Annotated in this window: 28 protein-coding genes (2 of these 28 running past the window's edge); 19 read left to right on the top strand and 9 right to left on the bottom strand. The window is 48.4% G+C overall.

The window, feature by feature from the left end; genetic code table 11:
- The 3 genes from AC3CKG_RS08775 to rsmF all read left to right on the top strand — a co-directional run.
- Window positions 1-1,168 carry the 3' portion of a PqiA/YebS family transporter subunit gene (locus AC3CKG_RS08775; protein ID WP_488528177.1) on the top strand. It extends 155 nt beyond the left edge of the window, so 1,168 of the gene's 1,323 nt are visible here — the last part of the coding sequence; its start codon lies off the left edge, out of view; it ends in the stop codon at window positions 1,166-1,168.
- Window positions 1,155-3,812 carry an MlaD family protein gene (locus AC3CKG_RS08780; RefSeq protein ID WP_488528178.1) on the top strand — a complete coding sequence of 886 codons (2,658 nt, stop codon included), beginning with the start codon at window positions 1,155-1,157 and terminating at the stop codon, window positions 3,810-3,812. The genes AC3CKG_RS08775 and AC3CKG_RS08780 overlap by 14 nt, the downstream gene beginning before the upstream one ends.
- 149 nt (window positions 3,813-3,961) lie before the next feature.
- The gene (gene rsmF, locus AC3CKG_RS08785; RefSeq protein WP_102485982.1) at window positions 3,962-5,383 is read left to right on the top strand and encodes a 16S rRNA (cytosine(1407)-C(5))-methyltransferase RsmF; all 1,422 of its coding nucleotides are present in this window, start codon (window positions 3,962-3,964) and stop codon (window positions 5,381-5,383) included.
- Between the two features lie 294 nt (window positions 5,384-5,677).
- Here rsmF and AC3CKG_RS08790 read toward each other — a convergent pair whose 3' ends face one another.
- Window positions 5,678-6,586: a CvfB family protein gene (locus AC3CKG_RS08790; RefSeq protein WP_102485983.1), complete on the bottom strand. Its 909-nt coding sequence runs from the start codon at window positions 6,584-6,586 to the stop codon at window positions 5,678-5,680.
- Window positions 6,587-6,614: 28 nt separating this feature from the next.
- On the opposite strand from AC3CKG_RS08790, the gene AC3CKG_RS08795 reads away from it, so the two are divergent.
- Window positions 6,615-7,970 carry a hypothetical protein gene (locus tag AC3CKG_RS08795; protein WP_017106997.1) on the top strand — a complete coding sequence of 452 codons (1,356 nt, stop codon included), beginning with the start codon at window positions 6,615-6,617 and terminating at the stop codon, window positions 7,968-7,970.
- 101 nt (window positions 7,971-8,071) lie between these two features.
- On the opposite strand, the gene AC3CKG_RS08800 is transcribed toward AC3CKG_RS08795, so the two are convergent.
- A complete protein-coding gene (locus tag AC3CKG_RS08800) occupies window positions 8,072-8,557 on the bottom strand; it encodes a PaaI family thioesterase (protein WP_017082222.1) in 486 nt (161 codons plus the stop codon).
- Window positions 8,558-8,692: 135 nt separating this feature from the next.
- Window positions 8,693-9,580 (bottom strand): putative PEP-binding protein, encoded by an 888-nt coding sequence (locus tag AC3CKG_RS08805; protein ID WP_280618327.1) that lies wholly within the window; start codon window positions 9,578-9,580, stop codon window positions 8,693-8,695.
- 207 nt (window positions 9,581-9,787) lie between these two features.
- Between AC3CKG_RS08805 and AC3CKG_RS08810 the strand changes: the two genes are divergently transcribed.
- Together AC3CKG_RS08810 and AC3CKG_RS08815 are read left to right on the top strand one after the other, a co-directional pair.
- Window positions 9,788-10,846, top strand: coding sequence for a 3-deoxy-7-phosphoheptulonate synthase (locus AC3CKG_RS08810; protein WP_488528179.1), 1,059 nt, complete (start codon window positions 9,788-9,790; stop codon window positions 10,844-10,846).
- Window positions 10,847-10,858: 12 nt separating this feature from the next.
- On the top strand, window positions 10,859-11,341 hold the full coding sequence (locus AC3CKG_RS08815; protein WP_004733632.1) for a YajQ family cyclic di-GMP-binding protein: 483 nt from the start codon (window positions 10,859-10,861) through the stop codon (window positions 11,339-11,341).
- A gap of 163 nt (window positions 11,342-11,504) precedes the next feature.
- Here AC3CKG_RS08815 and AC3CKG_RS08820 read toward each other — a convergent pair whose 3' ends face one another.
- Entirely contained in the window at window positions 11,505-12,446 is a 942-nt protein-coding gene (locus tag AC3CKG_RS08820) for a precorrin-2 dehydrogenase/sirohydrochlorin ferrochelatase family protein (RefSeq protein WP_488528180.1), read from the bottom strand.
- A 481-nt stretch (window positions 12,447-12,927) separates the two neighbouring features.
- On the opposite strand from AC3CKG_RS08820, the gene AC3CKG_RS08825 reads away from it, so the two are divergent.
- From AC3CKG_RS08825 to AC3CKG_RS08850, 6 genes are all read left to right on the top strand, one after another.
- On the top strand, window positions 12,928-13,956 hold the full coding sequence (locus AC3CKG_RS08825) for an amino acid ABC transporter substrate-binding protein (protein WP_004733634.1): 1,029 nt from the start codon (window positions 12,928-12,930) through the stop codon (window positions 13,954-13,956).
- A 71-nt stretch (window positions 13,957-14,027) separates the two neighbouring features.
- The gene (locus tag AC3CKG_RS08830) at window positions 14,028-15,233 is read left to right on the top strand and encodes an amino acid ABC transporter permease (RefSeq protein ID WP_102312764.1); all 1,206 of its coding nucleotides are present in this window, start codon (window positions 14,028-14,030) and stop codon (window positions 15,231-15,233) included.
- A 1-nt stretch (window position 15,234) separates the two neighbouring features.
- Window positions 15,235-16,332, top strand: a complete 1,098-nt coding sequence (locus AC3CKG_RS08835; RefSeq protein ID WP_488528181.1) for an amino acid ABC transporter permease — start codon at window positions 15,235-15,237, stop codon at window positions 16,330-16,332.
- Window positions 16,333-16,354: 22 nt separating this feature from the next.
- Entirely contained in the window at window positions 16,355-17,119 is a 765-nt protein-coding gene (locus tag AC3CKG_RS08840) for an amino acid ABC transporter ATP-binding protein (RefSeq protein ID WP_009846639.1), read from the top strand.
- 234 nt (window positions 17,120-17,353) lie between these two features.
- Window positions 17,354-18,019, top strand: coding sequence for a Bax inhibitor-1/YccA family protein (locus AC3CKG_RS08845; RefSeq protein ID WP_017110713.1), 666 nt, complete (start codon window positions 17,354-17,356; stop codon window positions 18,017-18,019).
- Between the two features lie 155 nt (window positions 18,020-18,174).
- The gene (locus AC3CKG_RS08850) at window positions 18,175-18,504 is read left to right on the top strand and encodes a TusE/DsrC/DsvC family sulfur relay protein (RefSeq protein WP_102281823.1); all 330 of its coding nucleotides are present in this window, start codon (window positions 18,175-18,177) and stop codon (window positions 18,502-18,504) included.
- A 47-nt stretch (window positions 18,505-18,551) separates the two neighbouring features.
- Here AC3CKG_RS08850 and yccX read toward each other — a convergent pair whose 3' ends face one another.
- Entirely contained in the window at window positions 18,552-18,839 is a 288-nt protein-coding gene (yccX, locus tag AC3CKG_RS08855; protein WP_488528182.1) for an acylphosphatase, read from the bottom strand.
- An 88-nt stretch (window positions 18,840-18,927) separates the two neighbouring features.
- On the opposite strand from yccX, the gene AC3CKG_RS08860 reads away from it, so the two are divergent.
- On the top strand, window positions 18,928-20,331 hold the full coding sequence (locus tag AC3CKG_RS08860) for a methyl-accepting chemotaxis protein (protein WP_017110715.1): 1,404 nt from the start codon (window positions 18,928-18,930) through the stop codon (window positions 20,329-20,331).
- Window positions 20,332-20,454: 123 nt separating this feature from the next.
- A complete protein-coding gene (locus AC3CKG_RS08865) occupies window positions 20,455-21,648 on the top strand; it encodes a class I SAM-dependent methyltransferase (RefSeq protein ID WP_065104239.1) in 1,194 nt (397 codons plus the stop codon).
- A gap of 71 nt (window positions 21,649-21,719) precedes the next feature.
- Here AC3CKG_RS08865 and AC3CKG_RS08870 read toward each other — a convergent pair whose 3' ends face one another.
- The gene (locus AC3CKG_RS08870; RefSeq protein ID WP_488528183.1) at window positions 21,720-49,106 is read right to left on the bottom strand and encodes a VCBS domain-containing protein; all 27,387 of its coding nucleotides are present in this window, start codon (window positions 49,104-49,106) and stop codon (window positions 21,720-21,722) included.
- A 404-nt stretch (window positions 49,107-49,510) separates the two neighbouring features.
- Between AC3CKG_RS08870 and AC3CKG_RS08875 the strand changes: the two genes are divergently transcribed.
- From AC3CKG_RS08875 to AC3CKG_RS08890, 4 genes are all read left to right on the top strand, one after another.
- Window positions 49,511-50,818, top strand: coding sequence for a TolC family outer membrane protein (locus AC3CKG_RS08875; RefSeq protein ID WP_488528184.1), 1,308 nt, complete (start codon window positions 49,511-49,513; stop codon window positions 50,816-50,818).
- Window positions 50,818-51,435, top strand: coding sequence for an OmpA family protein (locus AC3CKG_RS08880; RefSeq protein WP_488528185.1), 618 nt, complete (start codon window positions 50,818-50,820; stop codon window positions 51,433-51,435). Before AC3CKG_RS08875 ends, AC3CKG_RS08880 begins: the two co-directional genes overlap by 1 nt.
- Before the next feature lie 136 nt (window positions 51,436-51,571).
- Complete coding sequence (locus tag AC3CKG_RS08885; protein WP_102517804.1) at window positions 51,572-51,922, top strand: DUF2750 domain-containing protein; 351 nt, start codon at window positions 51,572-51,574, stop codon at window positions 51,920-51,922.
- Between the two features lie 366 nt (window positions 51,923-52,288).
- Window positions 52,289-54,130, top strand: a complete 1,842-nt coding sequence (locus tag AC3CKG_RS08890) for a GGDEF domain-containing protein (protein WP_488528186.1) — start codon at window positions 52,289-52,291, stop codon at window positions 54,128-54,130.
- Here the strand turns inward: AC3CKG_RS08890 and queC are convergent.
- Complete coding sequence (gene queC, locus AC3CKG_RS08895; RefSeq protein ID WP_488528187.1) at window positions 54,090-54,785, bottom strand: 7-cyano-7-deazaguanine synthase QueC; 696 nt, start codon at window positions 54,783-54,785, stop codon at window positions 54,090-54,092. The genes AC3CKG_RS08890 and queC overlap by 41 nt on opposite strands.
- 60 nt (window positions 54,786-54,845) lie before the next feature.
- Window positions 54,846-55,514 (bottom strand): 7-carboxy-7-deazaguanine synthase QueE, encoded by a 669-nt coding sequence (queE, locus tag AC3CKG_RS08900; RefSeq protein WP_488528188.1) that lies wholly within the window; start codon window positions 55,512-55,514, stop codon window positions 54,846-54,848.
- A 184-nt stretch (window positions 55,515-55,698) separates the two neighbouring features.
- On the opposite strand from queE, the gene AC3CKG_RS08905 reads away from it, so the two are divergent.
- On the top strand, window positions 55,699-56,508 hold the full coding sequence (locus tag AC3CKG_RS08905; protein WP_488528189.1) for a Cof-type HAD-IIB family hydrolase: 810 nt from the start codon (window positions 55,699-55,701) through the stop codon (window positions 56,506-56,508).
- An 88-nt stretch (window positions 56,509-56,596) separates the two neighbouring features.
- On the opposite strand, the gene AC3CKG_RS08910 is transcribed toward AC3CKG_RS08905, so the two are convergent.
- Window positions 56,597-57,671 carry the 3' portion of a bifunctional NUDIX hydrolase/phosphatase PAP2 family protein gene (locus AC3CKG_RS08910; protein WP_488528190.1) on the bottom strand. The gene runs 338 nt beyond the window's last position, so the window shows 1,075 of its 1,413 coding nt (coding positions 339-1,413); its start codon lies beyond the right edge, outside the window — the gene reads right to left on this strand; it ends in the stop codon at window positions 56,597-56,599.

Raw genomic sequence — 57,671 nt, forward strand, 5'->3', positions numbered from 1 at the left:
CATCCCACATGGGAAGTCAGCTTACTGCCCTAGGTGCGGAACTCAATTATACCGCGGAGGCACGCCTAGCCTCTCTGGAAACCTAGCCATCGCAGTCACCTGTTTATTGCTATTTATCCCTTCTCATTTCTTTGATTTCATCAGTATCCGCCTGATTGGCGTAATGATACCAGCCACACTGCCATCGGGTGTTTTTACCTTAATGGGAGAAGGCTTCCCACTGCTTGGGTTACTCATTTTATTCTGCAGCTCTATCGCGCCGTTCCTTGTTTGTACTTCTGTGCTTATCACACACGCATCATTGCGTTTTAAAATTTTCACACCATTTCGTTATTCGCTAGCGATTATCCAAACCTTAAAGCATTGGATGATGTTGGATGTGTTTTTGGTGAGTGTGGCTATCTCATGTTTCAAACTACAAGACTATTCCGATATTTTTGTTGGCCCCGGTTTAATTGGATTGATTCTACTGCAGCTATTCAGTGTTCTACTGGTAAGCCGCATTAGTGTGCGACGTTACTGGGAAGCTTGGGCTCAAGAATCAGACTACTCTTTTGAAGAGAACAAAAATGTTCACTGCCACAACTGCCACCTATCTCAGCCTGAAGGTGACGCTTGTGTCCGTTGTCACCATGACTTATATCACCGCAAGCCCTACTCTATACAAAAGACTTGGGCACTGTTATTTGCAGCATCCGTTGCCATAATACCCGCGAACGTGATTCCAATTTCAATCGTAATCACCAACGGTCAAAGGCTAGAAGACACGATCATTTCGGGTGTAGCTTCACTCATCAATACTGATATGTACGGCATCGCTGCGATTATTTTTATTGCAAGTATTGTGGTTCCAGTGGCCAAGATTCTCGGTCTTACGTACATACTGCTTTGTATTCAAATGAAACGAGCACGCTATCATAGGCAAAGAATGATCATCTATTTCATCGTGAAATGGGTCGGCAAATGGTCGGTGATGGATCTCTTTGTTATTTCGATCATGATGACATTGGTCGACCGTGGACAAATTTTAAACTTTACACCAGGTTATGGTGCTGTGGCTTTCGGTGTCGTTGTTGTTATGACAATGCTGGCAGCGGAAAGCTTAGATCCTAGGCTAATTTGGGATAACCACACCTCTAAAGATGAGTCAGTGAATGAACAACAATAACCAATCACAAACGTCATATTCACCAGAAGTTAGAAAAAACAAAGGGATCTCGCCTTTGTGGATTCTGCCGATTCTAACCGTAGCACTTGCTGGTTGGCTGGTTATGAAGTCAGTACACGACGCAGGACAACGTGTGCAGATCTACTTCTCGGATGCCGCAGGGTTAGTCGCAGGACGAACCACGATTCGCTATCAAGGTTTAGAAGTGGGTATGGTTCGTGATATCACGTTGTCCAAAGACCTCTCAAGCATTTATGTTGATGCAGACATCTATCCTGAGGCTCAAAAGCTTCTTTCAAAGGGAACACGTTTCTGGCTAGTGAAACCAACAGCAAGCCTATCTGGCATTTCTGGTTTAGACGCCCTAGTTTCGGGTAACTATATTGCGATTCACCCTAGTGAAACCAAAGAAAAACCAGAAACGGTGTTTCACGCCTTGGAATCGTCACCTTCTGACTTATTGGCGTCCGAAGGTCTCAATATATCTCTGACGACCAAAGACCTCGGCGGCGTATCTGTCGGTTCACAAATTGTTTACCGCAAGATCCCGATTGGTGAAGTTTATAACTATCAACTCAATGAGAATGCTAAGTCGGTAACCATTCAAGCGGCCATCAAAGACGAATACAGCCATATCATTACCGACCAAAGTCGTTTTTGGAATGTAAGCGGTTTGGGGGCGAGTATCGGCTTCTCCGGTGTTGACGTACGATTAGAGAGCTTAAGTGCTCTGCTTGGCGGCTCCATTGCGGTCGACTCTCCGGGAGAAGGCCAGCCAGTCGAGATGAACACTGAATTCAAACTCTACCCCGATCTCAAGACCGCGGGTCGTGGTATCTCAATCAAAATAGCAGTACCAGACGACAACAAGATCAGCACAACTGGTGCACCTATCATGTACCGAGGGATCGAAATCGGTCAGGTTACCGATCTATCGTTGAGTAAAGGTCGTGAAAACGTCGTCGCTTCTGCCGCTATTCAACCTGCATTCAGTGACTTTTTAAACAGCGGAAGTAAATTCGTTCTAGAAGAGGCTGAACTATCTCTAACGGGCATGAAAAACCTTGCTAATTTAGTGACAGGTAACTTCCTGACATTAGTACCCGGTGAAGGTGAAAAATCTCGCCGATTTACCGCTATCCGCAAGAACGAATTCAGTCAGGAGCAAGAAAAGTCTGTAGCGATTCGTCTAACCTCTAACAATTCATTTGGTTTAGATGTCGGAACCCAATTGCTTTATAAAGGCATAGCCGTTGGTTCAATCATTGATGTTGGGCTGGTTGAAAGTGTTGGAACCGGTAGCGACAAGCATGAAGTATTTATGGACGCGCTGATCGACAACCAATATGCACACCTTATCAAAAGCAATAACCGCTTCTTCGTGACAGGCAGTGCAACGGCAGAGCTTACAGAGTCAGGGTTAAGCGTCACAGTACCGCCAGCCAAACAACTGTTGAGTGGCTCTATTAGCTTTGTGAGTGAAGGCAACAGTAAGTCTCGCTCTAACTATCAATTATTCCAAAGTAAGTCATTAGCAGAGATCGCGAAGTTCAATCAAACTGGCTCTAAAAAGATGTCGTTGTTTGCCAGTGAACTGCCTTCTATCTCGAAAGGAAGTCCTCTGCTCTACCGTAACCTTCAAGTCGGTAGTATTTCTAACTTTCAGCTTGCAGATGGTGGCGTAAGAATCGAAGTAACCATCGAAAACCGTTACACGCACTTGATCAACAAGCACACGGTTTTCTGGAATCGCTCAGGTGTTGAAGTCGATGCCTCTTTATCAGGTATCAGCATTAAAGCCGCACCGGTTAAAACGCTGATTCAAGGCGGTATTGCCTTTGATTCACTACCAGGGATCGACAACAAGCTGGGTAACGTTTGGAAGCTATATGCCGATTCGAAATCTGCAAGAAAGTTTGGCCGTGCGATTACCATCACCTCTTCTGGCGACCAAGAAGTCAGCAAGGGCATGGCGATCAAGTATCAGGGCGTAACAGTTGGTGAAGTGACTCTCGTGATTCCGAACTTTAACAAAGGTGGCATCGAAATTACCGCTCGCGTTTTGCCGGAATACGTTGAGAAAATAGCCGTCGCAAACAGCCACTTTTGGTTAGCAGAACCGGAGATCGGCCTAAACGGTATCAAAAACGTATCAGCACTACTCTCTAAACACATCAATGTAGAACCAGGAAAAGGCGAAAAAACTACGGCATTTAAGCTCAGCCAAGGCCCCGTTCAACCTGAAGGCAAAGTGTTTACGTTGCAGAGTGAAACAAGAGGTTCGGTATCTGAAGGCACACCGATTCTATTCAGAGAACTAGAGATTGGTTCTGTGATTGACGTACAGCTAGGTGAATTCGCTGACCGTATTATCTCAACCATTCAAATCAAACCTGAATTCGCCTATCTGATTCGCTCAAACAGCGTTTTTTGGAATGTATCTGGGGTTGATGTCTCTATCGGTTTGTCTGGCGCAAACATCAAGGCTGGTACAGTAGATAGCTTGTTAAGAGGCGGGATTACTTTCTCAACGCCACCAACGAATGAACTCCAACCGTTGGCAGAAGAAGACCAATCTTTCTATTTGTATCCTCAAGCCGAGGATGAATGGAAATCTTGGAGAACCGCCATACCTCGCCCTTAGTGAACTAAGTTTCTACACTGAAACACACACAATTCAACTTAAAATGCAGCCAAACGGCTGCATTTTTATTGTTTGAAGCAAATTTGGTTTAGGACAATCTCATTTTGCTTTAAACTGCGCGCATTAACGCTATAAATCGAGATACCCTTTTGCACGCTAACGTATATATCCCAGAAGAATTCCTGACTCATATTGAAGGCATCATGCCAAGCCATCTAGATATGGCTTCATTTGTCGCTTCTTGTCAAAAGCCACTTCGTAAAAGTATTCGAGTGAACACACTGAAGATCAGTGTTGAAGATTTCCTCGTACGCACGAAAGACAAAGGTTGGGAACTGGAACCAGTACCTTGGTGTGAAACGGGTTTTTGGATCACTGCAGATGAAAGTCAAGCGCCTTTAGGCAATACAGCAGAGCACATGTCCGGCCTATTCTACATTCAAGAAGCCAGCTCGATGATGCCACCGTCAGCTCTATTCCAAGGTGAAGAGAATTATCAAGCCGTGTTAGACACTGCTGCTGCACCCGGCTCAAAAACGACTCAAATAGCGGCCTTGATGAATAACCGTGGTGTACTGGTTGCTAATGAATACGCAGCAAGCCGTGTGAAAGTCCTTCACGCCAACATCGAGCGCTGTGGCGTGCGTAATGCAGCCCTAAGTAACTTTGATGGCAGAGTCTTCGGCGGCTGGCTACCAGAGCAATTTGATGCTGTGTTGTTAGACGCACCCTGCTCTGGTGAAGGTACGATTCGTAAAGACGCCGATGCAATGAAGAACTGGACTTATCAGTCTGTGGTCGATATTGCCGACACTCAAAAAGATCTGATTGAAAGTGCTTTTCATGCTCTCAAACCTAATGGTGTTTTGGTTTACTCAACCTGTACATTAAGTACCGAAGAGAACCAACAAGTATGTCATCACCTAAAAGAGATGTTTGGTGACGCAGTTGAGTTCGAGTCTTTAGAAAACTTGTTCGACAATGCAAAAGCAACCACGACCGAGGAAGGCTTTCTTCATATCTTCCCGCAGGTTTATGACTCGGAAGGTTTCTTCGTTGCACGTATTCGTAAACTTGCTTCTGTGACGCCACCAGAAGTGAAAAAGCGTTTGGGTAAATTCCCATTTGAAAAAGCCAATAAGAAAGCGCAGCAAGAAGTCGCTGATCAGCTTTTAGGTGCACTGGATATCGAGTTACCAAGTGACACCCAGGTATGGATTCGTGACAAAGACGTTTGGCTATTCCCTGAAGCACTAGAGCCGATGATTGGCGAATTCCGTTTCTCTCGTATGGGCATTAAGATCGCAGAGACTCATAAGAAAGGCTACCGCTGGCAGCATCAGGTAGCAACAACGCTCGCAACGGGCAACGAAGCGAACATTGTAGATCTGAATATTGAAGACGCACGTGAATGGTTTATGGGACGAGATGTTCGCCCAGAAGGCTTGTCAGGTAAAGGCGAAGTGCTGGTTAAATACAACGGCGCGATCATTGGCCTTGGTAAGTGGGTTGGCAACCGAGTGAAGAACGGTTTACCGCGAGAGCTAGTACGCGATAAGAACCTGTTCTAATTATGCTTAGCGCATGCGAATAAACAAAAAGCCCAAACAACGTAAATTGTTTGGGCTTTTTCTATTCACATCAGATAACTCGGTGCGATTAAAAACAATGTCGAACCAACGATTAATTACATAAATATCAATTCAAGTCACTATTTGCGTTATGGAAAATCGCACATCGAGAAATTTAAACTAGACTTCAGTCTATCAGACAAAGAATTACAACGATTAGCGTAGGCTCTTCGGAGCCCTTTCCCCTAAGCCCAAACAGGAAGGTTTGGGCTTCTTTTTGACCGACAGACTCGCTTATTTAGTTAAGCGAATGCCTTCTTTGTCGATCGAGATTTTGCCAGACTTGTACAAACCACCAATGGTCTTTTTGAAGGTACCTTTACTGGTTCTGAATGCAGAGAAAATCGCATCCGGTGAAGACTTGTCATTCAATGGTAAGAAGCCACCTTTCTTTTCAAGCAAGTCTAGAATCTTAGTGCTTAGATCATCCATCTTAGCGACGCCAATCTTCTGAAGAGACAAGTCAATCTTACCGTCTTCTTCACGAACATTTTTAATGTAGCCTTTCAATGTCTTACCGATGAACAGTTTACCGATGATGTCGGATGGGAAAATCATGCCCCAGTGCTCGCCATTCACGATTGCTTTGTAACCCAATTGGCTACGTTCAGCGATGATGAGATCCACTTGCTCGTTTTGCTTATAAGTCGCAGGCGTGTTGTCTAACCACTTGTTGAACTTTGTTGTACCTACAATGCGGCTAGATGCTTTATCAATATATACATATACTAAGATTGACTGACCTTCGTTTAAACGGCCACGTTGCTCGCTGAAAGGAACCAGTAGGTCTTTGCCTTTCACACCCCAGCTCATGAATGCACCGGTGCTGTTTACACCTTCAACCGTCATCAAGCCAAACTGCCCTACTTGAGCGATAGGTTTTTCAGTGGTTGCAGCGATCTGGTTGTCAGAATCAATGTATAAGAAAACATCTAGCTTTTGACCAATTTCAACACCTTCAGGAGTAAATCGTTTCGGCAGCAACACCGTTCCATAGTCGCTAGCGTCAAGGAATACACCGAAGTCTGCTTGTTTTACTACTTCTAGGTTGTTTATTTGACCAATATTAATCATCAAGATTGTCTCTACTTTAAATTTGGCGGTGATTATACGTGATCTCTGATATGCTTTCGCTAGTTTCATTCATATTTTTATATTCTAGGAGACATCGTTGATCACCGTTGATAAACAAGATGCGATAACACTTAAAATTAACCATGCGATGGCTAAGACAAAAAAGCTCGATATGGACGTTTATCTATTCATTCCCGGTGAACTTGGACTGACGCCTGAAGTCCTTTCTGAAAGCGCATTTTTCTACAGTTCAATTACTCAGAAACGCGCTTACTACAGTGATAAAACGCTGCTACCTCTAGTACACAGCCGTTTAGCAAAACGTGGTCGACTCTCCATCACGCAGTATCGTGTTAGTTTGAGTTTGTTCGCTTATCAATATGTTATCGCGTTAGACAAAGCCGTCAGCAGCTTGAATAAAAATGAGAGTGACAATGTCACGGCTGATGAAGTAGATGAAGTCATCGAACTGGCTCTCGATATATTAAAGAAACTGCGCCGAAGCATTCCTTATGAAGAAAACCTTAAACGTTACTATGCCAATATAGATAACTACCTATCTTGGTACACAGAGCAGAAGTTCTTATCACTGGTTTCCCATATGCCACGCGGCAGTGAATATTCGACCATCAAAGAACGCCTATTAACGCTTTGTGATAAAGAAACCGCTCACCGCAAGCTGAATCGATACAACTCAGCCAAGGTTAGAGAAGATGTCACTCGTTTGAGTAACAAGATGCGATTGCTGCGTCGTTTGATTGAGCACCCTATCGTCCTCAAAGAAAAGACGACATCGATGGGTAAGAACGTGAAGCGAGCCGTTAAAGGCATAGCAACAGGCTTGGTCATGGTGGTGGTTACCACGACCGTCATATTGGCTCGTGACTTCCTAGGAGAGATTACCGCGTCTTTCATCGTGTCCATGTCATTCATCTACGCTTTGCGTGAAATCTTCAAGGATGATTTAAGGGATATACTTTGGCGTTGGCTGCGCAAAGGAAAACCAAAGTGGAAGCGTCGCTACTTTGACCCGACAACAAATAAGTCAGTCGGTCATAAGCTTGAATGGTTGGATTACGCCAATTTCTCTAAGTTAGCGGACAAAATTCAGTTGATTCGTAAGAAGCGAGTTGTTCAGCGCGAAGAACAAATTTTGCATTATCGTTCTCAAACCGAAATGTCGACATCAACGTTTATGAGTGGTTACGAAGAGACGCGTGAAACACTGTCCGTCAGCCTGAGGGCTCTCACTCGTTTGATGGATAAAGGTTCAAATAACGTATATCGACTAAATGAAGGTCAAGTAAGTCGTGAGTCAGTAGAAAAACGTCACCTGCTGAACTTGATCATCAAAGAGAACAATCATGATAGCGAACCGACTTATTATCGCTGGAAAATCGTAATGAACCGTTCAAAAATCGTTGATATCGAGCAGATCACTCAAGAGTCATAGTCTTTAGCGGATGTGGGTACGAAATAAGGTATGTGGGTGCGAAATCCACATACCGCTCTTTCATTTCTCACCGTTTCTTAGTGTTTCCACAAAGCTTTTAGCTACTTTCTAGAAGGCACTTTCTTAATAGAAAGCGTTAGTGTGAATTCAGCCATCGGTTCATCACCATGCAGAGACGGACAAGTCGCGATAATGGTCACAGGTTGGTTAACACGCTCTCCAGTCGACATGGTTTCAGCCAACATGGTATTGATTAGCTCTCCATCGTTACACGTAAAATGCACATCTCCCTCAGGGCGCTTCAAAAAATTGCCCGTCACCTCTTTAAATGCCAGCGAGATTTTTTCACCTTGTTGCTGCGACTTACTCATGGCAAGAAAACCGCCTGCGACATCAGCACCCACAGCCAACACACCAAAATACATGCTATTAAGGTGATTCTTCGTTCGCCTTTTAAGAGGGATTTTCACTTCAACATGTTGGTTATCCAATGCGAGCAGCTTTGGGCGACACAACCAGATCAATGGCACTTTGAAAAAGCCAAACATACTTAAATAGAAATTTGCTTTTTGTAGAGGGGTCAACATTCGGATTACCTAATCAAATTAGTCAGCAGACCAGTTAATCCGTTAGCGATAGAGATGTCAAAAAAATGTTACAAAAAAGAGATATCACGTCTCCATGATATCTCTTCATTTTCAAACTCTTGCAACAAGGGAAGATTAAGCCGTAATAACGGTATCAACCCCTTCCAGATCCGCAATATACCCTTGAAGTCTTGGGTAATCGACCAAACCTTGAGTCACGATTAGCACAGGCTTCTTCGCGTGTTGAGTCGCTTTTACGATGCTAGAGATCAACGTAATCACCGCTTCATTCTGTGGGTCAAACGCATGTTGCTGAGCTTCATTCTGCTTATCAACGCCCAACGCAAATTGAGTCAGACTGTCAACGTTCACTGCCGCACCGTCAAAGTAATGCAGAAGTCGTTCACTAAGTAGAACGGCAGAAGGGACATCACACGAGAAGAGTACTTTTAGGCCATTCAAGCCGCGTGGTAAACCTTGCTCAGCTAACAGATCAATGATTTTCGCGGCGTCACTCAGTGCTCGAACATAAGGAACAACGATTTCAACGTTGATACCTTGCTCACGCAGGGTTTTGATCACCTGACATTCTAGCGCAAAAGCCTTGCTGTATTCTGGTGTCGCATAACGCGCTACACCGCGTACACCCAGTGCAGGGTTTACTTCTTCAACTTCGCAGTTGCCGCCAAGTAGAGAGCGGTACCCATAGCTGTCGGCACTGCTCAGCGCAACACGAACCGCATTATGGTTTGGCTGAACTGCAGCTTGAATAGCGACAACTAAGGTTGAAACAAAATGTTCATCAACACTTTTATCACCAAGAATCGCGTCTAAAGAGGTTTTCTCAATATCAGACAAAGTATCTAAATGGCTTTCAATACTTGGATGATAAAACACACGATCCATGACCAATTCAGACAGGGAAACGTACAAGTGGTTGGAATTATTATTATCGTTATAAGAAGGCAGCACATCACCTAAGACAAGTTCTGGGTGCAAAGTGCTTTGATTTTCTTGAGTCATTGCTGCTCCAGCATTTTTATGTTGTGTTCAAACGAAAATACCGATAGCTGCCTGTTAATACAAGTGAAAATCCCCTATTTGACGCTGGCCTGCTGATAAAAATAAGAATATTAGCAATAACTGAGATAACTTTGACGTAAGAGAGTTTATTCCTCTGTTCAATTCCGTTATCTTAACCACTTCGCAATAGAATAAAAAAGCTATCACATGCCATTAAAAACTGATGAGTTGAGAACCCAAGCTCTGGGTCCTATGCCAACTCCTGCCGAATTAGGCAATGCACACCCTATTACTGACGACGTTGCTGAGCGCATTAAAAACTCTCGCCGCCAAATCGAAGATATCCTAATGGGTCGTGATGACCGCCTATTAGTTATCGTTGGCCCTTGTTCTGTTCACGATACAGATGCGGCACTTGATTACGCTGAACGCTTAAGTCAAATTCAAGACCAATACAAAGACGAACTGTTCGTTGTAATGAGAACCTACTTCGAGAAACCTCGTACAATTGTAGGTTGGAAGGGTTTGATTACCGATCCGAATCTAGATGGGTCATACGCACTTGAAACTGGCTTAAACAAAGCACGTAAACTGCTGCTTGATATCAACAAGCTTGGCCTAGCTACCGCGACTGAATTCCTTGATATGATCACGGGGCAGTACATTGCAGACCTTATCACTTGGGGCGCGATTGGCGCTCGTACGACAGAATCTCAGATTCACCGTGAAATGGCTTCAGCGCTTTCTTGCCCAGTAGGCTTCAAGAACGCAACCAATGGCAACATCAAGATTGCAATCGATGCGATTCGTGCTGCGCATGCTTCACACTACTTCTATTCTCCAGACAAGAATGGTCGTATGACAGTTTACCGCACTTCAGGTAACCCATACGGCCACGTTATTCTACGTGGTGGTGATAAAGGCCCTAACTTTGACGCTGAATCTGTTGAAAACGCATGTAAGCAACTGGCAGAAGTTAACCTTCCTGAACGCTTAGTTGTCGACTTCAGCCACGCAAACTGCCAAAAGCAGCATCGTAAGCAGTTAGAAGTGGCACAAGACATTTGCGAACAGATCAAATCTAACAAAAACCAAATTGCAGGCATCATGGCAGAAAGCTTCATTAAAGAAGGTAACCAGCCAATGACTGACATCAATAACCTAGAATACGGTAAGTCAATCACTGACCCTTGCCTAAGCTGGGAAGATACTGCAACCATGCTAGACATGCTTGCAACTGCAATTAAAGATAGAAATTTAGCTTAAGGAACGAACACAATGCCATCATTTGACATTATCTCTGAAGTAGAAGCAGTAGAACTACGTAACGCTGTAGACAACGCAAACCGTGAGCTATCGACTCGTTTCGATTTCCGTGGCGTTGAAGCTAGCTTCGATTACAAAGACGAATCAGTAAAACTGACAGCGCAAGATGACTTCCAACTAAAGCAGATGCGCGACATTCTTCGTAGCAACTTAACGAAGCGCAACGTTGATCCGAACGCGATGGAAGCGAAAGCAGCAGACCAAACAGGTCGCACTTGGCACCAAACGGTTATCTTTAAGCAAGGCATCGAAACTGACGTTGCTAAGAAGATCGTTAAGCTAATCAAAGACAACAAAGTGAAGGTTCAAGCGTCTATCCAAGGCGACAAAGTTCGTGTAACTGGTAAGAAACGTGATGATCTACAAGCTGTTATGGCTTTAGTTCGTAGCGGTGAACTTGGTCAACCTTTCCAGTTTGATAACTTCCGCGACTAATTTCTGAGTTTTAGCGACTGCTTATTTAGGTTGCTCATTCATCAGCACAATATCGTGTTCGAAATAGCAAAAAGCCACTTCTTCGGAAGTGGCTTTTTATTTATCTAGAGGTTTTATTCAAGGATCGTAAGGTAAGTACGAACTGAACTAGATAGTTCTAGTCTTAGCTAATAACTTTAGCGGAAGACAGTTTCAAGTCTTTGCCGATTAATAGATTGAACTCAACACTTACTGGTGGAATAAACACACACACACGTAAGTTCTCTTCCCTTGCCTTCTCAAGCTTTGTCGATAACTCTCCACTATTGCTGAAACCCTCTCTCTCGGCGTCTCTGCGGCACAAGTCAATGTAATCAAATGGGCATTCTTTAGGTGACAGCACCAATTCTGCTTCTTGCATCAGACGCAGCGCCTTCATTGAGAGAAGTTCTACATCTTGCTCGAACTCAATCCAAGTCACTTGCCCTTCATTATCGACAGGTTCCGCCAAAGATTGCTGATAATAAGCTTCAAGTTGCTCGCGTTCCGTGGCTTGATTGATGAAACTGGAAGACAAAAAACGCTCCCAGAATTTGCGGCGTTCATCAACAGTAGGAAAGGACTCTTTAATCGAATTGCGTTTTGATGCACCAAAGTCTGCGATCAAACCAATATTCTGAGGCAAGACGGTTTCGAGTTTTTCTCTAATATTTCTCACCAAAACAGGTGATGCACCCCCGCTTGAGATCGCAATTTGGATTCTTCCGCGATTTATCATTGAGGGAGTGATGAAGTCACAGTAGGGTAAGTCGTCGACCACATTGACAAGAATACCCAACTTTTTTGCATCATTATGTACTTGATGATTTAGGTCTGGGTTGTCTGTGGTTGCCCACACTTGTAAGTAGTTTTTCGAGATAAGTTGTGAAGAATAAAAGTTTTGAACCCAATGGACTTTATTATCATCAACAAGCTGCTTTAAGTAAGGCTCTACCTTGGGGGACACTAAAGTGACATCCGCCCCAGCTCTTAACAAGCTATCTACTTTTCGGCAAGCAACCTCACCCCCACCCACCACTAAGATCGGCTTATTTTCTACATCTAAAAACATTGGGAAATAACGCATGTTCTTCCTTGAGGTGACTTCAATAACTATTCAGCCATGCTACCAAATTTGGAGCATATTAATAACTATCCGAGTGCAATAAAAATATTTATTCACCAAATTTCAATCTTTCTGAAGTTTAATGTTTCATCATTGTGATATTGATTCAGAATATTTACCTAGTCAATTGTCAATATAAAAATCTAAATCTCGTTGCACCAACAGTGTGAACCGCTGCACTATTTACATTAAGTTAACATTTGGTCATTCTAATTGTGTTCGGATTTGTGATTTCATTCAAAATTCTTTTTAAATTATACATTTGTGAAAGTACGGATCCTTTCCTAACCTTATAAATAGTTGTTTAAATCGCACACAGTTTCATTTGCAAAATGCAACCAGTTTGATTTGAGTAACAAGGTCTTAGAAAGCGCAACACATATAGAAAAACTCAAATGAGCACGAGTATCAGGTGTCACCTGGTTAACAAGGAAGGATACAAATGACAAATAAACTAACACTTCTTGCTTCAGTAGTAGCTGCATCAACTGCGATGATGGCAACATCAGCATCAGCGGCAGAAAGCACTCTGGACAAAGTCACATCTCAAGGCTTTTTAACTTGTGGTGTAAGTACAGGTCTTCCAGGGTTCTCTAACCCTAACTCAAAAGGTGAATGGGAAGGAATCGATGTTGAGTATTGTCAAGCTCTTGCAGCTGCTGTACTCGGTGACAAGACTAAAGTTAAGTATGTACCTTTAACAGCGAAAGAACGTTTCACTGCCCTTCAATCGGGTGAAATCGACGTACTATCTCGTAACACAACATGGACACTACATCGTGATACTGCTCTAGGTCTGAACTTCGTAGGTGTTAACTACTACGATGGTCAAGGCTTCATGGTTAAGAAAGAACTTGGCCTTACAAGTGCTCAAGAACTTGATGGCGCTTCAGTATGTGTACAATCAGGTACAACGACTGAACTTAACCTAGCTGATTACTTCCGTAACAGTGGTATGTCTTACAAGCCAGTAGTATTTGATACTGCAGCACAAACGTCTAAAGGTTTTGATGCGGGTCGTTGTGATGTTCTTACAACTGACCAATCTGGCCTATATGCACTTCGCTTGAACCTAGCCGATCCTAAATCTGCGCAAGTACTTCCTGAAATCATCTCTAAAGAACCACTAGGTCCTGTTGTTCGTCAAGATGATGACAAATGGTTCAACGTAGCTAAATGGACACTTTCAGCGATGATTAACGCGGAAGAGTACGGCATCTCTTCTAAGAACGCTGATGAAATGCTTAAGTCAAAAGATCCAAACATCAAGCGTATTCTTGGCGTTGACGGTCCTAAAGGTAAAGGCCTAGGTATTCGTGACGATTGGGGTTACCAAGTAATTAAACAAGTTGGTAACTACGGTGAGAGCTTCGAACGTACTGTTGGTACAGGTTCACCACTACAGATCTCTCGTGGCGTAAACGCACTATGGAATGCGGGCGGCTTTATGTACGCTCCACCTATCCGTTAATAAATTTCCAAGCATCAATTAGGGCGGACTTTTCCGCCCTATTTATTAAATGGATTTGAGGTTATAGCAGTATGAAACCTAATGAAACTATTTCTCCAGCTCAGGCAAAGCCACAGCCCAAAAGTGCCAACCTTTTTTACAACCCCACTTTTCGCTCAGTTATTTTCCAAATTCTCGCTGTCGGAGCACTCTGTGCTTTCTTTTACACGATCGTAAATAATGCACTCACTAACTTAGATTCCCGTGGTATCGCCACTGGTTTTGATTTTCTCTCCCAAGAAGCTGGTTTTGGTATCGGCTTAACTCTCATTGAATACGACGAAACGTTCTCATACGGTCGTACTTTCTTTATCGGTCTTCTCAATACCGCTTTAGTTTCTGTGCTAGGTATCATGCTAGCCACGGTACTGGGCTTTAGTATGGGTATTGCTAGGCTTTCTTCAAACTGGCTAGTGAGTCGATTTGCGGCGGTCTACATAGAAATATTTCGAAATATCCCTCTTCTTCTACAAATATTTTTTTGGTATTTCGCCGTTCTACAAGCATTACCTTCCGCTCGTCAAAGTATGAGCCTTGGTGAAGCTATTTTCTTGAATGTACGTGGTCTGTACTTCCCTGCCCCTGTCATGGAGCAAGGCAGTAGCATTGTTATCGCTTCGCTAATTGTCGGTATTATCGCTACGTTTGTTATCAACATCTGGGCTAACAACAAGCAAAAATTAACGGGTCAGCAAACACCGATGGGGCGCATTGCCGTTGCACTCATTGTGGGTTTACCACTGGTTACTTACTTTGTTATGGGCATGCCTATCTCTGCTGAATACCCTGTTTTAAAAGGGTTTAACTTCAAAGGTGGTATTAGCATCATTCCTGAACTTGCCGCATTGATGCTGGCTTTAAGTATCTACACAGCTGCATTCATCGCTGAAATTGTGCGTTCAGGTATCAACGCGGTAAACCATGGGCAAACAGAGGCTGCTATGTCTCTAGGACTCCCGCGAACAAGAACTCTTAAGCTCGTGATTATTCCGCAAGCACTAAGAATTATTATCCCACCACTAACCAGTCAGTATTTAAACCTGACCAAAAACTCATCACTTGCGATGGCCATTGGTTATCCCGATCTTGTGTCTGTATTTGCAGGAACAACATTGAACCAAACTGGACAAGCTATCGAAGTAATCGCGATGACAATGGGCGTCTACCTGACTCTAAGCCTATTAACATCCGCTCTAATGAACATATACAACCGCAAAGTAGCGTTGGTGGAGAGATAAGATGAGTACACATCAATTTCAACCTGATCTTCCGCCTCCAGCGAACACCGTTGGGCCTGTCGGTTGGTTAAGAAAGAATCTATTTAATGGACCAGTTAACAGTGTCGTCACTGTGGTGCTTGCTTATTTTGCTTTCACTTTATTGTGGGCAATAGCAGATTGGGCATTCATTAACGCTGATTGGATAGGAACAACACGAGATGCTTGTACAAGTGATGGCGCTTGTTGGGTGTTTATTAGCGTGCGTTGGGATCAATTCATGTATGGCTTCTACCCTGAAGCTGAACTTTGGCGCCCGCGCTTATTCTATATCACGCTTGCGATATTCGTTGCTTTGTTAGCCTACGAAAGAACACCAAAGCGTACTTGGATTTGGTTATTTTTTGTAAACATCTACCCTTTCTTGATCGCTGGTCTTCTTTACGGCGGCATCTTCGGACTAGAAGTCGTCGATACACATAAATGGGGTGGATTGCTAGTTACACTGATCATCGCGCTTGTGGGTATTGTTGTATCACTGCCAATTGGTGTCGCACTCGCACTAGGTCGACGTTCAGAAATGCCAATCATCCGAAGTATGTGTACCGTTTACATCGAGATTTGGCGTGGCGTACCGCTGATTACGGTTCTATTCATGGCCTCGGTAATGCTTCCCCTCTTTCTATCAGAAGGAACAGAAACCGATAAACTGATCAGAGCGCTTGTTGGGGTTGTACTATTCAGTGCGGCTTACATGGCAGAGGTAATCCGTGGTGGTTTACAAGCAATACCAAAAGGTCAATACGAAGCGGCTGATGCGCTAGGGTTAAGCTATTGGAAAAAAACGGGGCTTATCATTCTGCCTCAAGCTCTAAAAATCACAATCCCTTCAATTGTGAACACCTTTATTGGTTTGTTCAAAGATACCAGTCTAGTTTTGATTATCGGTATGTTTGATGTACTAGGGATTGGCCAAGCCGCGAATACCAACCCTGAATGGCTTGGTTTCTCCACAGAAAGTTATGTATTTGTCGCGTTAGTGTTCTGGGTGTTTTGTTTTGGCATGTCGAGATACTCGATTTGGCTAGAAAACAAACTTCACACCGGTCACAAACGATAATTAACAAGATCAAGGACGTATTATGACGCAGCAAACAGAAAACAACTCTCAAGGTCTTATGATCGAGTTAAAGGACATGAACAAGTGGTACGGTGAGTTCCACGTTCTTAAAAACATCAACTTGGAAGTTAAAAAAGGCGAGAAGATCGTTATTTGTGGCCCTTCAGGTTCAGGGAAATCAACGATGATTCGTTGTATTAACCGCCTAGAAGAGCACCAAAAAGGCCATATCTTTGTATCCGGTAATGAGCTAACTGAAGACCTGAAAAACATTGAAGCCGTTCGCCGCGATGTGGGTATGTGTTTCCAACACTTTAACTTGTTCCCTCACCTAACGGTATTGGAGAACTGCACCCTAGCACCAATCTGGGTGAAGAAGATGCCGAAAGAGGAAGCAGAAGCCATCGCGATGAAATTCCTCGAGCGTGTAAAAATACCAGAGCAAGCGGATAAATTCCCAGGGCAACTGTCTGGTGGTCAACAGCAACGTGTGGCAATTGCTCGTTCTTTGTGTATGAACCCTCAAGTTATGCTGTTTGATGAACCTACATCAGCACTCGACCCTGAGATGGTGCGTGAGGTGCTCGATGTAATGGTCGAACTTGCAGAAGAAGGCATGACAATGTTGTGTGTAACGCACGAGATGGGCTTTGCTAAAGAAGTTGCCGACCGCGTTATCTTTATGGATGCGGGAGAGATTATCGAAGAAAACAACCCAGTCGATTTCTTCGAGAACCCACAATCGGATCGAACTCAGAACTTCTTGAGTCAAATCTTGCACCATTAATGTGATACTATACTGATATAGACAGAGGCGGCTTCGGTCGCCTCTTCGTTATTAAAGCTTCTTAAAATTGTAAACATGACACACTAGTAACAATTTGTTACATCTTGAGAAACACTTAAACGACTATTTTGATTATTATTTTAAGTATACAGAAGGAATGAAAGACTTGATTTTTCGAACTTTCAGCCCCATAAATGTACTAATAACTATTGAAGTCACCTTACGAGGAAGATTATGAACAGCCCTATGTTTTCACGCACAGCAACTCAAGAGAATGCTCTGCAAACCAATAAAGTGTTGCGTAACACATACGCACTACTGTCTATGACACTACTTTGGTCTGCTGTTGTAGCAGGCGTATCTATGGCGATGAACCTTCCTCGTCCTGGTCTTATTATCATGCTGGTTGGTTTTTACGGCCTACTATTCCTAACAGAAAAGAACCGTGACAACGGCATGGGTCTTGTGTTTACGTTCCTGTTTACAGGTTTCCTAGGCTACACGATCGGTCCAATCTTAAACATGTATGTCGGCGCAGGTATGGGTGATGTCATCCTAACTGCACTTGGCGGTACTGCGCTTGCCTTTATGGCAGCATCAGCTTACGCACTAACAACTAAACGCGACCTTTCATTCCTTAACGGTATGTTGATGGCAGGTTTTGTTGTGCTGCTAGTGGGTATGGTTGCAAACATCTTCCTACAGATGCCTCTACTATCATTGGCAATGAGCGGTATGTTCATCCTGTTCTCGACTGGTGTTATCTTGCTAACAACGCAAAGCATCATCCGTGGCGGTGAAACGAACTACATCTCAGCAACGATCAGCTTGTATGTTTCGATCTACAACATCTTCATCAGCCTACTAAGTATCTTAGGTATTATGAACAGCAACGACTAATCATAGTTCGTTCAAAATCGAGCCCAAGAGCCTGTCTCTTGGGCTTTTTTGTATCTGTAGATGCAATATTCCTAGAGATAACGACAATATCTCTTGAGAAAGGTAAACGTGGTCATGTACCCTATTTACTGAGTTAAACTGATTCTGGACTAAACATGTTTGAATATAACGGCAAACAAATTGAAACCGACGCTCAAGGCTACCTATTGGACTACACACAATGGGACGAAGGGATGATTGAAATCCTGGCTGAAGACGAAGCGATTGAACTGACTGAAGCACACTTGGAAGTCGTCCATTTTGTAAGAAGCTTTTACGAAGAGTTCAAAACCTCTCCAGCCGTTCGTATGCTCGTTAAAGCAATGGAAAAAGCCCACGGCCCTGAAAAAGGTAACAGTAAATACCTGTTCAAATTGTTCAAGAAAGGCCCAGCTAAACAAGCTACAAAGTTAGCGGGTTTACCTAAGCCAGCGAAATGTTTATAAGCTCTATCCGCTAACAAGATCTACCTGTAAATACTGTAGCAACAGCGCTACAGTATTTTAAACTTTCCAGCAGAAACAGTCCGTTTATCCGTCTCATTGATTTGATGCTTAACAACTTGGTCTACTGTAGCGCTAGACGGCCCCAACTGTAGCCACGCGTATAACTTATCTATCTGCTCCATATCCCCAACCGCTAATACTTCGACACGACCATCGTTTAAGTTCTTTGCATAGCCTGAAATACTCAAGGCGTGCGCCTGCCTGCTTGTGTGATAACGAAAACCAACACACTGAACTCGGCCTGATACGACAAATATACATTGTGAATTTTTCATAACGTTGCCTCATAAATTATATGAATGATATAGTTGAGACTCTATTCAATCACCGTTTGGCGGTGGCATTACTTCGAGTATAACGATTATGAAAGAAATCCCATTTCGTTGGATTGACAAATATCTCATTCACCTAAAAATCCAAGAAAAGTTCTATCTACTCTTCTTATTACCTCTTCTCGCCCTGGTTATTTTAACGCTTGTTTTAGATAGTGCTGCGGACTCTTTACTGGCCCACCTTTATCAAGAAGAGATGCTCTTGATGAAAGGACTAATAGAGGCCGGTCAACTCACAAAAGACCAAGTGGCTCAGCTTGTCAGTAACTCTGACACTATCTCCCTAGGTTATGGCGCTGGCTCAGTTTCGGTCATGAACGGTGCATTCAGCTTAATCGCCAACCACGATCAAAACCTTTGGTCAGCCCTCTCAGCTACTCAAGTTTCAATCATTGCCGTTACTCTATCTCTGATCGCGTTAGGCGTTTATTACATCATGACGTTCATTGGCGGTGCGATGTTCTCTATGAACAAAGCATTAAGCACGTTAGCGAATGGCGATCTCACCTGTCGTATGAACTACTTCCTCGTTCGTGATGAATTCAGTGAAATCGCAATTACTATTGATAAAGTAGCAGAGCGTGAACAAAACATGGTGTTATCGATTCAAGAGTCTGTCGCTCTCATGCAGCAGATCAGCTCTGACTTAAACCAATCAACACAACAAAGCTCAGACATCTCGGGTAATCAACAAGAACACCTGAATAGCTTGGCAAGTGCTACGGAACAAATGGCAGCGACGATTCGTGAAGTCGCAACGCTTGCTCATGAGTCGAGCTCTCAAACGATGGATGCTCGTGGCGTAGCGCAAAGCGGGCAATTGAAGGTTTCTAATACTCTAGAGTCTATCTCTAACCTATCTCAAGAGATCCAGTCGGCTTCACAAGCAGTAGAAGAACTTGATGCCAACGCTGCACAAATCGATGAAGTGGTCGCGACCATTAATGGGATTTCAGAACAGACCAACCTATTAGCACTCAACGCGGCTATCGAAGCTGCTCGCGCTGGTGAACAAGGTCGAGGTTTTGCGGTCGTTGCTGACGAAGTTCGCGCTCTTGCAGGACGTACTCAACAAGCTACTGTCGAAATTCAAAGCATGATTGAATCATTACAACGTAACAGCCAATCGCTTACCAAGCTGATGGAAGTGACGGTTAACAACGCGAATGAAGGTCAAACGTTGATGTCAGAAGTGAACGTTGAGATCGGCTCGTTAGCTGAGAAGAATCAATCAATATCTGACAGCAGTACCCAAATTGCGACCGCCTCTGAAGAGCAAGGTGTGGTTGCTGATAATATTGCACAGAGCGTTGCAGAAATTCGTCACCAATCAGACAGCATTTGCGAAATGATCAGTAAGAGTAATTCCAATGTCGATCAGCTGCGCAAGCAAAGCGACACCATGGAAGGCTTACTGACAGGTCTGAAAGCTTAATCATTAAGATCTGAACATAAAATATCGATACTTGGGCTGCTTCTGCAGCCCTTTCTTATTTGCTTTTCGATTTGACTTCCCCGACAATACGTCTCCTTCAAATTTCAACCAACAGAGTAAATCATGACTCCTTCTATTCATCTAGCTAAAGCCCGAGACAAATCGTTACGTCGTAAACACCCATGGGTATTTTCACGCGGTATCGATAAGGTTGAAGGCGAGCCACAACAAGGTGAAACTGTAGACGTATATGCTCAAAATGGTCAGTGGCTTGCGAAAGCAGCTTACTCTCCTGCTTCTCAAATTCGAGCTCGTGTTTGGACATTTGAAAAGGAAGAAATCAATAAAGCGTTTTTCATCAAAAGATTTAAAGACGCACAATCACTGCGTGAAGATATTATCGAACGCGATGGTTTGACAGGATACCGCTTAACGGCAGCTGAATCTGACGGCCTACCAGGTATTACTATCGACAAGTACCAAGACTTCTTAGTTTGCCAACTACTTAGTGCTGGCGCTGAGTTCAACAAGAGCATTATCGTTGAAGCCCTAGTTGAGTGCTTCCCTGATTGCAATATTTACGAACGCTCTGACGTAGCAGTTCGTAAAAAAGAAGGCTTAGAACAAACTGTCGGTGTACTGCATGGTGAAGAGCCACCTAAGTCAGTAGTCATTGAAGAAAACGGCGTGAAGATCAGCGTGAACATCATGGAAGGCCATAAAACGGGCTTCTACATGGATCAACGTGATAGCCGTAAAGAGTCAATGAAGTACGTTAAAGGCAAAGATGTTCTTAACTGTTTCTCATACACCGGTGGTTTTGGCCTTTACGCACTTAAAGGTGATGCTAAGCGTGTAATCAACGCAGATGTATCTCAGCTGGCTCTCGATACAGCTAAGTTCAACGCAGAATTGAATGAGTTCGACATCTCAAAAAAGCGTGCAGTATTCCTAAACGCAGACGTATTCAAACTACTTCGTGAATACCGAGATCAAGGCACTAAGTTCGACGTAGTGATCATGGATCCACCAAAGTTCGTTTCAAGCAAAAACAACCTAACATCAGGTGCTAACGGCTATAAAGACGTTAACATGCTTGCGATGCAAATCCTTAAGCCAGGTGGAACACTACTCACCTACTCTTGCTCAGGTTTGATGGGAGCTGACCTATTCCAAAAAATCATTGCTGATGCCGCTCTAGATGCAGGCAGAACTGTGAAATTTGTTGAACGCTTCGAGCAAGCTGCCGATCACTTGATCGATACGGCTTACCCAGAAGGTTTCTACCTAAAAGGTTTTGCTTGTAAGGTTCTCTAATTTTAGAGCTTTAGAGTCTAGTTTTTATAGCAAAGCAGACGTATTAAAAAGGGCCTTTCGGCCCTTTTTTGTTATTGGTCTGGTAAGTTCACAAAGAGTTGATTAACCAAGTTACTCAAATCACTGCTTATCACACTGCCATCACCTTGAGCGTTGACAGAGTCAAACTGATTCCCCGTATTATCGAGTACAATCGTTTGTGTCTGACCACTGTTATTGGCACCTTCAGAGATAGTGATCACCAGATCTTTATCACCACCGCCGTTATCCACTTTTTCAATAGCGATGTGATCTAGAAGATCAGACATATTATTCTCAGTCGGTAGCAGTTGAGAGATATCCAAATGATCTTCACCCAAAGCAAAGTCGGTAATGGTATCAACATCGCCTTGGAATGGCTGGTCAACCCATTGGAACAAGTCGTCGCCGTCTCCTCCAACCAAGATATCGTCACCTAAACCACCGATAAGCGTATCTTCACCACCTTGACCATACAGAATATCGTCGCCTTCGCCGCCCGATAAAGTATCATTACCACCACGAGTATCGGATTCTACATCAAATAAATCGTGATTCTCTTTAATATACTCATACATTTCAAGCTCAGTAGCGGGATGTCCATTTCGCATCTCTAAGAATGTTTCTAGTGCTTCAACGCCAGAGCCATCAGCAAGGGTATCAGGTTTAACCAAACCTGCCTCTACCCAGGGTAAATTATCAGTATTAATAACGTCCGCAAACAAAATGTCACTTCCATCTCCACCATTAACTATATCGTTTCCAACAGGAATCAAGTTGATCTCTTTACTGCCTTCATTAAGGACGGCTTGCAGATCTGACGATGTATTTACAATTTCAACATCACCGGTTGGCGCGATAATTGTTTGTAGCTTAAATTGATCCAAATAAACGCTTGCAGCGTTACTACCCCCATTATCTTCGAACACCGAGATAATTAGTCGGTAAGTTCCTTCATCCAACATGTTAGAAGATATATTGCCATCATCGCTTCCAGATTGAACATTGGACCAATTACCATTATCTAACCTTTGTATTGCCCAATTAAATTCATCACCGCTACCAAAGTCACTTGTCTTATCCGCAACAAATGACAATTCAGAATAACTGTCACTAGCAACAACAAAACTCGGCATAATGATTTCAGTTTTTCCAGATTGGTTTCCTTTATCCGATAGTAATAACCAGCCCCCGTTAACTTCGACGACTCCACTGTCTTGACTGATTATTATATTTTCAAGGCCCCATGCTTCTCCAGAGTTAGATGAGAAATCAGCAAGGGTTTCGGAGATCGAATTATATGCCGTGTTACTGCTATTTGTATTGTCAAAGAACTTCAATATATTTTCATTAATTCCTGAGCCAATACCTACCGCTCTAACTGAAGAAATTGCTGCTAAATCGTTAAATGAGTCAACAGAATCAGCGAACTCTTCGAACTCAGTGGTAGTTCCATTCGAGTTATGGTTATTAGATACAGTTGGTACGCCATCAGATAAGAAGAACGACAAATTCTCATAATTATCTGTTGGCTGTTCATCGAACCAACTTTTTGCTCCATCAAACGCATCTTCATAATTTGTGGCACCATCGGCAGTCAGCGCATTGATCGCGTTTGTAACTGTTGACGCAACGTTCGAAGAATCAAGTCCATCCAAGTCAAGTGTTTTACTCGCGCTTCCTGCAAAACCTACCAATGCAACATTAATTGTTCCGGGATGATCCGCTATGTTGGTAAGCATTTCTATCAACGCTAATTTAACGACACTCAACTTCGATGCAGAATTACTTGTGTTTAATGGGTCATTCATGCTCCCTGAGCGATCAATGATCAAAGCAACATTATAATTAGTGGCTTCAGTTTGAGTAGTTTGAATACCTCCCTTGTCACCTAAAAGGACATCATTTCCTTTCCCTCCAACAAGCGTGTCGTCTCCATTTGAAGAGCCAGACTGAATAACCAATGCTCCCGTTTGGGATTCTGCGAATCTAGGATTATCGAGTAAATTACCTTGTTCATCGATTTCTTGGGCTGACGCAGTTACTGTCAAAGATGGAATATTCCCTACGGGGGCTTCAACAACTAGAGTTAGTTTACCTTCCGAATCGAGGTTGCTAGGGTCAATAACCCAAGTCCCATCACTTTGTTTCACACCAGATGACAAAATAACGTCAGAAGGTACGTTAGTAACAACCAAAGACATAACTTGTTCGCTACCGTCCGTATCTATAAGGTCTATATCTATATTTAGTTCATAAATTTCCGCAACTTTGACTAAAGAACCACTTGATACGTCAAATTTACCGTCAGACAGATATAATGTCTCAACACTATAGAAGTCGTGGTTTGCATTGCCTAAACCGCTGTGGGTAAGCGTGAAATCGGAGGCCCCCTCTGTCTTAAACACATAGTCAGCGCTGGCTCCAACCAAATAGGCAACATCAGTACCGTTTCCGCCATAATAAGCGGTACTGGTCGTCGCACTACGAGAAATAAATATATCATTACCTACTTCATCAGCAATATCACCGACTAGATTAATACTGGAAGATACGTCAATCCCTCCGACCAAAATATCGCTACCATCGCCGCCTTGTAGGTTTTCAGTCACAACGCTTGATGAGCCATCACTGCCTAAAACAAGGTCATCCCCTTCGCCAGCCAAGACTTGCATGTGACCACCAGTTCCATAAACGATTGTATCGTTTCCTCCTAGGGCTGATAACCAAGTTCCAGATGTTCCAAGATAATTACTATCGTTGTCGGCGCTACTATCAATGACTCGGCCAGTTGTTGTAGCAATAAGTGAGGAAACGATAGAATCTGCGACGTTTCCTTCAACATAATTCAAGCTGGTAGTTACTGACAAACCATCACTGACAGGATTAACTTGCGTTGTAACAGTTGCGGTATCAACCAGCCCAGAGTTATCTATAATAGTGTAGGAAAAAGTAGCAGAACCACTAACGCCTGAATTAGGTGTGAAAATTATTTGACCAGTCAATGCATCATAAGAAATAGTTCCGTCATTAGAACTAAAACCGTCAGGCACTATAGAGAAGGTATCACCAGCGTTAGGATCGTAATCGTTTTCTAACAACAAAGATGAATCGATGGCAAGAGCCTGACCTTCATCAACTTGGAATACATCACCAATCAATGGGAAATCATTTAGATCATGCTCCCCGTTATTATAGTTTCCATTGCCATCTACGGTACCGAGGTTGATATCCAAATTCGCTGCACCACCTTGGTCCCAATAAACAATCTCAATAGAATGGTAGCCTGAACTATCAATGGTAAATGGATTATGAAGCGTTGTAGTAGATGATTGGTTTTGGTCAACAGTAGCCACGGCAACACCATCGATAAAAATAGTGTAACCGTCATCTGCTGTAACTTTGAATGCATAATCTCCGGGCTGCAAATAAACAGAGCCACTCATCTTAATTACACCATCACTGTGATCAGCAACTGAACCTTCTAACGACGAAGCATCATTGTTTAAGAAGTCTTCAAACTGGGTTTGAGAACTCAATCCGTTGTTGTTTCCATTTAATGTATAGTTAATGTCCTTGGCTTCGAACGTTAAGTCAGCATCTTTACTAGCAATAACATCGAGTGCGTCTTGAACAGAATCAATATTGCCATTAACGCTCTCATTCGAACTGTAATAGTATCCTGATAGCCCACCAAACACTGAGACTGTATCGTCTTGAGCAACAGGCGATTGTCCAACTGAACTGTCTGATATAGTCAATTGAGCTGTTTCGTCGCTGACCAAACCATCCGAATCAACCGATTTATAATCTATTTCCTCAGTAAGTTCCGCACTAACTACGTCGACTCCTTTCAATGTAATATTTGAGTTCTTATTGGGGTTATCCGAACCATCTTGTGTAGTGAAAACTCGCAACTCAGTAAATCCATCAGCAACAGAGATGTTAACGGTAGCATTACCATTATTGTCTATTGAAAGAGCGTGCTCACCAGTTTCGTCACTATCAAAATAGAAAGTACCGACAACATTACCATCTTCATCGAGAGCGAGTACCTCAATACGACCGCCAGCATTATTTCCCGCATTGTAGTTTCCGAATACGCTACCAAATTCAATATTAGCCTCTGTAATGGTTGCACCGGATTGGGAATAATCAACAGAGATATATTCTTGGTTGCCACCGCTAACTACATCCAACTCACCGCTAGTTGAATTCGCATTAGTTGACACACCAAAGCCATCCTCTTGGTTTTGACTGTCGTAAACCAAATAAGAATTTGTATCGACTACATTAGCGTCAGTTGGGGAGCTACCGTCGTAAATACCAGAGCTTATGATTACGCTCCCTTGTAGATAACTTACGCTGCTAGATCCATTATTAACTTGGTTTGCGAAAGTACTAGCGACGAAATCAAGTTTATCTACCGCGTTGGGATCCTGTTCATACTCTACTTGGGCGTCACTACTTATTATATCGTTTGCTTCAATTAATACTTTTCCACCACCTGAAACATCATACAACTTACCGAACAATGGCTCTTCAAGGACTTGTACATCTACTGGCGTCCCTGAAATATCATCTTCAATATCTGCAACGTTGTTTTCGTTACCAAATTGTCCGGAGTCGAACGTAAAAAACGCTTCATCGTTATTGTCTAAACCCACGGTGAAGTCTTCGACTGTTGGCAAGTCGTTCGTGCCATTGATCGTCACTTTCACGACTTGCTCTGTGCCGTCTACCGACGTCACCGTGAAGCTTTCGACTTTGCTGTCGCCAACATTCATCTCATTGAACGCACTGTTCGCCACGAACGTCCACTCGCCATTTTCCGCGATGCTGAACGTGCCGTTGGTGCCTTCGATGCTTGTCGCTGTGAAGGTGTTGTCTGCGTTGTCCACGTCCGTCGCGGTCAAGGTGCCGCTTAGGCTCAACGCCGCATCGGTTTCAGAGGCCACGACCTCTGTGTCGCCTGCGATCGTCGCCGCATCGTTCGTGCCATTGATCGTCACTTTCACGACTTGCTCTGTGCCGTCTACCGACGTCACCGTGAAGCTTTCGACTTTGCTGTCGCCAACATTCATCTCATTGAACGCACTGTTCGCCACGAACGTCCACTCGCCATTTTCCGCGATGCTGAACGTGCCGTTGGTGCCTTCGATGCTTGTCGCTGTGAAGGTGTTGTCTGCGTTGTCCACGTCCGTCGCGGTCAAGGTGCCGCTTAGGCTCAACGCCGCATCGGTTTCAGAGGCCACGACCTCTGTGTCGCCTGCGATCGTCGCCGCATCGTTCGTGCCATTGATCGTCACTTTCACGACTTGCTCTGTGCCGTCTACCGACGTCACCGTGAAGCTTTCGACTTTGCTGTCGCCAACATTCATCTCATTGAACGCACTGTTCGCCACGAACGTCCACTCGCCATTTTCCGCGATGCTGAACGTGCCGTTGGTGCCTTCGATGCTTGTCGCTGTGAAGGTGTTGTCTGCGTTGTCCACGTCCGTCGCGGTCAAGGTGCCGCTTAGGCTCAACGCCGCATCGGTTTCAGAGGCCACGACCTCTGTGTCGCCTGCGATCGTCGCCGCATCGTTCGTGCCATTGATCGTCACTTTCACGACTTGCTCTGTGCCGTCTACCGACGTCACCGTGAAGCTTTCGACTTTGCTGTCGCCAACATTCATCTCATTGAACGCACTGTTCGCCACGAACGTCCACTCGCCATTTTCCGCGATGCTGAACGTGCCGTTGGTGCCTTCGATGCTTGTCGCTGTGAAGGTGTTGTCTGCGTTGTCCACGTCCGTCGCGGTCAAGGTGCCGCTTAGGCTCAACGCCGCATCGGTTTCAGAGGCCACGACCTCTGTGTCGCCTGCGATCGTCGCCGCATCGTTCGTGCCATTGATCGTCACTTTCACGACTTGCTCTGTGCCGTCTACCGACGTCACCGTGAAGCTTTCGACTTTGCTGTCGCCAACATTCATCTCATTGAACGCACTGTTCGCCACGAACGTCCACTCGCCATTTTCCGCGATGCTGAACGTGCCGTTGGTGCCTTCGATGCTTGTCGCTGTGAAGGTGTTGTCTGCGTTGTCCACGTCCGTCGCGGTCAAGGTGCCGCTTAGGCTCAACGCCGCATCGGTTTCAGAGGCCACGACCTCTGTGTCGCCTGCGATCGTCGCCGCATCGTTCGTGCCATTGATCGTCACTTTCACGACTTGCTCTGTGCCGTCTACCGACGTCACCGTGAAGCTTTCGACTTTGCTGTCGCCAACATTCATCTCATTGAACGCACTGTTCGCCACGAACGTCCACTCGCCATTTTCCGCGATGCTGAACGTGCCGTTGGTGCCTTCGATGCTTGTCGCTGTGAAGGTGTTGTCTGCGTTGTCCACGTCCGTCGCGGTCAAGGTGCCGCTTAGGCTCAACGCCGCATCGGTTTCAGAGGCCACGACCTCTGTGTCGCCTGCGATCGTCGCCGCATCGTTCGTGCCATTGATCGTCACTTTCACGACTTGCTCTGTGCCGTCTACCGACGTCACCGTGAAGCTTTCGACTTTGCTGTCGCCAACATTCATCTCATTGAACGCACTGTTCGCCACGAACGTCCACTCGCCATTTTCCGCGATGCTGAACGTGCCGTTGGTGCCTTCGATGCTTGTCGCTGTGAAGGTGTTGTCTGCGTTGTCCACGTCCGTCGCGGTCAAGGTGCCGCTTAGGCTCAACGCCGCATCGGTTTCAGAGGCCACGACCTCTGTGTCGCCTGCGATCGTCGCCGCATCGTTCGTGCCATTGATCGTCACTTTCACGACTTGCTCTGTGCCGTCTACCGACGTCACCGTGAAGCTTTCGACTTTGCTGTCGCCAACATTCATCTCATTGAACGCACTGTTCGCCACGAACGTCCACTCGCCATTTTCCGCGATGCTGAACGTGCCGTTGGTGCCTTCGATGCTTGTCGCTGTGAAGGTGTTGTCTGCGTTGTCCACGTCCGTCGCGGTCAAGGTGCCGCTTAGGCTCAACGCCGCATCGGTTTCAGAGGCCACGACCTCTGTGTCGCCTGCGATCGTCGCCGCATCGTTCGTGCCATTGATCGTCACTTTCACGACTTGCTCTGTGCCGTCTACCGACGTCACCGTGAAGCTTTCGACTTTGCTGTCGCCAACATTCATCTCATTGAACGCACTGTTCGCCACGAACGTCCACTCGCCATTTTCCGCGATGCTGAACGTGCCGTTGGTGCCTTCGATGCTTGTCGCTGTGAAGGTGTTGTCTGCGTTGTCCACGTCCGTCGCGGTCAAGGTGCCGCTTAGGCTCAACGCCGCATCGGTTTCAGAGGCCACGACCTCTGTGTCGCCTGCGATCGTCGCCGCATCGTTCGTGCCATTGATCGTCACTTTCACGACTTGCTCTGTGCCGTCTACCGACGTCACCGTGAAGCTTTCGACTTTGCTGTCGCCAACATTCATCTCATTGAACGCACTGTTCGCCACGAACGTCCACTCGCCATTTTCCGCGATGCTGAACGTGCCGTTGGTGCCTTCGATGCTTGTCGCTGTGAAGGTGTTGTCTGCGTTGTCCACGTCCGTCGCGGTCAAGGTGCCGCTTAGGCTCAACGCCGCATCGGTTTCAGAGGCCACGACCTCTGTGTCGCCTGCGATCGTCGCCGCATCGTTCGTGCCATTGATCGTCACTTTCACGACTTGCTCTGTGCCGTCTACCGACGTCACCGTGAAGCTTTCGACTTTGCTGTCGCCAACATTCATCTCATTGAACGCACTGTTCGCCACGAACGTCCACTCGCCATTTTCCGCGATGCTGAACGTGCCGTTGGTGCCTTCGATGCTTGTCGCTGTGAAGGTGTTGTCTGCGTTGTCCACGTCCGTCGCGGTCAAGGTGCCGCTTAGGCTCAACGCCGCATCGGTTTCAGAGGCCACGACCTCTGTGTCGCCTGCGATCGTCGCCGCATCGTTCGTGCCATTGATCGTCACTTTCACGACTTGCTCTGTGCCGTCTACCGACGTCACCGTGAAGCTTTCGACTTTGCTGTCGCCAACATTCATCTCATTGAACGCACTGTTCGCCACGAACGTCCACTCGCCATTTTCCGCGATGCTGAACGTGCCGTTGGTGCCTTCGATGCTTGTCGCTGTGAAGGTGTTGTCTGCGTTGTCCACGTCCGTCGCGGTCAAGGTGCCGCTTAGGCTCAACGCCGCATCGGTTTCAGAGGCCACGACCTCTGTGTCGCCTGCGATCGTCGCCGCATCGTTCGTGCCATTGATCGTCACTTTCACGACTTGCTCTGTGCCGTCTACCGACGTCACCGTGAAGCTTTCGACTTTGCTGTCGCCAACATTCATCTCATTGAACGCACTGTTCGCCACGAACGTCCACTCGCCATTTTCCGCGATGCTGAACGTGCCGTTGGTGCCTTCGATGCTTGTCGCTGTGAAGGTGTTGTCTGCGTTGTCCACGTCCGTCGCGGTCAAGGTGCCGCTTAGGCTCAACGCCGCATCGGTTTCAGAGGCCACGACCTCTGTGTCGCCTGCGATCGTCGCCGCATCGTTCGTGCCATTGATCGTCACTTTCACGACTTGCTCTGTGCCGTCTACCGACGTCACCGTGAAGCTTTCGACTTTGCTGTCGCCAACATTCATCTCATTGAACGCACTGTTCGCCACGAACGTCCACTCGCCATTTTCCGCGATGCTGAACGTGCCGTTGGTGCCTTCGATGCTTGTCGCTGTGAAGGTGTTGTCTGCGTTGTCCACGTCCGTCGCGGTCAAGGTGCCGCTTAGGCTCAACGCCGCATCGGTTTCAGAGGCCACGACCTCTGTGTCGCCTGCGATCGTCGCCGCATCGTTCGTGCCATTGATCGTCACTTTCACGACTTGCTCTGTGCCGTCTACCGACGTCACCGTGAAGCTTTCGACTTTGCTGTCGCCAACATTCATCTCATTGAACGCACTGTTCGCCACGAACGTCCACTCGCCATTTTCCGCGATGCTGAACGTGCCGTTGGTGCCTTCGATGCTTGTCGCTGTGAAGGTGTTGTCTGCGTTGTCCACGTCCGTCGCGGTCAAGGTGCCGCTTAGGCTCAACGCCGCATCGGTTTCAGAGGCCACGACCTCTGTGTCGCCTGCGATCGTCGCCGCATCGTTCGTGCCATTGATCGTCACTTTCACGACTTGCTCTGTGCCGTCTACCGACGTCACCGTGAAGCTTTCGACTTTGCTGTCGCCAACATTCATCTCATTGAACGCACTGTTCGCCACGAACGTCCACTCGCCATTTTCCGCGATGCTGAACGTGCCGTTGGTGCCTTCGATGCTTGTCGCTGTGAAGGTGTTGTCTGCGTTGTCCACGTCCGTCGCGGTCAAGGTGCCGCTTAGGCTCAACGCCGCATCGGTTTCAGAGGCCACGACCTCTGTGTCGCCTGCGATCGTCGCCGCATCGTTCGTGCCATTGATCGTCACTTTCACGACTTGCTCTGTGCCGTCTACCGACGTCACCGTGAAGCTTTCGACTTTGCTGTCGCCAACATTCATCTCATTGAACGCACTGTTCGCCACGAACGTCCACTCGCCATTTTCCGCGATGCTGAACGTGCCGTTGGTGCCTTCGATGCTTGTCGCTGTGAAGGTGTTGTCTGCGTTGTCCACGTCCGTCGCGGTCAAGGTGCCGCTTAGGCTCAACGCCGCATCGGTTTCAGAGGCCACGACCTCTGTGTCGCCTGCGATCGTCGCCGCATCGTTCGTGCCATTGATCGTCACTTTCACGACTTGCTCTGTGCCGTCTACCGACGTCACCGTGAAGCTTTCGACTTTGCTGTCGCCAACATTCATCTCATTGAACGCACTGTTCGCCACGAACGTCCACTCGCCATTTTCCGCGATGCTGAACGTGCCGTTGGTGCCTTCGATGCTTGTCGCTGTGAAGGTGTTGTCTGCGTTGTCCACGTCCGTCGCGGTCAAGGTGCCGCTTAGGCTCAACGCCGCATCGGTTTCAGAGGCCACGACCTCTGTGTCGCCTGCGATCGTCGCCGCATCGTTCGTGCCATTGATCGTCACTTTCACGACTTGCTCTGTGCCGTCTACCGACGTCACCGTGAAGCTTTCGACTTTGCTGTCGCCAACATTCATCTCATTGAACGCACTGTTCGCCACGAACGTCCACTCGCCATTTTCCGCGATGCTGAACGTGCCGTTGGTGCCTTCGATGCTTGTCGCTGTGAAGGTGTTGTCTGCGTTGTCCACGTCCGTCGCGGTCAAGGTGCCGCTTAGGCTCAACGCCGCATCGGTTTCAGAGGCCACGACCTCTGTGTCGCCTGCGATCGTCGCCGCATCGTTCGTGCCATTGATCGTCACTTTCACGACTTGCTCTGTGCCGTCTACCGACGTCACCGTGAAGCTTTCGACTTTGCTGTCGCCAACATTCATCTCATTGAACGCACTGTTCGCCACGAACGTCCACTCGCCATTTTCCGCGATGCTGAACGTGCCGTTGGTGCCTTCGATGCTTGTCGCTGTGAAGGTGTTGTCTGCGTTGTCCACGTCCGTCGCGGTCAAGGTGCCGCTTAGGCTCAACGCCGCATCGGTTTCAGAGGCCACGACCTCTGTGTCGCCTGCGATCGTCGCCGCATCGTTCGTGCCATTGATCGTCACTTTCACGACTTGCTCTGTGCCGTCTACCGACGTCACCGTGAAGCTTTCGACTTTGCTGTCGCCAACATTCATCTCATTGAACGCACTGTTCGCCACGAACGTCCACTCGCCATTTTCCGCGATGCTGAACGTGCCGTTGGTGCCTTCGATGCTTGTCGCTGTGAAGGTGTTGTCTGCGTTGTCCACGTCCGTCGCGGTCAAGGTGCCGCTTAGGCTCAACGCCGCATCGGTTTCAGAGGCCACGACCTCTGTGTCGCCTGCGATCGTCGCCGCATCGTTCGTGCCATTGATCGTCACTTTCACGACTTGCTCTGTGCCGTCTACCGACGTCACCGTGAAGCTTTCGACTTTGCTGTCGCCAACATTCATCTCATTGAACGCACTGTTCGCCACGAACGTCCACTCGCCATTTTCCGCGATGCTGAACGTGCCGTTGGTGCCTTCGATGCTTGTCGCTGTGAAGGTGTTGTCTGCGTTGTCCACGTCCGTCGCGGTCAAGGTGCCGCTTAGGCTCAACGCCGCATCGGTTTCAGAGGCCACGACCTCTGTGTCGCCTGCGATCGTCGCCGCATCGTTCGTGCCATTGATCGTCACTTTCACGACTTGCTCTGTGCCGTCTACCGACGTCACCGTGAAGCTTTCGACTTTGCTGTCGCCAACATTCATCTCATTGAACGCACTGTTCGCCACGAACGTCCACTCGCCATTTTCCGCGATGCTGAACGTGCCGTTGGTGCCTTCGATGCTTGTCGCTGTGAAGGTGTTGTCTGCGTTGTCCACGTCCGTCGCGGTCAAGGTGCCGCTTAGGCTCAACGCCGCATCGGTTTCAGAGGCCACGACCTCTGTGTCGCCTGCGATCGTCGCCGCATCGTTCGTGCCATTGATCGTCACTTTCACGACTTGCTCTGTGCCGTCTACCGACGTCACCGTGAAGCTTTCGACTTTGCTGTCGCCAACATTCATCTCATTGAACGCACTGTTCGCCACGAACGTCCACTCGCCATTTTCCGCGATGCTGAACGTGCCGTTGGTGCCTTCGATGCTTGTCGCTGTGAAGGTGTTGTCTGCGTTGTCCACGTCCGTCGCGGTCAAGGTGCCGCTTAGGCTCAACGCCGCATCGGTTTCAGAGGCCACGACCTCTGTGTCGCCTGCGATCGTCGCCGCATCGTTCGTGCCATTGATCGTCACTTTCACGACTTGCTCTGTGCCGTCTACCGACGTCACCGTGAAGCTTTCGACTTTGCTGTCGCCAACATTCATCTCATTGAACGCACTGTTCGCCACGAACGTCCACTCGCCATTTTCCGCGATGCTGAACGTGCCGTTGGTGCCTTCGATGCTTGTCGCTGTGAAGGTGTTGTCTGCGTTGTCCACGTCCGTCGCGGTCAAGGTGCCGCTTAGGCTCAACGCCGCATCGGTTTCAGAGGCCACGACCTCTGTGTCGCCTGCGATCGTCGCCGCATCGTTCGTGCCATTGATCGTCACTTTCACGACTTGCTCTGTGCCGTCTACCGACGTCACCGTGAAGCTTTCGACTTTGCTGTCGCCAACATTCATCTCATTGAACGCACTGTTCGCCACGAACGTCCACTCGCCATTTTCCGCGATGCTGAACGTGCCGTTGGTGCCTTCGATGCTTGTCGCTGTGAAGGTGTTGTCTGCGTTGTCCACGTCCGTCGCGGTCAAGGTGCCGCTTAGGCTCAACGCCGCATCGGTTTCAGAGGCCACGACCTCTGTGTCGCCTGCGATCGTCGCCGCATCGTTCGTGCCATTGATCGTCACTTTCACGACTTGCTCTGTGCCGTCTACCGACGTCACCGTGAAGCTTTCGACTTTGCTGTCGCCAACATTCATCTCATTGAACGCACTGTTCGCCACGAACGTCCACTCGCCATTTTCCGCGATGCTGAACGTGCCGTTGGTGCCTTCGATGCTTGTCGCTGTGAAGGTGTTGTCTGCGTTGTCCACGTCCGTCGCGGTCAAGGTGCCGCTTAGGCTCAACGCCGCATCGGTTTCAGAGGCCACGACCTCTGTGTCGCCTGCGATCGTCGCCGCATCGTTCGTGCCATTGATCGTCACTTTCACGACTTGCTCTGTGCCGTCTACCGACGTCACCGTGAAGCTTTCGACTTTGCTGTCGCCAACATTCATCTCATTGAACGCACTGTTCGCCACGAACGTCCACTCGCCATTTTCCGCGATGCTGAACGTGCCGTTGGTGCCTTCGATGCTTGTCGCTGTGAAGGTGTTGTCTGCGTTGTCCACGTCCGTCGCGGTCAAGGTGCCGCTTAGGCTCAACGCCGCATCGGTTTCAGAGGCCACGACCTCTGTGTCGCCTGCGATCGTCGCCGCATCGTTCGTGCCATTGATCGTCACTTTCACGACTTGCTCTGTGCCGTCTACCGACGTCACCGTGAAGCTTTCGACTTTGCTGTCGCCAACATTCATCTCATTGAACGCACTGTTCGCCACGAACGTCCACTCGCCATTTTCCGCGATGCTGAACGTGCCGTTGGTGCCTTCGATGCTTGTCGCTGTGAAGGTGTTGTCTGCGTTGTCCACGTCCGTCGCGGTCAAGGTGCCGCTTAGGCTCAACGCCGCATCGGTTTCAGAGGCCACGACCTCTGTGTCGCCTGCGATCGTCGCCGCATCGTTCGTGCCATTGATCGTCACTTTCACGACTTGCTCTGTGCCGTCTACCGACGTCACCGTGAAGCTTTCGACTTTGCTGTCGCCAACATTCATCTCATTGAACGCACTGTTCGCCACGAACGTCCACTCGCCATTTTCCGCGATGCTGAACGTGCCGTTGGTGCCTTCGATGCTTGTCGCTGTGAAGGTGTTGTCTGCGTTGTCCACGTCCGTCGCGGTCAAGGTGCCGCTTAGGCTCAACGCCGCATCGGTTTCAGAGGCCACGACCTCTGTGTCGCCTGCGATCGTCGCCGCATCGTTCGTGCCATTGATCGTCACTTTCACGACTTGCTCTGTGCCGTCTACCGACGTCACCGTGAAGCTTTCGACTTTGCTGTCGCCAACATTCATCTCATTGAACGCACTGTTCGCCACGAACGTCCACTCGCCATTTTCCGCGATGCTGAACGTGCCGTTGGTGCCTTCGATGCTTGTCGCTGTGAAGGTGTTGTCTGCGTTGTCCACGTCCGTCGCGGTCAAGGTGCCGCTTAGGCTCAACGCCGCATCGGTTTCAGAGGCCACGACCTCTGTGTCGCCTGCGATCGTCGCCGCATCGTTCGTGCCATTGATCGTCACTTTCACGACTTGCTCTGTGCCGTCTACCGACGTCACCGTGAAGCTTTCGACTTTGCTGTCGCCAACATTCATCTCATTGAACGCACTGTTCGCCACGAACGTCCACTCGCCATTTTCCGCGATGCTGAACGTGCCGTTGGTGCCTTCGATGCTTGTCGCTGTGAAGGTGTTGTCTGCGTTGTCCACGTCCGTCGCGGTCAAGGTGCCGCTTAGGCTCAACGCCGCATCGGTTTCAGAGGCCACGACCTCTGTGTCGCCTGCGATCGTCGCCGCATCGTTCGTGCCATTGATCGTCACTTTCACGACTTGCTCTGTGCCGTCTACCGACGTCACCGTGAAGCTTTCGACTTTGCTGTCGCCAACATTCATCTCATTGAACGCACTGTTCGCCACGAACGTCCACTCGCCATTTTCCGCGATGCTGAACGTGCCGTTGGTGCCTTCGATGCTTGTCGCTGTGAAGGTGTTGTCTGCGTTGTCCACGTCCGTCGCGGTCAAGGTGCCGCTTAGGCTCAACGCCGCATCGGTTTCAGAGGCCACGACCTCTGTGTCGCCTGCGATCGTCGCCGCATCGTTCGTGCCATTGATCGTCACTTTCACGACTTGCTCTGTGCCGTCTACCGACGTCACCGTGAAGCTTTCGACTTTGCTGTCGCCAACATTCATCTCATTGAACGCACTGTTCGCCACGAACGTCCACTCGCCATTTTCCGCGATGCTGAACGTGCCGTTGGTGCCTTCGATGCTTGTCGCTGTGAAGGTGTTGTCTGCGTTGTCCACGTCCGTCGCGGTCAAGGTGCCGCTTAGGCTCAACGCCGCATCGGTTTCAGAGGCCACGACCTCTGTGTCGCCTGCGATCGTCGCCGCATCGTTCGTGCCATTGATCGTCACTTTCACGACTTGCTCTGTGCCGTCTACCGACGTCACCGTGAAGCTTTCGACTTTGCTGTCGCCAACATTCATCTCATTGAACGCACTGTTCGCCACGAACGTCCACTCGCCATTTTCCGCGATGCTGAACGTGCCGTTGGTGCCTTCGATGCTTGTCGCTGTGAAGGTGTTGTCTGCGTTGTCCACGTCCGTCGCGGTCAAGGTGCCGCTTAGGCTCAACGCCGCATCGGTTTCAGAGGCCACGACCTCTGTGTCGCCTGCGATCGTCGCCGCATCGTTCGTGCCATTGATCGTCACTTTCACGACTTGCTCTGTGCCGTCTACCGACGTCACCGTGAAGCTTTCGACTTTGCTGTCGCCAACATTCATCTCATTGAACGCACTGTTCGCCACGAACGTCCACTCGCCATTTTCCGCGATGCTGAACGTGCCGTTGGTGCCTTCGATGCTTGTCGCTGTGAAGGTGTTGTCTGCGTTGTCCACGTCCGTCGCGGTCAAGGTGCCGCTTAGGCTCAACGCCGCATCGGTTTCAGAGGCCACGACCTCTGTGTCGCCTGCGATCGTCGCCGCATCGTTCGTGCCATTGATCGTCACTTTCACGACTTGCTCTGTGCCGTCTACCGACGTCACCGTGAAGCTTTCGACTTTGCTGTCGCCAACATTCATCTCATTGAACGCACTGTTCGCCACGAACGTCCACTCGCCATTTTCCGCGATGCTGAACGTGCCGTTGGTGCCTTCGATGCTTGTCGCTGTGAAGGTGTTGTCTGCGTTGTCCACGTCCGTCGCGGTCAAGGTGCCGCTTAGGCTCAACGCCGCATCGGTTTCAGAGGCCACGACCTCTGTGTCGCCTGCGATCGTCGCCGCATCGTTCGTGCCATTGATCGTCACTTTCACGACTTGCTCTGTGCCGTCTACCGACGTCACCGTGAAGCTTTCGACTTTGCTGTCGCCAACATTCATCTCATTGAACGCACTGTTCGCCACGAACGTCCACTCGCCATTTTCCGCGATGCTGAACGTGCCGTTGGTGCCTTCGATGCTTGTCGCTGTGAAGGTGTTGTCTGCGTTGTCCACGTCCGTCGCGGTCAAGGTGCCGCTTAGGCTCAACGCCGCATCGGTTTCAGAGGCCACGACCTCTGTGTCGCCTGCGATCGTCGCCGCATCGTTCGTGCCATTGATCGTCACTTTCACGACTTGCTCTGTGCCGTCTACCGACGTCACCGTGAAGCTTTCGACTTTGCTGTCGCCAACATTCATCTCATTGAACGCACTGTTCGCCACGAACGTCCACTCGCCATTTTCCGCGATGCTGAACGTGCCGTTGGTGCCTTCGATGCTTGTCGCTGTGAAGGTGTTGTCTGCGTTGTCCACGTCCGTCGCGGTCAAGGTGCCGCTTAGGCTCAACGCCGCATCGGTTTCAGAGGCCACGACCTCTGTGTCGCCTGCGATCGTCGCCGCATCGTTCGTGCCATTGATCGTCACTTTCACGACTTGCTCTGTGCCGTCTACCGACGTCACCGTGAAGCTTTCGACTTTGCTGTCGCCAACATTCATCTCATTGAACGCACTGTTCGCCACGAACGTCCACTCGCCATTTTCCGCGATGCTGAACGTGCCGTTGGTGCCTTCGATGCTTGTCGCTGTGAAGGTGTTGTCTGCGTTGTCCACGTCCGTCGCGGTCAAGGTGCCGCTTAGGCTCAACGCCGCATCGGTTTCAGAGGCCACGACCTCTGTGTCGCCTGCGATCGTCGCCGCATCGTTCGTGCCATTGATCGTCACTTTCACGACTTGCTCTGTGCCGTCTACCGACGTCACCGTGAAGCTTTCGACTTTGCTGTCGCCAACATTCATCTCATTGAACGCACTGTTCGCCACGAACGTCCACTCGCCATTTTCCGCGATGCTGAACGTGCCGTTGGTGCCTTCGATGCTTGTCGCTGTGAAGGTGTTGTCTGCGTTGTCCACGTCCGTCGCGGTCAAGGTGCCGCTTAGGCTCAACGCCGCATCGGTTTCAGAGGCCACGACCTCTGTGTCGCCTGCGATCGTCGCCGCATCGTTCGTGCCATTGATCGTCACTTTCACGACTTGCTCTGTGCCGTCTACCGACGTCACCGTGAAGCTTTCGACTTTGCTGTCGCCAACATTCATCTCATTGAACGCACTGTTCGCCACGAACGTCCACTCGCCATTTTCCGCGATGCTGAACGTGCCGTTGGTGCCTTCGATGCTTGTCGCTGTGAAGGTGTTGTCTGCGTTGTCCACGTCCGTCGCGGTCAAGGTGCCGCTTAGGCTCAACGCCGCATCGGTTTCAGAGGCCACGACCTCTGTGTCGCCTGCGATCGTCGCCGCATCGTTCGTGCCATTGATCGTCACTTTCACGACTTGCTCTGTGCCGTCTACCGACGTCACCGTGAAGCTTTCGACTTTGCTGTCGCCAACATTCATCTCATTGAACGCACTGTTCGCCACGAACGTCCACTCGCCATTTTCCGCGATGCTGAACGTGCCGTTGGTGCCTTCGATGCTTGTCGCTGTGAAGGTGTTGTCTGCGTTGTCCACGTCCGTCGCGGTCAAGGTGCCGCTTAGGCTCAACGCCGCATCGGTTTCAGAGGCCACGACCTCTGTGTCGCCTGCGATCGTCGCCGCATCGTTCGTGCCATTGATCGTCACTTTCACGACTTGCTCTGTGCCGTCTACCGACGTCACCGTGAAGCTTTCGACTTTGCTGTCGCCAACATTCATCTCATTGAACGCACTGTTCGCCACGAACGTCCACTCGCCATTTTCCGCGATGCTGAACGTGCCGTTGGTGCCTTCGATGCTTGTCGCTGTGAAGGTGTTGTCTGCGTTGTCCACGTCCGTCGCGGTCAAGGTGCCGCTTAGGCTCAACGCCGCATCGGTTTCAGAGGCCACGACCTCTGTGTCGCCTGCGATCGTCGCCGCATCGTTCGTGCCATTGATCGTCACTTTCACGACTTGCTCTGTGCCGTCTACCGACGTCACCGTGAAGCTTTCGACTTTGCTGTCGCCAACATTCATCTCATTGAACGCACTGTTCGCCACGAACGTCCACTCGCCATTTTCCGCGATGCTGAACGTGCCGTTGGTGCCTTCGATGCTTGTCGCTGTGAAGGTGTTGTCTGCGTTGTCCACGTCCGTCGCGGTCAAGGTGCCGCTTAGGCTCAACGCCGCATCGGTTTCAGAGGCCACGACCTCTGTGTCGCCTGCGATCGTCGCCGCATCGTTCGTGCCATTGATCGTCACTTTCACGACTTGCTCTGTGCCGTCTACCGACGTCACCGTGAAGCTTTCGACTTTGCTGTCGCCAACATTCATCTCATTGAACGCACTGTTCGCCACGAACGTCCACTCGCCATTTTCCGCGATGCTGAACGTGCCGTTGGTGCCTTCGATGCTTGTCGCTGTGAAGGTGTTGTCTGCGTTGTCCACGTCCGTCGCGGTCAAGGTGCCGCTTAGGCTCAACGCCGCATCGGTTTCAGAGGCCACGACCTCTGTGTCGCCTGCGATCGTCGCCGCATCGTTCGTGCCATTGATCGTCACTTTCACGACTTGCTCTGTGCCGTCTACCGACGTCACCGTGAAGCTTTCGACTTTGCTGTCGCCAACATTCATCTCATTGAACGCACTGTTCGCCACGAACGTCCACTCGCCATTTTCCGCGATGCTGAACGTGCCGTTGGTGCCTTCGATGCTTGTCGCTGTGAAGGTGTTGTCTGCGTTGTCCACGTCCGTCGCGGTCAAGGTGCCGCTTAGGCTCAACGCCGCATCGGTTTCAGAGGCCACGACCTCTGTGTCGCCTGCGATCGTCGCCGCATCGTTCGTGCCATTGATCGTCACTTTCACGACTTGCTCTGTGCCGTCTACCGACGTCACCGTGAAGCTTTCGACTTTGCTGTCGCCAACATTCATCTCATTGAACGCACTGTTCGCCACGAACGTCCACTCGCCATTTTCCGCGATGCTGAACGTGCCGTTGGTGCCTTCGATGCTTGTCGCTGTGAAGGTGTTGTCTGCGTTGTCCACGTCCGTCGCGGTCAAGGTGCCGCTTAGGCTCAACGCCGCATCGGTTTCAGAGGCCACGACCTCTGTGTCGCCTGCGATCGTCGCCGCATCGTTCGTGCCATTGATCGTCACTTTCACGACTTGCTCTGTGCCGTCTACCGACGTCACCGTGAAGCTTTCGACTTTGCTGTCGCCAACATTCATCTCATTGAACGCACTGTTCGCCACGAACGTCCACTCGCCATTTTCCGCGATGCTGAACGTGCCGTTGGTGCCTTCGATGCTTGTCGCTGTGAAGGTGTTGTCTGCGTTGTCCACGTCCGTCGCGGTCAAGGTGCCGCTTAGGCTCAACGCCGCATCGGTTTCAGAGGCCACGACCTCTGTGTCGCCTGCGATCGTCGCCGCATCGTTCGTGCCATTGATCGTCACTTTCACGACTTGCTCTGTGCCGTCTACCGACGTCACCGTGAAGCTTTCGACTTTGCTGTCGCCAACATTCATCTCATTGAACGCACTGTTCGCCACGAACGTCCACTCGCCATTTTCCGCGATGCTGAACGTGCCGTTGGTGCCTTCGATGCTTGTCGCTGTGAAGGTGTTGTCTGCGTTGTCCACGTCCGTCGCGGTCAAGGTGCCGCTTAGGCTCAACGCCGCATCGGTTTCAGAGGCCACGACCTCTGTGTCGCCTGCGATCGTCGCCGCATCGTTCGTGCCATTGATCGTCACTTTCACGACTTGCTCTGTGCCGTCTACCGACGTCACCGTGAAGCTTTCGACTTTGCTGTCGCCAACATTCATCTCATTGAACGCACTGTTCGCCACGAACGTCCACTCGCCATTTTCCGCGATGCTGAACGTGCCGTTGGTGCCTTCGATGCTTGTCGCTGTGAAGGTGTTGTCTGCGTTGTCCACGTCCGTCGCGGTCAAGGTGCCGCTTAGGCTCAACGCCGCATCGGTTTCAGAGGCCACGACCTCTGTGTCGCCTGCGATCGTCGCCGCATCGTTCGTGCCATTGATCGTCACTTTCACGACTTGCTCTGTGCCGTCTACCGACGTCACCGTGAAGCTTTCGACTTTGCTGTCGCCAACATTCATCTCATTGAACGCACTGTTCGCCACGAACGTCCACTCGCCATTTTCCGCGATGCTGAACGTGCCGTTGGTGCCTTCGATGCTTGTCGCTGTGAAGGTGTTGTCTGCGTTGTCCACGTCCGTCGCGGTCAAGGTGCCGCTTAGGCTCAACGCCGCATCGGTTTCAGAGGCCACGACCTCTGTGTCGCCTGCGATCGTCGCCGCATCGTTCGTGCCATTGATCGTCACTTTCACGACTTGCTCTGTGCCGTCTACCGACGTCACCGTGAAGCTTTCGACTTTGCTGTCGCCAACATTCATCTCATTGAACGCACTGTTCGCCACGAACGTCCACTCGCCATTTTCCGCGATGCTGAACGTGCCGTTGGTGCCTTCGATGCTTGTCGCTGTGAAGGTGTTGTCTGCGTTGTCCACGTCCGTCGCGGTCAAGGTGCCGCTTAGGCTCAACGCCGCATCGGTTTCAGAGGCCACGACCTCTGTGTCGCCTGCGATCGTCGCCGCATCGTTCGTGCCATTGATCGTCACTTTCACGACTTGCTCTGTGCCGTCTACCGACGTCACCGTGAAGCTTTCGACTTTGCTGTCGCCAACATTCATCTCATTGAACGCACTGTTCGCCACGAACGTCCACTCGCCATTTTCCGCGATGCTGAACGTGCCGTTGGTGCCTTCGATGCTTGTCGCTGTGAAGGTGTTGTCTGCGTTGTCCACGTCCGTCGCGGTCAAGGTGCCGCTTAGGCTCAACGCCGCATCGGTTTCAGAGGCCACGACCTCTGTGTCGCCTGCGATCGTCGCCGCATCGTTCGTGCCATTGATCGTCACTTTCACGACTTGCTCTGTGCCGTCTACCGACGTCACCGTGAAGCTTTCGACTTTGCTGTCGCCAACATTCATCTCATTGAACGCACTGTTCGCCACGAACGTCCACTCGCCATTTTCCGCGATGCTGAACGTGCCGTTGGTGCCTTCGATGCTTGTCGCTGTGAAGGTGTTGTCTGCGTTGTCCACGTCCGTCGCGGTCAAGGTGCCGCTTAGGCTCAACGCCGCATCGGTTTCAGAGGCCACGACCTCTGTGTCGCCTGCGATCGTCGCCGCATCGTTCGTGCCATTGATCGTCACTTTCACGACTTGCTCTGTGCCGTCTACCGACGTCACCGTGAAGCTTTCGACTTTGCTGTCGCCAACATTCATCTCATTGAACGCACTGTTCGCCACGAACGTCCACTCGCCATTTTCCGCGATGCTGAACGTGCCGTTGGTGCCTTCGATGCTTGTCGCTGTGAAGGTGTTGTCTGCGTTGTCCACGTCCGTCGCGGTCAAGGTGCCGCTTAGGCTCAACGCCGCATCGGTTTCAGAGGCCACGACCTCTGTGTCGCCTGCGATCGTCGCCGCATCGTTCGTGCCATTGATCGTCACTTTCACGACTTGCTCTGTGCCGTCTACCGACGTCACCGTGAAGCTTTCGACTTTGCTGTCGCCAACATTCATCTCATTGAACGCACTGTTCGCCACGAACGTCCACTCGCCATTTTCCGCGATGCTGAACGTGCCGTTGGTGCCTTCGATGCTTGTCGCTGTGAAGGTGTTGTCTGCGTTGTCCACGTCCGTCGCGGTCAAGGTGCCGCTTAGGCTCAACGCCGCATCGGTTTCAGAGGCCACGACCTCTGTGTCGCCTGCGATCGTCGCCGCATCGTTCGTGCCATTGATCGTCACTTTCACGACTTGCTCTGTGCCGTCTACCGACGTCACCGTGAAGCTTTCGACTTTGCTGTCGCCAACATTCATCTCATTGAACGCACTGTTCGCCACGAACGTCCACTCGCCATTTTCCGCGATGCTGAACGTGCCGTTGGTGCCTTCGATGCTTGTCGCTGTGAAGGTGTTGTCTGCGTTGTCCACGTCCGTCGCGGTCAAGGTGCCGCTTAGGCTCAACGCCGCATCGGTTTCAGAGGCCACGACCTCTGTGTCGCCTGCGATCGTCGCCGCATCGTTCGTGCCATTGATCGTCACTTTCACGACTTGCTCTGTGCCGTCTACCGACGTCACCGTGAAGCTTTCGACTTTGCTGTCGCCAACATTCATCTCATTGAACGCACTGTTCGCCACGAACGTCCACTCGCCATTTTCCGCGATGCTGAACGTGCCGTTGGTGCCTTCGATGCTTGTCGCTGTGAAGGTGTTGTCTGCGTTGTCCACGTCCGTCGCGGTCAAGGTGCCGCTTAGGCTCAACGCCGCATCGGTTTCAGAGGCCACGACCTCTGTGTCGCCTGCGATCGTCGCCGCATCGTTCGTGCCATTGATCGTCACTTTCACGACTTGCTCTGTGCCGTCTACCGACGTCACCGTGAAGCTTTCGACTTTGCTGTCGCCAACATTCATCTCATTGAACGCACTGTTCGCCACGAACGTCCACTCGCCATTTTCCGCGATGCTGAACGTGCCGTTGGTGCCTTCGATGCTTGTCGCTGTGAAGGTGTTGTCTGCGTTGTCCACGTCCGTCGCGGTCAAGGTGCCGCTTAGGCTCAACGCCGCATCGGTTTCAGAGGCCACGACCTCTGTGTCGCCTGCGATCGTCGCCGCATCGTTCGTGCCATTGATCGTCACTTTCACGACTTGCTCTGTGCCGTCTACCGACGTCACCGTGAAGCTTTCGACTTTGCTGTCGCCAACATTCATCTCATTGAACGCACTGTTCGCCACGAACGTCCACTCGCCATTTTCCGCGATGCTGAACGTGCCGTTGGTGCCTTCGATGCTTGTCGCTGTGAAGGTGTTGTCTGCGTTGTCCACGTCCGTCGCGGTCAAGGTGCCGCTTAGGCTCAACGCCGCATCGGTTTCAGAGGCCACGACCTCTGTGTCGCCTGCGATCGTCGCCGCATCGTTCGTGCCATTGATCGTCACTTTCACGACTTGCTCTGTGCCGTCTACCGACGTCACCGTGAAGCTTTCGACTTTGCTGTCGCCAACATTCATCTCATTGAACGCACTGTTCGCCACGAACGTCCACTCGCCATTTTCCGCGATGCTGAACGTGCCGTTGGTGCCTTCGATGCTTGTCGCTGTGAAGGTGTTGTCTGCGTTGTCCACGTCCGTCGCGGTCAAGGTGCCGCTTAGGCTCAACGCCGCATCGGTTTCAGAGGCCACGACCTCTGTGTCGCCTGCGATCGTCGCCGCATCGTTCGTGCCATTGATCGTCACTTTCACGACTTGCTCTGTGCCGTCTACCGACGTCACCGTGAAGCTTTCGACTTTGCTGTCGCCAACATTCATCTCATTGAACGCACTGTTCGCCACGAACGTCCACTCGCCATTTTCCGCGATGCTGAACGTGCCGTTGGTGCCTTCGATGCTTGTCGCTGTGAAGGTGTTGTCTGCGTTGTCCACGTCCGTCGCGGTCAAGGTGCCGCTTAGGCTCAACGCCGCATCGGTTTCAGAGGCCACGACCTCTGTGTCGCCTGCGATCGTCGCCGCATCGTTCGTGCCATTGATCGTCACTTTCACGACTTGCTCTGTGCCGTCTACCGACGTCACCGTGAAGCTTTCGACTTTGCTGTCGCCAACATTCATCTCATTGAACGCACTGTTCGCCACGAACGTCCACTCGCCATTTTCCGCGATGCTGAACGTGCCGTTGGTGCCTTCGATGCTTGTCGCTGTGAAGGTGTTGTCTGCGTTGTCCACGTCCGTCGCGGTCAAGGTGCCGCTTAGGCTCAACGCCGCATCGGTTTCAGAGGCCACGACCTCTGTGTCGCCTGCGATCGTCGCCGCATCGTTCGTGCCATTGATCGTCACTTTCACGACTTGCTCTGTGCCGTCTACCGACGTCACCGTGAAGCTTTCGACTTTGCTGTCGCCAACATTCATCTCATTGAACGCACTGTTCGCCACGAACGTCCACTCGCCATTTTCCGCGATGCTGAACGTGCCGTTGGTGCCTTCGATGCTTGTCGCTGTGAAGGTGTTGTCTGCGTTGTCCACGTCCGTCGCGGTCAAGGTGCCGCTTAGGCTCAACGCCGCATCGGTTTCAGAGGCCACGACCTCTGTGTCGCCTGCGATCGTCGCCGCATCGTTCGTGCCATTGATCGTCACTTTCACGACTTGCTCTGTGCCGTCTACCGACGTCACCGTGAAGCTTTCGACTTTGCTGTCGCCAACATTCATCTCATTGAACGCACTGTTCGCCACGAACGTCCACTCGCCATTTTCCGCGATGCTGAACGTGCCGTTGGTGCCTTCGATGCTTGTCGCTGTGAAGGTGTTGTCTGCGTTGTCCACGTCCGTCGCGGTCAAGGTGCCGCTTAGGCTCAACGCCGCATCGGTTTCAGAGGCCACGACCTCTGTGTCGCCTGCGATCGTCGCCGCATCGTTCGTGCCATTGATCGTCACTTTCACGACTTGCTCTGTGCCGTCTACCGACGTCACCGTGAAGCTTTCGACTTTGCTGTCGCCAACATTCATCTCATTGAACGCACTGTTCGCCACGAACGTCCACTCGCCATTTTCCGCGATGCTGAACGTGCCGTTGGTGCCTTCGATGCTTGTCGCTGTGAAGGTGTTGTCTGCGTTGTCCACGTCCGTCGCGGTCAAGGTGCCGCTTAGGCTCAACGCCGCATCGGTTTCAGAGGCCACGACCTCTGTGTCGCCTGCGATCGTCGCCGCATCGTTCGTGCCATTGATCGTCACTTTCACGACTTGCTCTGTGCCGTCTACCGACGTCACCGTGAAGCTTTCGACTTTGCTGTCGCCAACATTCATCTCATTGAACGCACTGTTCGCCACGAACGTCCACTCGCCATTTTCCGCGATGCTGAACGTGCCGTTGGTGCCTTCGATGCTTGTCGCTGTGAAGGTGTTGTCTGCGTTGTCCACGTCCGTCGCGGTCAAGGTGCCGCTTAGGCTCAACGCCGCATCGGTTTCAGAGGCCACGACCTCTGTGTCGCCTGCGATCGTCGCCGCATCGTTCGTGCCATTGATCGTCACTTTCACGACTTGCTCTGTGCCGTCTACCGACGTCACCGTGAAGCTTTCGACTTTGCTGTCGCCAACATTCATCTCATTGAACGCACTGTTCGCCACGAACGTCCACTCGCCATTTTCCGCGATGCTGAACGTGCCGTTGGTGCCTTCGATGCTTGTCGCTGTGAAGGTGTTGTCTGCGTTGTCCACGTCCGTCGCGGTCAAGGTGCCGCTTAGGCTCAACGCCGCATCGGTTTCAGAGGCCACGACCTCTGTGTCGCCTGCGATCGTCGCCGCATCGTTCGTGCCATTGATCGTCACTTTCACGACTTGCTCTGTGCCGTCTACCGACGTCACCGTGAAGCTTTCGACTTTGCTGTCGCCAACATTCATCTCATTGAACGCACTGTTCGCCACGAACGTCCACTCGCCATTTTCCGCGATGCTGAACGTGCCGTTGGTGCCTTCGATGCTTGTCGCTGTGAAGGTGTTGTCTGCGTTGTCCACGTCCGTCGCGGTCAAGGTGCCGCTTAGGCTCAACGCCGCATCGGTTTCAGAGGCCACGACCTCTGTGTCGCCTGCGATCGTCGCCGCATCGTTCGTGCCATTGATCGTCACTTTCACGACTTGCTCTGTGCCGTCTACCGACGTCACCGTGAAGCTTTCGACTTTGCTGTCGCCAACATTCATCTCATTGAACGCACTGTTCGCCACGAACGTCCACTCGCCATTTTCCGCGATGCTGAACGTGCCGTTGGTGCCTTCGATGCTTGTCGCTGTGAAGGTGTTGTCTGCGTTGTCCACGTCCGTCGCGGTCAAGGTGCCGCTTAGGCTCAACGCCGCATCGGTTTCAGAGGCCACGACCTCTGTGTCGCCTGCGATCGTCGCCGCATCGTTCGTGCCATTGATCGTCACTTTCACGACTTGCTCTGTGCCGTCTACCGACGTCACCGTGAAGCTTTCGACTTTGCTGTCGCCAACATTCATCTCATTGAACGCACTGTTCGCCACGAACGTCCACTCGCCATTTTCCGCGATGCTGAACGTGCCGTTGGTGCCTTCGATGCTTGTCGCTGTGAAGGTGTTGTCTGCGTTGTCCACGTCCGTCGCGGTCAAGGTGCCGCTTAGGCTCAACGCCGCATCGGTTTCAGAGGCCACGACCTCTGTGTCGCCTGCGATCGTCGCCGCATCGTTCGTGCCATTGATCGTCACTTTCACGACTTGCTCTGTGCCGTCTACCGACGTCACCGTGAAGCTTTCGACTTTGCTGTCGCCAACATTCATCTCATTGAACGCACTGTTCGCCACGAACGTCCACTCGCCATTTTCCGCGATGCTGAACGTGCCGTTGGTGCCTTCGATGCTTGTCGCTGTGAAGGTGTTGTCTGCGTTGTCCACGTCCGTCGCGGTCAAGGTGCCGCTTAGGCTCAACGCCGCATCGGTTTCAGAGGCCACGACCTCTGTGTCGCCTGCGATCGTCGCCGCATCGTTGATTGGATTAACACCCACATTCACTGTAAACGTATCAGTTCCACCCTGACCATCAGAGACGATAATCGTGAAGTTGTCGCTGCCGTTGTAATCATCGTTTGGTGTATAGGTCCAGTTGCCTTTGTCATCAACAGTCACTGACCCATTAGACGGATCGCTGCCTTTTGAAAAGCTTAACGAGTCGTTATCGTCATCTGATGCAGACAGTGAGCCGCTCACTGGTGTGTCTTCGTCGGTGGTTACCTCAACGCTGTCGCCCAGTGGGTTGCCGTTTTCATCGGTGATGACTGGGGTATCGTTGATTGGGGTAACGCCAACATTAACTGTGATCGTATCAGTACCACCCTGGCCATCTGAAACAACGACTGAGAAACTATCATTGCCGTTGAAGTTATTATCTGGTGTGTACGTCCAACTACCGTCGCTATTTAGAACAACGGAGCCATTGTTTGGAGATTGAGACAGTGAGAACGTCAGAGCATCATTGTCTACGTCAAGAGCGTTTAGAACGCCGTTGACAGGTGTATCTTCATCTGTCGTAAAAGTTACGACGTCACCAGTTTCAGCGTTGTTCGAATCAACAAAAGATGGATTACTGTTTAAAGGGGTTGCTGATTCAGTCAATGAACGGAAGGCATCAAGAAGACTCAGGCTCTGAGTGCGAGACATGCCCAGAGCTTCAAAACCCGTTGTTACGAAGTCGGTACCAGGGATGGTTTCTTCGCCATCTCGCTCGATGGTTCCGCTCGCACTTAAACTAGAACCATTCTGACCAGCAGCGGTAGCGAACTCTTCACCTAACTCTGTTGGGTCTTGACCTTCTTCTAATGCAGCAAAAATATTCGCTATGTCTTGGTCAAGTTCAACTTCCCCACCTTCTTCTGGTGAAAAGCGTTTTGCTAATAACTGAGGTTCATTGGATCCGTTCTGGGATTCAAGAACGACATCCCCTGTTTGTAGTGGTTGGCCTTCTTCTAAGACTTTAATCGTACCATCTACCGAGATAACAATGCGCTGGCCAAATGCTAATGCACCACCCAAATTCAATGTTGTCATGTCCATATAAACCCCTAAAAAATCATTTTCTTGTCATCAACGTCAAAATAGTGACATTATATTTATAATATTAGTTAAAATATAACACCTAAAGTCATATAATTCATAGTTATGAATCCATTATTTAACAACGTCAAACACAGGGTGATGACAATGATCACATGAAGTGACAATTCAGGTGCTCAAACCAGTAATATAAGTTATTGTGTTAGCGCAAAATAATTCGAATATTAACGTAAGATTTAAGTGCTCAAAAACATCATAAAACGCACAGCGATCGGTTAACAATTTTTCAACTATTGACGACTGCTATTTTAGCGATCGTAATTTTTTTGGCGGTTCATCTAAATTTTGTATATAAACGTTCAAACTGCAAATTTAGATGTTGGCCTATTTTGGGGAGATGCAAATTGAATTGGATTCAAACGACTACATTAGGGTTAGCTATAGCACTGAGTTTACCGACTAAAGCCCAGACCCTAGAGCAAGCCGTTGCGTTTACTTTAGAAAGTAACCCTGAAATCAAAAGTGCTTATAATGAATACGTCAGCAAGCGTTATCTTAATGATGCTTCTGGTGCTGCTTACCGACCAAGTATAGACTTAGATGGCGGGATCGGATACGAACATACCGACCTTGCTACCAATCAGGACACAACCGACCTGACACGAAAAGAAGCAACGATTACGCTTACCCAACTGATATGGGACGGTGCAAACACCTCTAATGATATCGATCGAACTGCCGCTGACGCTGAATCAGTTCGCTATCAATTGCTATCAAATGCTCAAGATATCGCACTAGAGGTGACTAAGGTGTATCTTGACGCCGTAAAAGCCTATGAAGTGCTGTCACTTTCTGAAAACAATCTAGCGACACACAAAGAGATATACAGCGATATTCGTAAGCGTGTTGAATCCGGAATAGGTTCAACAGCAGATATGTCACAAGTAGAGGCGCGTATTGCGAAAGCACACGGTAATTTACTTGCGGCTCAAAACAATCTTTTTGATACCCACACTCAATTTAAGAGGCTTGTTGGCCAATCTCCGCTTGGACTAACTTTCCCTCGTGCAGACGCGGGCGCTATTCCTTACACTGTTGACGGTGCATTGGCAAAAGCGTTTAACCAGCACCCTGTAATTAAGATCGCTCAAGCCGATGTTGACTCAGCAAAGTATCAATACAAGCAGTCTAAGAGTACCAACTACCCGACTGTTTCTTTTGAAGCCGCTCAAACCTGGCGCGATGATGCCGGCGGTACAGAAGGCAGCAGCGATGAATTCTCTGCTATGGTTCGTTTGAGATATAACTTGTACAACGGTGGGTCTGACCAAGATCGTGCTGAAAGTGCCGCTTATCAACTCAACAAAGCAAAAGACCTCCGCGAGAGTACTTACCGTAATGTGGAAGAGAGCTTACGTTTATCATGGAGTGCGCTTGATTTAACCGTACAACAAAAAGAGTTCCTATCTGACCACGTAGACTCGGCATCAGACACAGTTATCTCGTATGAGAAACAATACCGCATAGGTAAGCGTACCCTTCTCGATTTACTGAACACCGAGAATGAATTATTCGAAGCTCGTAAAGGCTATTTAGACGCTAAGTATGACGAGCAATACGCAAAATATCGCGTAATGAACGCAACTGGTAACCTACTCATCGGTTTACGAGTTGAGATCCCAGAAGAATGGAATGAAAAGGTGGAATATTAATGAAGCTTACCAACACAGTATTATCGCTTTGCTTCATGGTTGTATCTGCCAATGCTTTAGCTGAAAACAACGAGGACGAATTTGAATATCGCGCTCTTCCGCCTGTTACTCAAATTTACGACCTTCAAGATGATGACAATGACGGTGTAATCAACGCGCGAGATCTGTGTGTCGATACTCAGATTGGTGCAGAAATAGATAACGACGGTTGTGGTTCATATTTCGAGTCATCAGAAAAAAAAGAGCTTCACATACTCTTTGCTAATAACTCTACAGAAATTAATCCAGTCTTTCTTGGCCAGATACGCCAGATGGCCGCATTTTTGAAGCGTTACGAGGGCACGACCATTGAATTGCAAGGTTATGCTAGTAAAGTGGGCAATGCAGAACACAATTTAAAACTGTCAAAAGAACGCGCATCGCATGTAAGACGCGCACTCATCAGCAATGGAATTCAACCATCTCGAGTCAACATCGTTGGTCATGGTGATTCTGATTTCAACAGCGATGACACCCAAATCAATCACGCATTGCATCGAAAAGTTGTCGCTTCTGTTGCTGGCTTTAAAGGCAATATCAAAGAAGAATGGCATATCTTCACCAAAATCAAAAAGTAGCTTCTACCTCACTCCACCCATACTGAAACGTTATCTTAAGCTAACGTTTCAGTATTCTTATAATTCCTTGAATAGCATATACCTAAGCCGTCTATAATGTTAATCTTGCGTCGTTATCAACATAGAGAATTAATCCATGAGCAAACTAACTGCTGATATTCAAGAAAATCTAGAACTTTTCGTTTCTGAAACACAAGAAACTAAACTGGTGTGGGGCCTTCGCAATGATGAAGGTTGGCTAGCATGTGATTCAAGTGAATTCGAAAACAGCGAAGTGATGCCGTTCTGGTCTTCAAAAGAAGATGCTCAAACTCATAACGTTGAAGAATGGGCTGATTTCGAAGTACTAGAAATTCCACTAGATATCTTTGTAGAAGATTGGTTACTGACTCTTGCTGAAGACGGCGTTCTTGTTGGTACTAACTGGAATGCAACATTAGAAGGCAAAGAACTAGAGCCTTCTGATCTGGCGAAACTATACATCTAGTTTCCAGTATCGGCCGTGTAAACGCGCATGGCCGATATCTCTCTAATTTATGCTATCTGTCTGAGAGATATCATAAATTAGAGACTTCACCCGCATAACTTCATACCAAAACCATTCAAAATTTGAAGCAAGATCAAACTAAACATAGAATGTCGTTCTTTATCTGAATAATAGTCTGTTGTGATTCGTTCCGTTTTACTTACCTCCCTGATTTTCATTAGCTTTTTTACTGCTAGCCAAGAATCACCATCAGATCGATATTCCTCAAAAAATACTTCTATTCTCGGGGCTATTGCAACCCCCAACGCTAACTGGAATGCCCTCTATCTTTCTACACTAGAACGCTCACCTTCTCGCGCATTGAATATGTTGCAAACCCGCTATACAAGCTTGAGTTCTTTTGGAGACAAACTCTATATATCATCTCTCTTGTATCACTACATGAGCCACAGAGATCAGCCCTTCTATGGTATTGCCTCAATAAACGACGAGTACCAATCCATAGAAGAGTCTTTTATTTCAGCGCTAGTGATGGATGGACAAGGTCGATATCAAGAAGCTCAGCAAGGCTTTTTAACACTGTTGACCAAAATGCAATCACGTAACGATTTGACGGGACGTGCGTTGTTAAAATATCAACTTTGTCGCTCTCTTAACGAGCAGGCCAAATATCATCAAGCTAACTACTACTGTTCTGCGCTTCAAGCTGACTTAAATGGCATTGCTGATCCAGTCTTACCAAAGTTTGCAACTTATCGAGTGATTGCCAACAATCAACATTTTCGTAGTGACTATCAAGCGGCCCTAAGTACTTATCTGTCACTGATCAATGTCTTTCCACAAGGTCACGATATCTCCGGGATCTACAACGATGTCGGCAATTTACTCAAAGAACTCAAACAATACAAAAAATCAGCACAATACTTGGAAGAAGCTCTGGTACTAAGGGACGATGCCTCTGATTTAATGAAAGCTCAAGTACACCATAGCCTTGCTGATTTATATTTAACTCAAGCCAACAATGAACGAGCGATTGAACACTTCCTCAAGGCTAAGGTATTGCTAAGTACGTCTTCTCATAGCTACGGAATCGCACTGACAAATTTAGGCTTAGGCAGAGCCTATACACAAACACGACAATATGATTTAGCGAGAGATTACTTAATCGAATCTCTGTCTGCTTCTAATGAACTGAACAATGATGTCATTCGTATCAACGCCTATTTGGCAATCAGCGATATGTTTGAGGAGCGTAAGTTAACAATAGAAGCACTCAATTATGCTCAACAAGCATTAGAGTTAGCAGAACTTGTTACGAGGCATAAATACATCGCTCAAGCACTTCTTCAACTTTCAACAATCCATCAGAAACTCGAAGACTACAAGCAAGCTTTCTATTTCTATCAACGATACTCATCCATTCAGATGGAAGCACGAGACATCGACAACCGACTTGCTTTTGAGGCGCTTGATCTTACGCACGCTAAATACGAACAAGAATTAGAAAACTCTTTTTTAACGAATCAAACTAGACTCGATCGTCTTCATATCGAGAAAATGGAACACCAGCGATTGATGTACAACATCATTGTCGTACTTTTAATATGCGCAGCGAGCTTTACTGTGTTTACCAACAAGAGTATTCGCGCGAGAGCGGCTATTGATAGGATGACTAAGGCTTATAGTCGAACCGAAATAATACGAAGAATCAAACGAGTGAAATGTTGTAACGGCGCGAACAGGCAACACGTTCTGGTTTTGCTAGACCTAGATAAGTTCAAAAAGATAAATGACGAACATGGCCACCCTACTGGTGATCGAGCACTCGTCCATATTAGTCAACAAATAAGAAAGCACTTGATGAATGATGAATTGTTTGGCCGCTTAGGCGGTGAAGAGTTTCTTATCATGCTGACCGACACGAAACCTTCAGAAGTCCGGGAGCGTGTTGAAGAGTTGCACTACGCGATATCCAGCACTGTCTTCTTATCAGAAAGCAAAAAGCCACTTAATGTAACCGCGAGTTTTGCTTATCTAGCAACCTCAAACGCATTAAGTGACTTTGATGACTTGTACTCGGTTCTTGACCAAGCACTTTATCAAGCGAAGAGTAATGGCCGAAATTGCATCATCGATGCTTATAACGACCCAATAGACTTACCTGATGTTATTTATTCTCAGCCTGTTTACGAACCAATTCAGCCATAATGCCTTCGCGATCACCTAGGTAATCGTTAAGGCCAACTTTTCTTAGTTCACATGCAGGACAATCACCACAACCGTCGCCGATGATGCCGTTGTAGCAAGTCAGAGTTTTATTGCGAACAAGCTCAAGTGCTGAATATTGGTCAGCCATCGCCCATGTTTCAGCTTTGTTCAGCCACATCAATGGTGTTTTGATATCGAGCTTCTTGTCCATGCCTTGTACAAGCGCAGAATTCATCGCTTTTACAAAATCATTGCGACAATCAGGATAGCCAGAGAAATCTGTTTCACACACACCAGTAATCAAAGTTTCAGCACCGATTTGGTACGCGTAAATACCAGCCAGTGTTAAGAAAAGAATATTACGACCAGGAACGAACGAGTTTGGCAATCCATTCTCTTGTAGCTCATGTGATACAGGAATATCGTCACGCGTTAGAGAGCTAATCGCTAGCTCATTCAACAGGGTCACATCCATCACTTTGTGTGCTTTCACACCAAGCTCTTTTGACAATGACTCTGCCACTTCAATCTCTAGCTTATGGCGCTGACCATAATCAAACGTAATCGCATGAACTTCATCATACTCTTTCAAAGCTTGAACAAGACAAGTGGTTGAGTCTTGACCACCACTGAATACTACAACTGCTTTTTTCATCTTAAATCCTTACGAGAATCTTTTACTAGCGACTTATCTAGGCCAGTAAACAAATACGATCTATGCGATGCTCAAATATTTGTGAGTTTGAATAGATAAACGCCAGTTACGTTCAATACAAGTGTCAATACACAGCTGTGTTGCACGTTCTTTTTGGCTAATAGGCTGAAGTGCAATGACTGTCTTTTCTGGAACATCGGCTCTAGCAAGAAGAGTATCAAGCTGCTCGATATCTTTACCTGTGCCAACAGGGTGCTTGATTTCATTCGCACGAACAAGTGCGCTATCAAGGATGTCCAACTTGGCTTTCATTGCGATTTTCGGTGACACCGTAACCCAAGTGTCCGATGTGGCTTTTACTTCTGATGTTCCGCTGGTCTCAATCTGACAGCGACAACCGTGTTGCTCAAATGCTTCAGTAAGAGGGACAAGATCATAAATGCACGGCTCGCCACCTGTGATCACAATGTGCTTAGCTGTGTAACCTTGTTTGATGTATTCATTCACGATTCCTTGAGCATCAATTGCTGACCAAGTTGGTGAATCCTCTGTCTTAACCATAATATCGCCAAGGCTAGTTTCATCTTCAGGTAACGCTTCCCACGTCTGTTTGGTGTCACACCAAGAACAGCCTACAGGGCAAATTTGTAGACGAACAAAAACAGCAGGAACGCCGGTAAATACGCCCTCGCCCTGGATGGTTTCAAACATTTCATTAATCTTGTACAACTTACCCTCAGCTCAATCATTTGATGAAATTAATCAACCGCAGACCTTAAAGCACTTGCCCCTTTTGGTCAAACAAATGAGTACTGATAAATGAGTTGATCAAAGCCCTAGCCTGAGCTTTCAAGTTCCCTTATCCTTTCGCCCATTAGATTTTGTTAGCTTTTAATTTTTGGTAAGGAAAAACATGTACAAACTGATTGCTCTTGATATGGATGGCACACTACTTAACAGTGAAAAAGTGATTTCTCAAGAGAACAAAGGCGCGATAGCTAAAGCTCGCGCTGCAGGTGTGAAAGTGGTTCTGGCTTCTGGTCGCCCTTTAGAAGGCATGCAGAGTAAGCTAGACGAGCTTTCAATCAACGGCGAAGATGACTTTGTGCTCTTCTACAACGGCTCTATGGTTCAGAACGTTTCAACAAAAGAGATCATTCACAGCGAGATCAGTAATGGCAAAGCCGCGAAACAGATTGCTGCATTAGCACAAGAGCTAGGTGGTTATGTGCATGCCTTCAGCAAGCTTCATGGCTTAATCACACCCGAGAACAATGAGTACACAGCGATTGAAGCGCGTATTAACGGCTTAGAGATTACCGAGTTCGACTTTTCGCAACTAGAAGACGACCACGAAATCATCAAAACAATGATTGTCGCTGAGCCAAGCAAGCTGACTGAAATCATCGGCAAGTTGCCACAAGAGCTTAAGACTCAGTTTACTATCGTGCAAAGTGCACCATTCTTCTTAGAGTTTTTAAACCCAAATTCAAACAAGGGTGTGGGTATTGAAGCAATCGCTAAACATTTGGGGATTACAGCGGAAGAAGTGATCTGCATGGGCGATGCTGAAAACGATCACCATATGCTTGAATACGCGGGCATGGGTATTGCGATGGAAAACGCAATGGAAGAAACCAAGAAGCTAGCTGACTACATTACAGCAAGTAACGATGACCATGGTGTCGCATTAGCTATCGAGAAGTTTATCTTTAACTCATAATCGCTAAAGTGACATTAATACTCTATTACAAGAACGACAAAGGCTGTGCATTGCACAGCCTTCTTTCATTATAAGTGACTAAGTTCGCTTACTGTCTTTTCCAAGGCAAACGAAAGGCCACGACCCCCAACAAGATCAACAACGGGAAACGTAAAGTTTCAATAACAAACGAAGCGATACCACTGAAAGACACGAAACTACCAGCCCAACTTATCAATAGATTCTCCGCTAGCAACATCACAATCACGCCAATCACAATATTAAACGAGAACTGACCCGTTAGCGGTTTTGAATCTGTTAACGTCACCAAACATGCAATCGTCATTAAAATCGCAACCCAAAACGTGAACGTTGGCAATGGCCAAATTACGGTTAAGATGATTGAGAGTAAACATAAGCCCCACCACACGCTTTTTGAGCTTAACAATACACTGATATCGATATCAGGCTTGCTGTCTAATCTCACGATATGCCACGTCGTTAAGGCACCTAAGACGCCGCCCATCAACACATCACTAAAGAACGCACTGCCTGAATAAGTTTTGAATAACATGATCCACAATAGTCCAACTGTCACTATCAACAGCGATTTCTGATCTGTTAAGCGTTTGAGCTTCCAACAAACTAACAAGGTTAAACTAACCCATAAAGCCGCCAACAAGCTCGGAAAACTATACCCACTGCTCGTCACTAGCTTTAACGTTGGGAGATAAGCATGTGGGCGAGGAAAACCAAAACCCTGATGAGCGATTAAGGTAAGCAGAGTCACTGATATCAGCGTGAAACCAAATTTCAATGCGAAATTACGACCAAAATGCCAAGCAACTAGCGGCAAGATCACGATAAAGATCCAAGGCTTTGCTAAGAAGTCAGTCAAAAGTACCGTATTAGCAAAAACATTCGACAGGTTATCGAACGTGTTTTGAAGTGAAACAATCCCGTTCAATTCCGCTTGATGAACTTTAGGAGCTGCGCCCACCAGCTCAGTCACGTAAGTCACTGGTTGATTTTTCGCGGATAGAAAAAATTCGTTGATCTCAGACCATTGTTCAGGATAGCGGTATTGGTTTGCTTCCAATTCAGTTGGCGGCAATAACATCGCGCGACTCACTTCAACACCATAATGAGGCGCGAACCAAATTGGTAGCTCAAAGCCACCTAAC

Source organism: Vibrio sp. QJM3NY_15 (assembly GCF_057785995.1).

Bases quoted from the DNA above. Each gene is read 5' to 3' on its own strand.
- AC3CKG_RS08780 (WP_488528178.1), top strand. From the start codon at position 1,155: ATGAACAACAATAACCAATCACAAACGTCATATTCACCAGAAGTTAGA.
- AC3CKG_RS08790 (WP_102485983.1), bottom strand. From the start codon at position 6,586: ATGAAACTAGCGAAAGCATATCAGAGATCACGTATAATCACCGCCAAA.
- AC3CKG_RS08800 (WP_017082222.1), bottom strand. From the start codon at position 8,557: ATGTTGACCCCTCTACAAAAAGCAAATTTCTATTTAAGTATGTTTGGC.
- AC3CKG_RS08805 (WP_280618327.1), bottom strand. From the start codon at position 9,580: ATGACTCAAGAAAATCAAAGCACTTTGCACCCAGAACTTGTCTTAGGT.
- AC3CKG_RS08810 (WP_488528179.1), top strand. From the start codon at position 9,788: ATGCCATTAAAAACTGATGAGTTGAGAACCCAAGCTCTGGGTCCTATG.
- AC3CKG_RS08815 (WP_004733632.1), top strand. From the start codon at position 10,859: ATGCCATCATTTGACATTATCTCTGAAGTAGAAGCAGTAGAACTACGT.
- AC3CKG_RS08820 (WP_488528180.1), bottom strand. From the start codon at position 12,446: ATGCGTTATTTCCCAATGTTTTTAGATGTAGAAAATAAGCCGATCTTA.
- AC3CKG_RS08825 (WP_004733634.1), top strand. From the start codon at position 12,928: ATGACAAATAAACTAACACTTCTTGCTTCAGTAGTAGCTGCATCAACT.
- AC3CKG_RS08830 (WP_102312764.1), top strand. From the start codon at position 14,028: ATGAAACCTAATGAAACTATTTCTCCAGCTCAGGCAAAGCCACAGCCC.
- AC3CKG_RS08835 (WP_488528181.1), top strand. From the start codon at position 15,235: ATGAGTACACATCAATTTCAACCTGATCTTCCGCCTCCAGCGAACACC.
- AC3CKG_RS08840 (WP_009846639.1), top strand. From the start codon at position 16,355: ATGACGCAGCAAACAGAAAACAACTCTCAAGGTCTTATGATCGAGTTA.
- AC3CKG_RS08845 (WP_017110713.1), top strand. From the start codon at position 17,354: ATGAACAGCCCTATGTTTTCACGCACAGCAACTCAAGAGAATGCTCTG.
- AC3CKG_RS08850 (WP_102281823.1), top strand. From the start codon at position 18,175: ATGTTTGAATATAACGGCAAACAAATTGAAACCGACGCTCAAGGCTAC.
- yccX (WP_488528182.1), bottom strand. From the start codon at position 18,839: ATGAAAAATTCACAATGTATATTTGTCGTATCAGGCCGAGTTCAGTGT.
- AC3CKG_RS08860 (WP_017110715.1), top strand. From the start codon at position 18,928: ATGAAAGAAATCCCATTTCGTTGGATTGACAAATATCTCATTCACCTA.
- AC3CKG_RS08865 (WP_065104239.1), top strand. From the start codon at position 20,455: ATGACTCCTTCTATTCATCTAGCTAAAGCCCGAGACAAATCGTTACGT.
- AC3CKG_RS08870 (WP_488528183.1), bottom strand. From the start codon at position 49,106: ATGGACATGACAACATTGAATTTGGGTGGTGCATTAGCATTTGGCCAG.
- AC3CKG_RS08880 (WP_488528185.1), top strand. From the start codon at position 50,818: ATGAAGCTTACCAACACAGTATTATCGCTTTGCTTCATGGTTGTATCT.
- AC3CKG_RS08885 (WP_102517804.1), top strand. From the start codon at position 51,572: ATGAGCAAACTAACTGCTGATATTCAAGAAAATCTAGAACTTTTCGTT.
- AC3CKG_RS08890 (WP_488528186.1), top strand. From the start codon at position 52,289: ATGTTGCAAACCCGCTATACAAGCTTGAGTTCTTTTGGAGACAAACTC.
- queC (WP_488528187.1), bottom strand. From the start codon at position 54,785: ATGAAAAAAGCAGTTGTAGTATTCAGTGGTGGTCAAGACTCAACCACT.
- AC3CKG_RS08905 (WP_488528189.1), top strand. From the start codon at position 55,699: ATGTACAAACTGATTGCTCTTGATATGGATGGCACACTACTTAACAGT.